We start from the raw sequence: 56,088 nt of genomic DNA on the forward strand, positions 1-56,088 counted from the left end.
CGCAGGCGGCCGGGCACGCAGTCGATGCGGAACTGGTGCGCCGTGGTCGGTTCGCCGTCCAGGTTCAGGGTGATCGGCAGATCGGCCTGGATCTCCACCCACGGCAGCCGGCGACGCACGGCCACCTGCTCCAGCGCGGCGCGCTTGCCGCCGGTGATCAGCGCGCCCAGGGTGGCGGCGACCGTGCCGGTGAGTTCGGGGATGATGGTCAGGTCCAGCAGGCCATCATCGATCTGCGCGTCCGGGCACAGCGCCTGGCCGCCGCCGGCCTGGCGGCCATTGCCCAGGCCCAGGGCGATGAAGGCGCCTTCCCAGCCGAAGTCAGGCCCGCTGAAGCGCGCGTGCTGCGGCTCCACCCGGCCCAGCCGGGCCAGGCCGGTGACCAGGTAGGCCAGGCCGCCGAGCACACGCTTCATGGCTTCGTCGGTCTCCACCGTGACCTGGGTGCCGAAGCCGCCGGTGGTCAGGTTGGCGCACCAGTGCCGGCCGTGCGCGGCGGTGACCTTGAGCAGGTCGATGCGGCGCGGCTGGCCGTCGCGGGCCACGGCCAACGCGGCATCGGGCGCCAGCGGCAGGCCCGCGGCGGTGGCGAAATCATTGGCCGTGCCCAGCGGCAGCAGTGCCAGCGTCGGCAGCGCATCGGCGTCCTCCTCGCGCCCGGCCAGCGCGCTGGCCACCTCGCTCAGGGTGCCATCGCCACCGCCGGCGATCACGGTGTCCACGCCATCGGCGATCGCCTCGGCCACATAGCGGCCGGCATCGCCGCCCTCCCAGGTCACCCGCACGTCCAGCTGCACGCCTTGCCTGCGCATGGCGGCCACCGCTTCGCGCACCGCTTCGTTGCCGGCGGACTTGCCGTTGAGGATCAGGCGCCAGTGAGGCTGGGACATGGACTTCGCGCAGGACCGGGCGCGGCAGGCTAGCAGCTGCCGATGACGGCCGCTGTCATGTTTTGGTCAGATTGGACAGGTAGCGTGGAAGGCCATAGCAGGGACGACGGAGGGAGGCAGGATCAGCCTCCAGCATTCATCCAGGGCCGCACCGGTATCGACACCGTTGCGGCCTTTTTCATGGCCGCAGGAACTTCAGGTCCGACGGCGCGGCCACCTCGACGGTCTGCAGGGTCTTGCCGAGCCGGCCGGTGGCCGGATCGCGCGCGATCACCACGATCCGGTCGTCGCCCTGCGCGGCCACCAGCACGAAGCGACCGGTCGGGTCGATGGCAAACTCGCGTGGCAGGCGGCCCTCGGTGGCGCGGCGCTGGAGCGGCTTCAAGCCGCCATCGGCGGTGACCGCGAAGGCGACCAGATGGTTGTCGGTGCCGCGGTTGATCGCATAGAGAAACCGGCCATCGGCCGACAGATGCAGCGCGCCGCCGCCGTTGTCACCGGCAAAGCCGGGCGCGAACAGATTCACCAGCGTGCGCAGCGCCAGGGTGCCGTCGGTGGCGACATCGAGCACGGCCACCTGCCCGGCCATTTCCAGGGTCAGATAGGCATGCCTTCCCTCCACATCGAACACCAGATGCCGCGGCCCGCTGCCCGGCGGCAGGGCCAGGAACGGCGTCTTGGCCGGCTGCAACGGCTGCTCGGCGTTAGCCTGCGGCGCATAGCGATAGGCATAGACGCGATCGCCGCCCAGGTCGGCGACGTAGGCGGTCTTGCCATCGGGCGCGAAATTGACCGAATGGATGTGCGCCGAACGCTGCCGTTCCCTGTCCACATGGCTGGCCTGGTAGCTGGACAGCTGGGTCACCGGTTGCAGCGCGCCATCGCTGGCGATGGGCAGCACCGCCAGGGTGCCACCGGGATCGGCGGCGACCGAGTAGTTGGCCACCAGCAGGTAGCGCCCGTCCGGGCTGAGGCTGGCATGGGTGGGATGCTGGCCCAGGGTGGAGACCTGGTTGCGCAGCGTCAGCCGGTGCTGTCCATCCAGGCTGAGCGCGCTGGCGCGGCCGACCGGATCGCGCGCACCGGGCCCGTTCTCGTTGACCGCATAGACGTGGCTCTGCTCGGGGCAGACCACCAGCCAGGACGGATTGTCCAGGCGCAGCTGCTGCCAGGGCCTGGCATCGAGCCTGCCGCTGGCCGTGTCGAACCTGTAGGCGTACAGGCCCGGGCGCTCGCCTTGCGTGTAGGAGCCCACCAGCAGGTCGACCGAGCCGGCGCTTGCGGCCAGCGGCAAGGCGGTCATCGCCAGCGCCGTGAACTTGAACAAATCCAGCATGCACACGCTCCGTGGATCGCAAACACGCGCCGCTGCTAGCCGCGCGCGAAATCGGCCAGCGCCTGGCCGTCCATGCGGTAGACCGTCCATTGGTCCATCGGCCTGGCACCGGCGGCGCGATAGAAGTCGATCGCCGGCTGATTCCAGTCCAGCACCGACCACTCGAAACGGCCGCAACCCTGCTCCACCGCCAGCCGGGCCAGGTAGCGCAGCAGCGCCAGGCCCGCGCCCTGGCCGCGCGCGTGCGGGCGCACGAACAGATCTTCCAGATAGAGGCCGTTGCGGCCCAGCCAGGTCGAGTAGTTGAAGAAATACACCGCAAAGCCCACCGCCACCCCGTCCTGCTCGCAGATCACGGCGTGCGCGGTGGCACCTTCGTCAAACAGGCTGCGGGCCAGGTCGGCTTCGCTGGCCTTGACCGCGTCGGGCTCGCGTTCGTACTCGGCCAGCGCCTGGATCAGCTCGCGCAGCAGCGGCACATCGGCGCGGGTGGCCGGGCGGATCTGCAGGCTCATCGGGCGCCGGCCACGGCTGCGCGCATGTCCGCAATCACCCGGCCATAGTCGGGCGCGTTGAAGATCGCTGATCCTGCGACGAAGGCGTCGGCCCCGGCCGCGGCGATCTGGCCGATGTTGTCGACCTTCACCCCGCCGTCGATTTCCAGGTGGATCTGGCGCCCGGACGCATCGATCTTGCGCCGCACCACGCGCAGCTTGTCCAGCGCCGAGGAGATGAACTCCTGGCCGCCGAAGCCCGGGTTGACCGACATCAGCAGCACCAGGTCGACCTGGTCCAGGACCCAATCCAAAATGTCCACCGGCGTGGCCGGGTTGAGCACCACCCCGGCCTTGCAGCCATGCGACTTGATCAGCTGCACGGTGCGGTGCACGTGGCGGCTGGCCTCGGGATGGAAGCTGATCACGCTGGCGCCGGCCTGGGCGAAGTCCGGAATGATCCGGTCCACCGGCTCGACCATCAGGTGCACGTCGATCGGCGCGCTCACCCCGTGCTTGCGCAGCGCCTGGCAGACCATCGGGCCGATGGTCAGGTTGGGCACGTAGTGGTTGTCCATCACGTCGAAGTGGATCCAGTCGGCGCCGGCGGCCAGCACGGCGTCCACTTCGGCACCCAGGCGGGCGAAGTCGGCCGACAGGATGGACGGGGAAATGATGCAGTTCGGCATGGGCGGGCTCGAGGGTCAGGGGAAAGGACGGTCAGGCCGCGCGCTTGCGGCGCAGGGCCTTGATCCGGTCGTAGGCGGCATTGAGCTCGCGGGCGCGGGTTTCGGCGCGGGCGCGCAACTCGGGCGCAGCGCCGTCCATGCGGTCCGGGTGGTACTGGGAAATGAGCCGGCGGTAGGCCTGGTCGACTTCGGCATCGGACGCGTCGCGGGTCAGGTCGAAGGCCCGGTACGGGTTGTCCCTGGCCAGCCGGAACCAGTCGCGGTCCAAGGCGTGGCCCAGCAGCAGGCCGGCCAGGGCGCCGAACACCGGATTGGGCCGGAACAGCAGCGCCCCGGCGATGCCGCCCAACAGCTTTCCATACCAGCGGTTCATCGGATTCGGCCTGCCTGCGGTGGGGGATGTGTGCGCATTTTACGGCACCTTCGCAGGCCGCCCCGGGCACGCTCCCAAACCCGCGCGGGCGCGTACACTACGCGGCCCGCCGCCGCCAGCCGGCGTGCCGGCGTGCCACGCGCGCGGGTCCATCGCGAGCCAGCGCGTCACCTCAGGAGTGCCAAGTGCCCACCACGCTGTTGCAAGCCGATCTTCCCGGTCTGAACCTGCGCCACCGCGGCAAGGTCCGCGACGTCTTCGAGATCCCACGCGGGCGCCTGCCCGCCGACGCACAGCCCGGCGCGGCCTCCAATGGGGACTACCTGCTGATCGTGGCCACCGACCGCCTGAGCGCATTCGATGTGGTCCTGCCCGATCCGATCCCGGGCAAGGGCGAGATGCTGTGCCAGATCTCCAACTTCTGGTTCGACAGGACCGCCCACCTGATGCCCAACCACCTGACCGGCATCGAGGTGGCCAGCGTCCTGCCCGAAGGCGTGGACCCGGCCCTGTATGCCAGGCGCGCGGTGGTGGCCAAGCGGCTCAAGCCGGTGCCGGTGGAGGCCATCGCCCGCGGCTACCTGATCGGCAGCGGCTGGAAGGATTACCAGCGCACCGGCAAGGTCAGCGGGATCGTCTTGCCCGATGGCCTGCAGCAGGCCCAGCAGCTGCCCGAACCGATCTTCACCCCCTCGACCAAGGCCGCGGTAGGCGAGCACGACCAGAACATCGACTTCGATGCGATGGTCCGCAGCGTCGGCGGCGAGCTGGCCGAGCGGGTCCGCGATGCGACCCTGCGCCTGTATGCCTTCGCCGCCGAATACGCGGCCGCGCGCGGGATCCTGCTGGCCGATACCAAGTTCGAGTTCGGCACCGATGCCGATGGCCGCCTGTACATCATGGACGAGATGCTCACACCCGATTCCTCGCGCTACTGGCCAGCCGACCAATACCGGGTCGGCAGCAGCCCGCCCAGCTACGACAAGCAGATCGTGCGCGACTACCTGGAGACGCTGGACTGGGACAAGACCGCGCCCGGCCCGGTGCTGCCGGCCGAAGTGATCGAGCGCACCCGCGCCCGCTACGCCGAAGTCCTGCACAAGCTGGCCGGCATCACGATCGACTGATGCATCGGGCAGGCACCGCCATGCCGGCACCCGCCAACGACCTGCTTGAATGCGAACGCATCCTCGGGAGGGATCGATGAACGCACCTGCCGCCCGCACGATCGAGGACTGGTTTGCCAGCTATTCGCGTGACCATCGCGACCCGGTCAACCAGGCCATCCATGCGGTGGCGGTGCCGGCGATCCTGTGGTCGGTGGTGGCCTTGCTGTGGTGCATCCCCACCCAGGCCAGCTGGTTGCGCAACGGGGTGTGGGCGGGGCTGGCGATGTTTGCCGCGTGGAGCTTCTACAACCGTCTCTCGCGCCGGCTCGGCTACGGCATGTTCGTGGTGTTCTTTTTCATGGGCTGCCTGTGCCGGCTGGTGGTCCAGCGCGCGGGGCTCGAGGCGTTGCTGTGGAGCGCGGTGGGCGTCTTGGTGCCGGCGTGGATCGCGCAGTTGATCGGCCATCGGATCGAAGGCCGCAAGCCGAGCTTCTTCACCGACACCGTCTACCTGCTGATCGGCCCGCTCTGGGTGCTGGCCAAGTTCTATCGCAGCATGGGTTGGCGGTATTAGCCACCTCCTGCGTCCTTGGGTGATGCCGGACCCTTTGTCGGGGGGGGCCGCATGGGCGCGAGAGGCTTTACCGGGAACGCCCCATCGCGGGCATGGCCGGCGCCTGCCCCAGCATCGCCGCGGTCGGCGCAAAGCCGCGCGGGGCGTAGCCGAAGTGGCGGTGAGCAGGCGACGCATCGAACACCAGATCCTGGCCCATCCGCGCCACGGCCGCGGCATTGAGTGCGCGAGCGATCCCCAGCCGCTGGGCCACGCCCACGGCGAGCTTGAACAGCGGTGCCGGCAGTTCCAGCAGGCGCGCCGGCGGGGACATTGCCGCCAGCGTGCGCGCGACCATCTCGCGATAGGCCAGCGTCTCGCCGCCGGGCAGCGCGTAGGCCTGGCCGAAGGTGGCTTCAACCTCGAGCACCGCGATGGCCGCATCGGCCAGATCCTCCACGTGCACCGGCTGCCGCAGCCCGTCGGCCCCGCGTGGCAGCGGGAATAGGCCGAAGCGGCGAGCCAGCGCCGCGATCCGGGTCAGCGAAGCATCGCGGCCGGCACCGTAGACCAGCGTCGGCCGCAACAAGGTGGCCTGCGCCCCGTGCGCCGCTGCATGCGCGAACACCGCTTGCTCGGCCGCGGCCAGGCGCGCGGCCAGGTCGCGCTCATGGGCATCGGCCGATGCCTGCTTGGTGCCCAGGCTGGTCGAGCCGAAGGCGACCACGCGCCGGCTGTGCACCGCGCCGCGCGCATACCAGTGCGCGAACGCATCCAGCGGCCCGGCGCTGAAGATCGCATCGGCGCTGCCCGGCAGCACCGGCATGTGCTGCAGGTCGCCGTGCAGCCACGCCACCCCGTCGCGCGCCGGCTGCGCCCGCCGCGAAATCGCCAACACCTGCCAGCCCTGCGCGCGCAGGCGCGTCAGCAGCGCCTGGCCGATCTGACCGGTGCCGCCCAGCAGCAGTGCGGTGCGCGGCGGGCGGTGACAGGCGGCAGTGGAATCGACGGTCTCTGGCATCGCACCAGCATAGGCCACCGGCACTGCGCCGCCGGGCATGACCGGCTGGTCAGCGGCCCCTGCACACCGCGGCTGTTATCCTCGTGCGTTGCTCGCGAATCGCTGTATTGCCTGCATGCCGCAAACCCTCGATCTGCTGCTGGCCCTGCCCTTTGTGATGGCAGCGGCCGTGGCTGCCGCCCATCGACTGCCGCGCACGGTCATCGCCTGGATCGCCGCGCTGGCCCCATTGCTGGGGCTGGTCCTGCTGGGCGCGATGACACCGGCGATCCTGGACGGCCAGGTGCTGCACAGCCGCCACCTGTGGCTGCCGCGGATCGGTCTGGAATTCACCCTGCGGCTGGATGGATTTGCATGGATGTTCGCCATGCTGGTGCTGGCCATCGGTGCGCTGGTGATCATGTATGCGCGCTACTACCTGAGCCGCAACGACTCGCTGCCGCGCCTGCTGGCCTTCCTGCTGCTGTTCATGGGTGCGATGCTGGGCGTGGTGATCTCCGGCAACCTGCTGCTGCTGAGCGTGTTCTGGGAGTTGACCAGCCTGACCTCGTTCCTGCTGATCGGCTTCTGGTCGCATCGCCAGGATGCCCGCGAAGGCGCGCGCATGGCCCTGGTGATTACCGGCGGCGGTGGACTGGCCCTGCTCGGCGGGGTGCTGCTGATCGGCCGCATCGTCGGCAGCTACGACCTGGATGCGGTCCTGGCCGCCGGCGACGCCCTGCGTGCCAGCCCGCTGTATCCCTGGGCCCTGTCCCTGGTGCTGGGCGGCATCTTCACCAAGAGCGCGCAGTTTCCGTTGCACTTCTGGCTGCCGCAGGCCATGGCCGCGCCGACGCCGGTGTCGGCCTACCTGCACTCGGCCACCATGGTCAAGGCCGGGGTCTTCCTGCTGGCGCGCCTGCACCCGGCACTGGCCGGGACCGACCTGTTCTTCTACACCGTGTGCACCATCGGTGCGCTGACCCTGCTGGTTGGCGCGTGGAACGCGATCTTCGAGCACGATCTCAAGGGTCTGCTGGCGTATTCGACCATCTCGCACCTGGGCCTGATCACCATGCTGTTCGGCCTGGGCACGCCGATGGCGGTGGTGGCCGGCGTGTTCCACATCCTCAACCACGCCATCTTCAAGTGTTCGCTGTTCATGGCCGCCGGCATCATCGACCACGAGACCGGCACCCGCGACATCCGCAAGCTGGGCGGCCTGCGCAGGTTGATGCCTTTCACCAGCGCCCTGGCGATCATCGCCTCGCTGTCGATGGCCGGCATCCCGCTGCTCAACGGTTTTCTGTCCAAGGAAATGTTCTTCGCCGCGGCCATCGAAACCGATGCGCCGCTGCCGATGCGCATCTTCACCGGCATCACCGCGCTGCTGGCCGGCGTGCTGGGCGTGGCCTACAGCCTGCGCTTTGTCTACGAAAGCTTCTTCGGCGATGGCCCGCGCGGGCTGGACACCCTCCCGCATGAGCCGCCGCGCTGGATGAAGATCCCGGTCGAGGTGCTGGTGGTGCTGTGCGTGGCGGTGGGCATCGTCCCGGCCCTGACCGTGGCCCCGTTTCTGCATGCCGGCGCCGGCGCGATCCTGGGCAGCGCCATGCCCGACTACAGCCTGGCAGTCTGGCATGGCCTGAACTGGCCGCTGGCGATGAGCATCGCCGGGATCCTGGGCGGGGTGCTGCTGTACTTCGGCCTGGCCAGGCTGCTGAACCTGCACGCGGTGGTGACCCGCGCCATCGGCCGCGACCTGTTTACCTACAACCTGGAACTGCTGTTCGTCGCCGGCAGCCGGATCACCCGGGCCCTGGCCAACGGCAGTCTGCAGCGGACCCTGCTGTGGCTGGTGCTCAGCGCGCTGCTGGTCATGGCGCTGCCGCTGCTGCTGGACCCGGGCACGGCGCTGGCCTGGAACGGCGGCTGGCGCACGCCCATGCAGTGGCCAGGCTGGGTGCTGTGGCTGCTGATGCTGGTCCCGGCATTGACCGCCCTGCGCCTGTACCGGCACCGGCTGCTGGCGGTGGCCTGCATCGGCGGCACCGGCCTGGCCGTCAGCCTGAGCTTCGTGTTCCTGTCCGCGCCGGACCTGGCCCTGACCCAGCTGATGGTGGAGATGGTCACCCTGGTCCTGCTGCTGCTGGCGATGAACTACCTGCCCGAGCGGTCGCCGCGTGAGACGGGCCTGCCACGGCGCCTGCGCGACGGCGCCATCGCGCTGGTGGCCGGCAGCGTGGTCGGCGCGCTGGCCTGGGCGATGATGCTGCGCCCGCACGACACCATCGCGGTGGAGATGCTGCAGCGCTCGCTGCCGCAGGCCTGGGGCCACAACGTGGTCAATGTGATCCTGGTGGATTTCCGCGGCTTTGATACCTTCGGCGAGATCACCGTGTTCGCCATCGCCGGACTGGTGGTGCATGCACTGTTGCGGCGCGCGCGGATGGCGCCGGAACGCCACTTCGACGGCCCGCCGGTGGACCTGTCGATGCCGGCCAACCTGATGCAGGTGCTGGCGCCAATGGTGGCAGCCACCTCGATCTACCTGTACCTGCGCGGCCACAACGCGCCCGGCGGCGGTTTCATTGCCGGGCTGGTGCTGGCGGTACCATTGCTGATCCAGTACGTGCTGCAAGGCGCGCGTTCGGTCGAGTCGCGGCTGGGTTTCGACTTCATCCGCACCATCGGCATTGGCGTGGTCCTGGCCCTGGCCAGCGGCGCGGCCTCGATGCTGTTCGGTGCGCCGTTTTTGACCAGCGGCCATCTGCAGCTGCAGCTGCCGCTGATCGGCGAACTGGAACTGCCCAGTGCGATGGCCTTCGATACCGGCGTGTACCTGGTGGTGTTCGGCGCGGCCATGCTGATGCTGTCGATGATGGGCACCATCAAGGGCTCGCGCACCCGCAAGACCCAGCGTGGGGTGGTCGACAGCTCGGGCCGCTCGGCCTTCACTGGCGAGGAGCCGGTCTGATGGAACTGGCCTTGGCCACCGCCATTGGTGTGCTGACCGCGGTGGCGGTCTACCTGATGCTGCGCGCGCGCAGCTTCGATGTGATCCTGGGGCTGACCTTTCTCAGCTACGCCACCAACCTGCTGATCTTCGCCGGCGGCCGCCCGGTGGTGGGCAAGGCGCCGATCATCGTCGAGGGCATGCCGGCCGATCTGGCCCACTACACCGATCCATTGCCGCAGGCGCTGGTGTTGACCGCGATCGTGATCTCCTTTGCGATGACCGCAGTGAGCATCGTGCTGGCCATGCGCAGCCGCGCCGACAACGGCGGCGACCACGTCGATGCCCATGACGCCGCGCCCGAGGAGGCGCGCAGCAACCCGGGTGGGGGCGGCCGGTGAACCATCTGCCGATCCTGCCGGTGCTGATCCCGATGGCCGGCGCTGCCGTCTCGCTGATGGTCGAACGCCGCCGCTTCGGCGCGGGTGTGCGCCGCCTGGTGGCGTGGCTGTCGATGGCCGCCCTGGCCGCGGTGGTGGCGATGCTGGTGGCCGACGCCGCCCGTGGCCAGGTGGGTACGTATCTGCTGGGCGACTGGCCGGCGCGGCTGGGCATCGCCCTGGTGGCCGACCGGCTGTCGGTGTGGATGGTGGCGGTGACCACGCTGCTGGCCGCGGCCAGCCTGCTGTACGCCTGCAGCGGCTGGGACCGGCGCGCCCCGCACTTCCACGCGCTGTTCCAGTTCCAGTTGATGGGCCTCAACGGCGCGTTCCTGACCGGCGATCTGTTCAATCTGTTCGTGTTCTTCGAAGTGATGCTGATCGCCAGCTACGGCCTGCTGCTGTCCGGCGGGCGCGGGCTGGGCATGCGCAACGGCTTTCATTACGTGGTGTTCAACGTCACCGCCTCCTCGCTGTTCCTGATCGCGCTGGGCCTGCTCTACGGCCTGCTGGGCACCCTCAACATGGCCGAGCTGGCAGTGCGCATCAGCCAGCTGCCGGCGGCCAACGTGGCACTGGTCAAGGCCGCAATCGGCCTGCTGCTGGTGGTGTTCTGTGCCAAGGCCGCGCTGTTGCCGCTGTATCTGTGGCTGCCGGACACCTACGCACGCGCACCGGCGGCGGTGGCGGCGCTGTTTGCGGTGATGACCAAGGTCGGCCTGTATGCGGTGCTGCGCGTGTCCACGCTGCTGCTGGGCGCTGGCGCAGGCGCGCTGGCCGGCTACGGGCAGTCCTGGCTGCTGGTGCTGGGCGCTGCGACGCTGATCGTGGCCGCACTGGGCGTGCTGGGTTCGGCGCGGCTGCCGGTGATGATCGGCTACCTGGTGGTGTGGTCGGCCGCGACCCTGTTTGTGGCCTTTGCCCTGGGTGAGCCGGGCACGGTGGGCGCGGGCCTGTACTACCTGGCCCATAGCTGCTTCACCACCGCGGCCTTGTTCCTGATCGCCGGCCTGATCCGGCGCCGGCACGGCAGCGCCGACCAGGACGATTCCCTGGCCGCGGCACTGCCCGGGCGCACCTGGCCGGGGGTGCTGTTCCTGATCGCGGGTGTGGCGGTGGCCGGCTTGCCGCCGCTGACCGGCTTCCTGGGCAAGGCCGCGCTGCTGGCGGCCACCCCGCCTTCGCAGGTGGGTCTGGTCTGGAGCACGGTGCTGGTCAGCAGCCTGATGGTGATCATCGGCGTCAGCCGCGCCGGCGTGCGCCTGTTCTGGCAGGCCCCGGCCAGGCTCGAAGAGGCCGGCCCGGTCAGGACCGCGCCGGCGCGCCCGGTGGCCACCATCGCGGCCACCGTCCTGCTGGGCTACGTGGTGGCCATGAGCGTGTTCGCCCAGCCCCTGCTGGTCTACACCGATGCCACCGCGCGCCAGCTGCAGGACACGGCCGGCTATGTCGACCATCTACGCGGGCTGGCGCCGGCCAGGAGGCAGCCTTGATGCGCCGCTGGCTGCCCTCGCCGTCGCTGAGCGTGGCCCTGCTGGTGTTCTGGCTGCTGCTCAACCACAGCGCCTCGCCCGGGCAGGTCCTGCTGGGCGCGGCGTTGGCCCTGGCCATCCCGCTGCTGGCCCGGCGCATGGACCACGAGCACTGCCCGACCGGATCATTGCGCGGCGTGCCCCGGCTGGCCGTGGTGTTTGCCTGGGACATCATCAGATCCAACCTGATCGTGGCCGCGCAGGTGCTGGGCCCCGAGTCCAGGATCCGGCCCGGGTTCGTCTGGGTGCCGCTGGACATCGGCAACCTGCGCGGCATCACCGTGCTGGCCAGCATGATCAGCCTGACCCCGGGCACGCTGTCGGTGGTGCTGACCGACGATCGCCGCCATCTGCTGGTGCATGCGCTGCACCTGGACGATGCCGACGCGCTGGTGCGCCAGATCAAGACCCGCTACGAAACCCCGCTGATGGAGGTCTTCCCGTGAATACCACCGCCCTGCTGGACATGACCGTCACCGGCGCGCTGGGCGTGGCCTGTCTGGCCCTGCTGCTGTGCCTGTGGCGGCTGGTGTTCGGGCCCACCGTCAGCGACCGGATCCTGGCCCTGGACACGCTCTCGGTCACGGCAATCGCCGTGCTGATGCTGTGGGGCATGCAGCTGGATTCGACCGTGTACTTCGAGGCCGCGCTGGTGATCGCCATGCTCGGCTTTGGCAGCACCGTGGTGCTGAGTAAATTCGTGCTGCGCCGGGACATCGTCGAATGAACGCAGCCATCGACCTGGTGCTGATCGCGCTGCTGGTGGCCGGCAGCATCTTCATCCTGGTCGGCGCACTGGGCCTGGTGAAACTGTCGGACGTGTTCGCCCGCCTGCACGCGCCCACCAAGTCCAGCACCCTGGGCGTGGGCTGCGTGCTGCTGGCCTCGGTGGGCTATCACCTGCTGCAGGGCGAAGGTCTGCAGCTGCGCGAGCTGCTGATCACCGTGTTCCTGTTCATCACCGCGCCGATCAGTGCGCACCTGATCGGCAAGGCGGCGCTGGCGTTGCTGCCCGGGCACCAGCCCGCGCCGCCGCCCGGGGACGATTGATCCAAGCCGGTCCAGCGTTACGGGGTTCAACCGGGCCCGGCGCCGGGCTGCATGACCGCCGCCGGCTTGCGTGCCCTCAGCCCGCGCCGGCCATCGCGCGCAGGCCGATGCCGACCAGGTAGGCCAGCACCGTGCCGGTGGCATAGCCCAGCGTGCCCAGCAGCGCGCCGATCGGCGCCAGTGCCGGGTGGAACACCGCGGCCACCACCGGTGCCGAGGCCGGTCCACCGATGTTGCTCTGCGAGCCCATCGCGAAATAGAACAGCGGCGCCTTGAGCAGCCGGCCCAGGCCCCACAGCAGCACGATGTGCACCGCGATCCAGACGATCCCCAGCACGAACAACCACGGCCGTGCCAGCACCGCGCCGATGTCCATCTGCATGCCGATGGAGGCGATCAGCACGTACAGCAGCAGCGTGCCGATCTTGGAGGCCCCGGCGCCGTCGAGCTGGCGCGCGCGGGTGAAGCTCAGGCCCAGTCCGGCCAGGGTGGCCAGCAGCACCACCCACACGTAGGGCGAATCCAGGCTGATCCGATGCGCCCATGGCAACGGCGCAAACCAGCCGGCCAGCGGCACCGAGACCGCATGCGCCAGCCCGACCACGCCGAAGGCCAGCCCGATGATCAGCATGAAGTCGGCCTGGGTCGGGATGCGCGCGTGCTGGGCGTTGTAGGCGGCCAGGCGCTGCTTGAGCGTCTCGATCGCCGCGGTGTCGGCCCCGGCGCGCGCGTCGATCGCCTTGGCCCGGCCGGCCAGGAAGATCAGCACCGCCATCCACACGTAGCCCACGCCCACGTCCAGCACCACGAACTGGCCGAAGGTGGTCTCATCGACCTCGAAGACCTCCTTCATCGCCACCATGTTGGCGCCGCCGCCGATCCAGCTGCCGGCCAGCGCGGCCATGCCGCCCCAGGTGTCGCCGGCGGTGGTTTGCGGATGCATCTGCTGCATCACCCAGAAGGCGACGAAGGCACCGAGCATGATGCTCAACGAGGCGCCGAAGTACATCGCCAGCAGCTTCCAGCCCAGGCCCATCACCGCCTTCAGGTCGATGGTCAGGGTCAGCAGTACCAGCGCCGCCGGCAGCAGCACGCGGCTGGCGATCGGGTTGTAGAGCTGGCTGCCGGTGCCATCGATCAGGCCGATGGAATTGAAGATGCCGGGGATGAAGTAGCACAGCAGCAGCGGCGGCACCACGCCGTAGAACTTCTGCCAGAAGCCCTTGAGCGAAGCGGTCCAGAACACCAGCGCCAGGGTGGCGGCGATCAGGCCGAACAGGACGATGTCGTTCTGGATCAGGGCGTGGGAGGAGTCAGGCATGGCGCTCGATGGTAGGGGCCGCACGCGCGCGTGCAAGCACGCCCGGGCGAGGATGGCAGGCAGTGACCTGGATCAATCGGCGCTCAACGCACCGGCACGTCGTAGGCCAGGCGCGGCGTGGGTTCGGGCTGGAAGGTGTAATGCCACCATTCCCTGGGATAGTTGACAAAACCGCGGCGCGCCATCGCTTGCAGCAGCAAGCTGCGGTTCTCGCGCTGCGCGGCGGTGATGTCCGCTGCATCGGTATGCGCGCGCGGGTCGAAGAAATCGAACGGCGTGCCCATGTCCAGCGCATCGCAGCCACCGTCCGTGCAGCGCACCAGGGTCAGATCGACGGTGGCGCCGCGGCTGTGGCCGGAGACGGGTGCCACGTAGCCATCGGGGATGATCCGCGCCTTGTCCAGGGCCGGGTAGAACTCGGCTTTCATCTTCTGGTCGGACAGGTCGTCGGCCCAGCGCACGAAGGCCTGCACCGCGCGCACCGGGCGATAGCAGTCGAACAGCTTCAGGCCCAGGCCCTGTGCGCGCAGGTCGGCCTGCACCTGCGCCAGCGCGCGCGCCACCGGCCGCAGCAGCAGGCACTTGGGGGCCTGGTAGCCGTCCACCGGCGCACCGATGAAGTTGTCCGATCCGGCGTAGCGGATGTCGCGCTGCACCTGTGGCATCAGCGTGGCCACGTCCACCAGGTCGACCTGCGCCGCGTCGGTCGCCGGCGAGATCGTCACCGGCGCCTGTGCCAACGCCGGCGCCAGGGCCAGCAGCGCTAACAGCACCCAGGCGATGCGGCGCGCGCGTGCGCTCACATGCCGTCCTCTTCACCCGCGGCCGGCGGCAGCGGCAAGGTCAGATCGTGCAGGATGCGCAGGTCCTCCGCGTCCAGCGTCTTGCCTTCCATGCCGCGGAAGTGGTGGTGGAACGACTGCACCGCAGCGCCGCGATCGGCCAGCGGATAACCCAGCGCGGCCAGTGCCAGCCATGGATCGAAATCGGCCGGGGCCGGCGGCGCATCGGCGCGCGGCCAGTGGCCAAAGCCTGCATCGGCCAGCTGCTTCCACGGGAACAGCGGGCCCGGATCGACCTTGCGGCCCGGCGCCAGATCCTCGTGGCCGATGATCGCCGTGCGCGGAATGTGGTGGCGCTGGCACAGATCGCCCAGCAGCAGGATCAGGCTGTCGATCTGGGCGCGGGCGAACGGGCTGTTCCCGTCGTTGTCCAGCTCGATCCCGATCGAGGCCGAGTTGACGTCGCCGATGGTGCCCCAGTAGCCGGCACCGGCGTGCCAGGCGCGGCGCTCGTCGCTGACCAACTGGTAGCGCTTGCCGTCGGCACCGATCAGGTAGTGCGCGCTGACCGGCCCCTTGCTGTTGGCGGTCTTGAGTGTCTTCAGGCTCTGCGCAACCGAATCCTGGTCGGTGTAGTGGATGACCACCAGCACCGGGCCGCGCTTGTTCTGGTTGGGCGATCTTTCCCACTGCGCCAGCGGGTTCCTGTCCGGCAGGCTGGCGCAGCCGCCCAGCACCAGGGCGCACAGCAGCGCGCCGAGCAGGGCCAGGTGGCGGCGTGGACGTTGATTGCACGGGGTCATGGTCATCAGGAATTGGCGTTGCAGGGAAGGGTCAAGGTGCGCGCGGTCATTGCGCCGGGCACGCGCCGCTGCGCTGGAAGTGCAGGTCGCGGTAGTCGTAGCTGAAGTCGGCATCCGGATCGATCGCCGCCAGGGTCAGGGTGACCGCATCACCGGTGCCGGCGAAGCTCAGCCACGGCTCGGCATCGACGCTGGCATCGTCCCAGTCCACCAGCAGGCGCTGGCCCACGCGCATCACCTTGCCATGCATGCGCGGCGACTTGGCCGCGCGGAATTCGGTCTGGTTGCCGGCCGGGCAGAGGCTGACCTGGCCGAACCACGCATCGGTGTACACGCCCTGCCAGCTGCGCGCCTGGTCGGCATGCACCGGCGTGCGCGCAGAAGTGTCCGGCACCGCATCGGGCGAGGTCGCGGTGGCCTTGGCCCGGTCGCCTTCAAGCAGCGCGGCGTAGTGGTCCACGTCCAGCGCAGTGTCGCCGCGGGTGTAGTGCTTGGTCAGCGCCTCGGTCAGGGTGGTGCGCGCGGCCTGCCCTTGGCCATTGATCAGCACCACGAAGCCGACATGGCGATCCGGCAGCAGCGTCACCGACGAATACATGCCCGCAAGCGTGCCGGTGTGCGCCACCCGCCACTGGCCGTCCACGTCCGACAGGCGCCAGCCATAGCCATAGCCGTACAGATGCGTGCCATCCCATTCGCGCAGCTGTCGGCCGATCGGCATCGGCGTATGCAGGGTCCACAGCGCGTTGCGCTGCTGCGCCGAGAGCCACGGCTGCCGGTTGCCATCGTCCAGCCACATGCGCACCCAGCGGGCCATGTCGCGCACGCTGCAGCGGATCCCGCCGGCGGACATCGACGGATTGTCCGGAACCTGCGCGGGGTCCTCGCGCACCACCACGTTGCGCCCGTCTTGGACCATGTGCGGCTGGGCGACGTTGCCCACCGCGTCGCGGTCGAAGGCACCGACCTGGCAACGGGTCATGCCCAGTGGGCCAAACACCTGCTCGCGCACCAGTTGGTCGTAGGGCTTGCCACCGGCGGCGGCCGCCACTTCGCCGGCCACCACGTACATCAGGTTGTCGTAGGCGTAGTGCGCGCGGAAGCTGTGGGTGGGCTGCAGGTGCGCCAGCCCGGCGATGATGTCGGCACGGGTGAAGTCGTTGGGCTCCGGCCACAGCATCAGGTCGCCTGCGCCAAGGCCCAGCCCGCTGTTGTGGATCAGCAGGTCGCGCACCTGCATGTTCTCGGTGACCCACGGATCGGCCATGCGGAACTGCGGCAGGTAGCGGGTCACCGGGTCGTCCCACTGCAGCTTGCCCTGGTCCACCAGCCGCGCCAGCACGCCGGTGGTCATGGCCTTGGTGTTGGAGGCGATCTTGAACAGCGTGTCGGCATCGATCCGCTGGCCGCTGCCGGCGCGTGTTTCGCCAGCAGTGCGCAAATACACGACACGGCCATCCTCCACCACCGCCACGGCCAGGCCCGGCAGCCTGTAGCGGGCCATGGCCTGGTCGAACAGCACATCGAAGACCTGCGGCGCCGGGCTGACTGCAGGGGTCTGTGCCACGGCCGGCAGCGCCAGCAGCGCCGCGCACAGCGCCGGCCACAGCCGGCGCGCGGTCCAAAAGAAAAGCTTGCGGCGAACTGGAAACATGCGGGCAACCGGGCAGCGAACCGGCCTGCATCGTGCCGCAACGCACGGCCCGATGCAGACCACCGCGTTCAATAGAATTTGTACTCCAGGGCCAGCGTATAGGCTCGACCGCGCGGGTCGGCCACGCGCGGTTCCCAGCCGGCACCGGCGGCGTAGTCGTTCATGTGCGCGGTGAACGGCGGGTCCTCGTCAAGCAGGTTCTTGATGCCCAAGGTGATGCCCAGCTTGTCCAGGCCCTTGTAGCTCACCGAGTAGTTGTAGGTGGTGTAGCTGGACACGTCCGGATCCCAGTTGGACGGGATGAAGGTGCCGTTGCGCACGCTGACCGGTTCCTCGTCCTTGTAGCCGCCGCGGTAGATCTGGGTCAGCGACTGGGTCCAGTTGCCGCGCAGATAGCTCACCCCCAGGGTGTGTTTCCAGCGGATCGGCAGGCTGTAGTAGCGCACGTACTCGCCGACCAGGTTGTCGGTATAGGGCAGGGTGCCCAGGTCCTTGGTGCGGTAGGTGTCCAGGTAGCTGCCGTTGAGGTGCACGCGCCAGTCGCCGCCGAGCACGTCGTCCAAGGTCAGGTTGATGTCGGTCTCGATGCCGCGCATCAGGCTGCCGCCGGAATTGATGTAGCGCTGGTCGATGGCGGTGATGTTGCCGTTGCCGTCGCGGATGAAGTTGGAGGCGAAGGTGTCGTAGTTGTCCACCAGGGTGTCGATGGAGATGCCCGAGCGGATGGTCTTCTCGCGCTTGATCTCCCACCAGTCCACGCTCATGTTGAACCAGTCCACCGGCGCGATCACCACGCCCAGACTCTTCTGCCTGGATTCTTCCGGGTCCAGGTCCTGCTTGCCGCCGGTGAGCAGGTCGGGCTGGATGGATTCGCAGCCCGGCACGGTCGGCGAGGCCACGCCACCGGGACAGGTCGCCGGATCGGCCAAGTCCAGGCCGGTGTAGGGGCTGAGCGCCTCGCCGTAGAACAGCTGGTTGAAAGTGGGCACCTTGAAGCCGGTGCTGTAGGCGCCGCGGAAGGCCAGCCCGTCGAGCGGCTGGTACTTGAAGGAGACCTTCGGGTTTTCGGTGCCACCGAAGCCCTCGTAGTGGTCGTAGCGCTCGGCCAGGGTCAGTTCCAGCGTATCCAGCAGCGGCAGGTACAGCTCGGCATAGACCGCCTTGGTGTCGCGGCTGACGTTGCGCAGGATGTTGCCGTTGTCGAATGGCGCCAGGTAGATGCCGTCGAACGGATCGTCGGGGTCGCCCTCGCCTGGCTGGTTGCCACCGAAGTCGTATTCCTCGCGGCGCAGGTCGATGCCGGTGGCCAGCTGCACTTCGCCGCCGGGCAGGCTGAAGCCCAGCCCGCCGGAGACGCTGGCATCGATGCTGGTCATGATCGACTCGCCGCCGTACAGGTCGGTGCCATCGGCCGAGGCATCGGCCAGCGCGGCCATCGCTTCCGGCGTCTGCGCCTGGCCCGGCAGCAGGAACGGATTGAGCAGGCCACTGCCCAGCACCTGGCGCAGCTTGGCGGTGTCGTAGTAACCGCCGCCCAGGGTGGAGGTGGATTTGCTCGACGCCCGCGAGATGCCGGCGTTGTAGTCCCAGCTGCCGATCTGCCCCTCGAAGCCCAGCAGGATGCGGTAGGACTTGGTGTTGGTGGCGATCTGGCGCTGGCCGCACGCGGTGCAGCGCCAGCGGTAGGCGATCGGCGCGCCGTAGTTCAGCTGGCCGGCGCCGAAGTACGCGGCCAGCGCGTCGTAGACCTCGTCGTAGGCCGCGCCGGTGCGGGGGTAGAACGTGCTGGCATTGAAGACGGTGCCGGGCGAGATCTGGTAGGGCTCGAAGGTCTTCTCCACGTCCACTTCCGAACCGGTGAATTCCACGAACATCCGGTGCCGGTCGGAAATCCTGAAGGTCGCCCGGCCGATGATGTCCTTGCTTTCCACCGGCTGCTGCATCACCGCCGCGGCCGGATAGTCGTAGGCGCATGCATAGCGCGCACTGGCCACGCCCCACAGCACGTGGTCGTAGGGCCCCATCAGGCCGTTGCCGCTGCCGCTTTCGCAGCCGGCTGCGCCGGGCAGGTCAAGCGGGTTGATGTACTGCTGGGTCGAGCGGTCGGCCGGATCGATCAGGCCGTTGCCGATCAGGGTGGGCGTGCTGGCGGGGCGGTTGGCGACGGTCGCGTACGGGGTGCCGCGGGTATCGGGCGACAGGCCGCGCTCGGGCTGGAAGGCGTTGGAGAAATCACGGTCATTGCCGCGCAGGATCTCGCTCTTCTTGTAGCTGAAACTGGCAAAGGCATTCCAGCCATCGGTGTCCAGGTCGCCGCCGCCGACCAGCAGGTTGCCGCGATGGATGTTGCCGCCGCCTTCCTCGGTGGTGTCGGTGAACGCCGACAGCGTCAGGCCCCGGTAATCGCTGCGGGTGATGAAGTTGATCACCCCACCGATGGCGTCGGTGCCGTAGATCGCCGAGGCACCATCGCGCAGCACTTCCACCCGCTCGATGGCGGCGAAGGGAATGGAGTTGAGGTCGACCACGCGGCCCTTGAGCCCGTGCGCGGCCACGCGGCGGCCGTTGAGCAGCACCAGCGTGGCATCGGCGCCCTGGCCGCGCAGGTTGGCGCCGGACACGCCGTTGTTGCCGCGCTGGTCCACGCCGGTGACGATGCCCACGTTGCTGGCCAGGTTGTCCGAGCCGTTGCCGGAGACGTTTAGGTAGCTCATCAGCTGTTCGGCCGAACTGATGCCCTGCGCGTCGATCTCGGCCTTCCCGATGACCGTGATCGGCAGCGCGGTCTCGATGTCGGTGCGCTTGATGCGCGAGCCGGTGACGCTGACCTTGTCCAGCTCCTGGGTCGTCGCCTGCGAGGCCTCGGTGACGGGCTCGGACGTGGCTTGCGCGAGGGCGACCAGCGGCGTGCACAGCCAGGCCAGCAGCGCCAGGGTGAGTGTGCTGCAGCGGGGCAGGCAGGAAACTTCAACGGACATGGTCACTCTCTCCTGGGCCGATGGGTGGATACCTGAAAACAGCTGCGCGTCCGCACCGGCGCTCGAAGCTCCCCTTCCGAATGCGGCCACTGGAGCCGACCATGGTCCGCACCGATTCCTTCGGGTCGACCCCCTGCGCACGGACCGGTCGATGGCCTGGTGCGGTACCGCCGCGACCCCACGCCATGCGTTCACCGCCGATCACAGCGACGCACGGGTCCGGAGAACACGCTGTCGCATGGCGCATCCCCCGCCACGCTGTGCGGACGCGGTGACGCGCCCGGCAACATCGATGTAACACGGGACGCAGAGCTCGGTCAATAATTTATTCTTGATTTTTTTGAGCTCCCGAATAACTATTCCTGCACTTCCTGGTTGGAGCCCTACGCCATGACCGGTCAGCCTTCCGCATGGCGACGTGCTACGCGCCCGCCGCACCCGCTCGCCTGGTCGATGCTGTGGCTGGCCTTGCTGGTCGCCACCCCGACCGTGGCCGGCGTGCTCGCCCCGCAGGTACCGGTCGACCCGGTCACTGGCGTGGTGGGCGTCGATCCGCCCAAGCTCACGGCCGAGTACTGGATCGCCCGGCAGCCACAGCCTGACCAACAGCTCCTGGACCGCGCCGGCATCGCCGCGCAGAACGCGCGGATGCGGGCCGAGGATCCGGCCATCCATGACCTGCGCGCGCTGCCAGCCAGCATGCCGGCCGGGATGGTGCGCAAGGAGATCCAGGCCCTGTCCGCCGCGCCCACGCGCACGCTCTACGACATGCATGGCCAGGCCCTGGACGCCGCCGCGCTGGATGCGCTGCAGGCCAGCCTGGCGCTGGAGGCGGTGCCGGCCAGGGTCGCGGTGCGCTACGGCCTGGTCACCCAGCGCGCCGACCTGCGCACCTTCCCCACCACCCGGCGCGTCTTCAGCACCACCGAGAACCACGACATCGACCGCTTCCAGGAAAGCGCGCTGTTCCCCGGCGATGCGGTGGCGGTGCTGCACGAGAGCCGCGACCGGCAATGGCTGTTCGTGACCAGCGAGCGCTACAGCGCCTGGATCGAGAAGCGCCACGTCGGGCTGGGCAGCGCGCAGCAGGTGTTCGGCTACGGCGCGCACGGGCCGTACCGGGTGATCACCGGCGCCACCGCCACCACCGTCTTCACCCCGGAACAGCCGCAGGTCTCGCGGCTGCAGCTGGACATGGGCGTGCGCGTGCCGGTGATCGCCGACTGGAAACCAACCGCGCCGGTCAACGGCCAGCTGCCCTACACTGGCTGGGTGATCCAGCTGCCGATTCGAAATGACGACGGCAGCCTGCGTCTTGTGCCGGCACTGCTGCCGCGCACCGCCGACACCTCGGCCGACTACCTGCCACTGACCCCGCGCAACCTCATCACCCAGGGGTTCAAGTTCCTGGGTGAACGCTATGGCTGGGGTCATGCCTACGATGCGCGCGACTGCAGCGGCTTCACCTCGGAGATCTACCGCAGCTTCGGCATGCTGCTGCCGCGCAACACCTCGCAGCAGGCCGTGAGTCCGGCGCTGGACCGCATCGCCTTCAACCAGGGCGACCCGGATGCCAAACGCACCCGTGCGGTGCGCCAGCTGGCCGTGGGCGACATGGTCTACATCCCCGGCCACGTGATGGTGGTGCTGGGCCATGTGGGCGCGCTGACCTATGTCATCCACGACACGGCCGGTGGCAGCTGGCTGGGGCCGGACGGGGCGCGCGTGGCCGCCCGGCTCAACGGCGTGTCGGTCACCCCGCTCGAGCCGATGCTGGCCAGCGACACCGCCAGCTACATCGACCGCATCACCAACATCCAGCGCGTGCGCCCCCGGCCGGCGACCGCCAAGCAGGCCGAATGAAGATCACCGATATCCAGCTGGGCATGCTGCGCGTGCCGCTCAAGACCCCGTTCAAGACCGCGCTGCGCATCGTCGATACCGTGGAGGACGTGGTGGTGCTGATCCGCACCGATACCGGCCACACCGGCCACGGCGAGGCAGCCGCCACCGCGGTCATCACCGGCGACACGCTCGGCTCGATCATCACCGCCATCGACAGCTTCATCAAACCGCGCCTGATCGGCCAGGACGTGGCCAACCTCAACCAGCTCACCGCCCTGGTGCAGTCCGCACTGGAGCGCAATACCAGCGCCAAGGCCGCGGTCGAAATCGCCCTGTACGACCTGTGGGCGCAGCTCTACGGTGCGCCGCTGTACCGGCTGCTGGGCGGCGGCGACCCGGTGATCACCACCGACATCACCATCAGCGTGGACTACATCGACAAGATGGTGGCCGACGCGCGCGCGGCGCTGGAGCGCGGCTTCGAATCGCTCAAGATCAAGGTCGGCAAGGACCTGGGCCTGGACATTGAACGGGTCAAGGCGATCCACGCCGCAGTCGAGGGCCGCGCCCTGCTGCGCCTGGACGCCAACCAGGGCTGGACCGCCAAGCAGGCCGTGTACGCCATGCACAAACTGGAAGAAGCCGGGGTGGTCCTGGAGCTGCTGGAGCAGCCGGTCAAGGCCGCCGACATCGAGGGCCTCAAGTACGTCACCGACCGGGTCAACACCCCGGTGATGGCCGACGAAAGCGTGTTCGCCCCGCAGCAGGTGTTCGACCTGATCCAGCGTCGCGCCGCCGACATCATCAACATCAAGCTGATGAAGACCGGCGGCATCTCCAACGCGATCCGCATCGCCGACATCGCCGCGCTGTACGGGGTGGACTGCATGATCGGCTGCATGATCGAGTCCTCGATCAGCGTGGCCGCCGCGGTGCACGTGGCGGTGGCCAAGGCCGATGTCATCACCAGGATCGACCTGGACGGCCCCTCGCTGGGCCAGTTCAATCCGGTGGTGGGCGGGGTGCTGTTCAACGAATCGGAAATCAGCATCCCCGATGCCCCTGGGCTTGGCATCCAGGAAATCCGCGGACTGCAGATGCTGTCGCCATGAGCGAGGTGGGCGCGGTTACCACGGCTCCTGCTCTTGAGCTTGAGCTTGAGCTTGAGCTTGAGCTTGAGCTTGAGCTTGAGCTTGATCCTAATCCTGCTCTTGGTCCTGCTCTTGGTCCTGCTCTTGGTCCTGCTCTTGGTCCTGCTCTTGGTCCTGCTCTTGGTCCTGCTCTTGGTCCTGCTCTTGGTCCTGCTCTTGGTCCTGCTCTTGGTCCTGCTCTTGGTCCTGCTCTTGGTCCTGCTCTTGGTCCTGCTCTTGATCCTGCTCTTGATCCCGCTCTTGACCCTGCTTTTGCTGCTGCCGTTGACGTTGACGTTGCGCTTGATCCTGCCTTTGCTGACCCGGGGCCCCTCCGCAGCGGCAGGTTCGGCGGGGAAATACCCGACGGGCGCCACGCACGGATGCGTGGCGTTCGCGGACGGGACAGGATGTCCCATCCGCGAATCCCGGCCGAACCTGCAAACCCGCAGCGCGCAGCGCGGAGGGCGCGCAGGCGGGGTGTGCTTTCTTTTGGTTACTTTTCTTTGCACAAGCAAAGAAAAGTGACGCGCGCCCGTCAGGGCGTGAAACGCTCCGGCCTTGGCTCCGGCCTTGGCTCCGGCCTTGGCTCCGGCCTTGGCTCCGGCCTTGGCTCCGGCCTTGGCTCCGGCCTTGGCTCCGGCCTTGGCTCCGGCCTTGGCCTTGGCCTTGGCCGGCCGGAGCTGGAAGCGTATTCAAAGGCTTTCACTCCCCTTCGGGGAGCGAGTTACCTTTCTTTGCTCGTGCAAAGAAAGGTAACCCAAAGAAAGCACGCCCCAGGCCTCGCGCCCTGCGCGCCGATGGCGCTCCGGGTCCGCGTCACCGACGGGAATTTTCGGAAGGGGCCTCCTGCCCCTGCCGAAAACGACGCGCATCCATGCGCGTCGCCCCTGCGGGGTTTGGCCCGTCGGCGCCGCCGCTGCGGATGGGGGCCCGGTGAAGCCAACAGCAAGAGCAAGGGCAAAAGCCACAGCCGCAGCCACAGCCGCCGCCGCTGCGGATGGGGACCCGGTGAAGCCAGCAGCAAAAGCAAGAGCAAAGGCAAAAGCCACAGCCACAGCCACAGTCACAGCCGCAGCCACCGCAGCATCAGGCGCCACGTCTGATGCCCCGCGCAGATCACGAGCCCATGCCGCCGCTGGTCAGGATCCGCTCCGAGCGCGACCACATGTCTGCGATCGAGCGCCGGATCGCCGACTACATCCTGGACAACGCCCACCTGCTGCGCGACTACTCTTCCCAGCAGCTGGCCAGCGCGCTGGGCATCAGCCAGTCCAGCGTGGTCAAGTTCAGCCAGAAGCTCGGGTTCAAGGGCTATCCGGACCTGAAGTATTCGGTCGGCCAGGCGGTGGCGCGCGGCGGCGGACCGCAGCCGGCGTCGAATGGCCCGGCGCCGGCCCCTGGCGATGGCTACCAGCAGCTGCAGGATGCGCTGCGCCGCAGCAAGGCCGCGGCCGAGGACGAAACGCGCCTGCTCAATCCGCGCGCGCACATCGAGCAAATCGTGGCGCGGCTGGATCGGGCGCAGAAGGTGTTCGTGTGCGGGCTGGGCGATGACGGCCTGTTCGCGCGCGAGTTCGCCATGCGCCTGTCGCTGCTGGGCATGCTGACCGTGCACCACGCCGATGCGATCCTGATGATGACCAACATCTCGGCTGCGCGGCCGGGCGACCTGATGATCGTGTTCTCCGAATTCGGCAAGCTGCCGCAGCTGTCCCAGCTCTCGCGCACCTTCCAGGACGCCGGTGGCGCAGTGGTGTCCATCACCCGCCACACCGCCAACCCGCTGCGCGCCCACGCCGATGCGGCGCTGGTGGTATCCGCGCACGACCCGGCGCCGCACATCGAGCAACTGCTGTACCGTTCCTCGCTGCAGTACCTGCTGGATTTTTTGTTCGTGCTGCTGTGCCAGACCAACCCCGACCGCGAGCGCCAGCTGGCGGTGAACCTGGAGCGGGTCCAGCGCCTGCTCGATTCCTGACCGCACGCCGGAGTGCCCATGTCGCAGACCGCACCTGTTCCCCGCTTCCGCCGCCTGCGCTGGCTGCTGCTGGCCGCCGCCCTGGCCGCCCTGCCGGGCCTGGCGAAAAAATCACCACCGGCACTGGCGCCGATGCAGCAGGCCCAGCAGCTGGTGGTGGTCACCACCTCGGACTGGGACGACAACCAGGGCCGGCTGCAGACCTACGTGCGCGAAGGCAAGGACTGGAAGCCAGCGGCGCCGGCTTTCGCCGTGGCAATCGGCAAGAACGGCAGCGCCTGGGGCGAGGGACTGTTCCCGGCGCAGCAGGCCGGACCGCACAAGCGCGAGGGCGATGGCCGCAGCCCGGCCGGCATCTACCGGATCGGTGAGGCCTTCGGCTATGCCGCTTCGGTCGATACCCGGTTGAAGTACCAGCAGATGCAGGCCGGCAGTTGGTGTGTCGACGTGCCCGATTCGCCGTTCTACAACCAGATCGTGGACGAGAAGCAGGTCGGCCCACGCGCCGTGGAAGGCGCCAGCGAGCACATGCGCCTGGACCTGCACAACAATGGCGATGTCCGCTACCGGCAGGGCCTGGTGATCGAGCACAACCCCAAGGCCATCCCTGGGCGCGGCAGCTGCATCTTCGCCCACCTGTGGCGCAGCCCGGGCGAAGCCACCGCCGGCTGCACGGCGATGGCGCCGGCCAGTATGGAAGCGCTGCTGGCCTGGCTGGATCCATCCAGGCAGCCCTTGTTCGTGCTCTTGCCCAGGGCCGAATACATCCGCCTGCAGCACGCCTGGTCGCTGCCGCTGCTGACCGCCGGATCGCAACGGTGAGCGCGCCGGCACCGGAACAGGGCGAGCTGGTCCGCGCGGTCAGCCGCTGGCAGATCGTCGGCCTGTCGATCAATGACGTGATCGGCAGCGGCATCTACCTGCTGCCGGCGGCCACGGTCGCGCTGCTGGGTCCGCTGAGCCTGTGGGCGGTGCTGCTGGCCGGGGTGGCAGTGACCCTGCTGGTGCTGTGCTACGCGCAGGCGGCCAGCTATTTCGACCAGCCCGGCGGCAGCTATCTGTATGCACGCGAGGCCTTCGGCCGCTATGCCGGGTTCCAGGTCGGCTGGATGATCTGGCTGACCCGCATCAGCTCGGCCGCGGCGCTGGGCAATGGCCTGGCCGATGCAGTCTCGCGCTTCTGGCCGGCCGCGGGGGCGGGCGGGTGGCGGCTGCTGGTGGTGGTCGGTTCGCTGGCGCTGCTGACCGGCATCAACGTGATCGGGGTGCGCTCGGCTGCGCGCACCGGCGTGGTGCTGGTGATCGCCAAGCTGGTGCCGCTGCTGTTGTTCGTGGTGGTCGGATTGTTCTTCATGGACTGGTCGCTGGCCTTCGCCGGGACCGCGCCCGACCTGGGCGACCTGCCCAACCTGGGCCAGGCGGCGTTGCTGCTGCTGTTCGCCTATGCCGGCTTCGAGAACATCCCGGCCGCCGCCGGCGAGTTCCGCAACCCGCGCCGCGACGTGCCGTTCGCGCTGATCACCATGATCGCCCTGGTGACGCTGATCTACGCGGCGGTCCAGGTGGTGGCGATGGGCACCCTGCCGGGCCTGGCGCAATCGGCCACGCCGCTGGCCGATGCGGCGGCCCGGTTCGGCGGCGAGGGGCTGGCGCTGGTGCTGACCATCGGCGCGGTGGTGTCGATCTTCGGCACCACCAGCAACACGGTGATGCTGGGCCCGCGCTTCCTGTTCGCGCTGGCCAGGGACGGGTTCGGGCCGAAGTTCCTGGCCCGGGTGCATCCGCGCTTCCGCACGCCGGCCGCCGCGATCCTGGTCCAGGGCGTGCTGTCGGTGGCGCTGGCGCTGTCCGGCTCGTTCGAGAAGCTGGCGCTGCTGTCGATGGTCACTCGCCTGCTGGCCTACATCGGCACCGCCGCGGCGGTGCTGGTGCTGGCCCATCGCCGGCGCGACAACCCCAATGCGCTGCGCCTGCCGGGCGGACCACTGATCCCGATCCTGGCCCTGCTGCTGTCGCTGGGCCTGCTGGGCAGCGCCAGCGCCTCCAACCTGCTGGCGGTGGCCGCCGCAGCCCTGGTGGGCACGGTGATCTACCTGTTTCCGCGCAAGGCAGAAACCTAGCAGCCTGTCGGACTTTGGCCGGCCTGGCTGTGCACAAAGCCACGCAACTGTCATGGCAGCTTCATCTGGAGCGGTGACGCTGGATGCACGCCTCTCTTCGCCGCCGCCATGCAACCGCGCAAGACCGCCCTGGCCCACGCCGCCCTGCAGACCCACCGTGCAGGCCTGGACATGCGCCAGCGCCGGGTCCTGATCATGGCAGACGGCCAGCGCTCGCTCGGCGAACTCAGCCAGCTGCTCGGGCCGGAAACCGCGCAGCAGGTGGCCGCGCTGATCCGCGATGGCTACTTGACCGCGGACGCCGAGCCCACGCTTCACGAGGCCCTGGCCACCCCGCAGGCCGCGCCTGCAGCGCCGCCACCGGCGCCGGCACCGGCAGCGCCTGCTTCCCATCGGCGCTCGCTGGTGGCCGCGCGACTCTATCTGCTGGGCATGCTGGAACTGCAGCGTGATCCGGCCGCGCAGCGCCTGCATCAGCAATTGCAACGCACGACCGACGAATACCCGGCGGTCGAGGTCATGCTCGAAGCGCTGACCCTGTTGCCACAACTCACCTCGCCCGGCTATGCCCAGCGTGTGCAGACCCGCCTGAGCGAAGTCCTGCCCGAGGAACATCTGCCGGCGCTGGCCCGCATTGGCCTGGCGCTGGAAGACTGATGCTCAGCGCGGCGGCTGGAAATTGCGCTTCAGCCCGGCCCAGCACTGCTGGTAATCGCGCTGCCGATGGGGCGCCTGCAGCGCCTGGCGCGTGGGGCGCAGCACCGCACGGGTTTCGAACATGAAGGCCATGGTGTCGGTGATGACATCGGGCCTGGACAGGTCGGCGTGCGAGGCCCTCTCGAAGGTGGCCGCATCCGGCCCGTGCCCACTCATGCCGTTGTGCAGCGACGCCCCGCCCGGCGCGAAGCCTTCGGCCCTGGCGTCGTAGGCGCCGTGCACCAGGCCCATGAACTCGCTGGCCACGTTGCGGTGGAACCACGGCGGCCGGAAGGTGTCCTGCGCCACCAGCCAGCGCGGCGGGAAGATCACCAGATCCAGGTTGGCCGTGCCCGGCGTGTCGCTGGGCGAGGTCAAGACGGTGAAGATCGAAGGATCGGGATGATCGAAGCTGATCGAGCCGATCGTGTTGAAGCGGCGCAGGTCGTAGCGATACGGCGCGCAGTTGCCGTGCCAGGCCACCACATCCAGCGGGCTGTGACCGATGTCGGCGCGCCACAGGTGGCCCTGGAACTTGGCGATCAGTTCGAAGTCGCCTTCCACGTCTTCGTAGGCCGCCACCGGTGTTTGGAAATCGCGCGGATTGGCCAGGCCGTTGGCACCGATCGGCCCCAGTTCCGGCAGGCGCAGCGGCGCGCCGAAGTTCTCGCACAGATAGCCGCGGGCCTGGCCATCGGGCAGCATCACCGCAAGGCGGATGCCGCGCGGGATCACCGCCACCTGCTGCGGCTCGACTTCGAGCACGCCCAGTTCGGTGGCGATGCGCAGCCGGCCCAGCTGCGGCACGATCAGCAGCTCGGCATCGGCGTTGTAGAACCAGCGCCCGGCCATGTCGCGGTTGGCCGCGTACAGATGGATGCCCACGCCGTGCTGGCTTTCCGCCGAGCCATTGCCGGCCATGGCGACCAGGCCTTCGATGAAATCGGCCGGCGCCTGCGGCAACGGCAGCGGCGACCAGCGCAGCTGGTCCGGACTCACCGGCCCATCGCCGAACACGTTGTGGAACCGCGCCGCGCCATCGAAAGCCGCGAACGGGCCATGTATCGCCGCCGGCCGGATCCGGTACAGCCAGCTGCGCCGGTTGTCGGCCCGCGGCGCAGTGAACGCGGTGCCCGACAGTTGCTCGGCATACAGCCCCAAGGCCACCTGCTGCGGCGAATTGCGCCCAACCGGCAATGCCCCGGCAATCGCCTCGCTGGCGAAGTGATTGCCGAAGCCGGTCATGTACTGATTCGAATCCATGGACTTTCCCGCCATGCGTGTTCCCGCGATGCGCTAAAGCCCCTCTCCCACCGGGAGAGGGGTGGGGGTGAGGGTGCGACCGCAGGCGCAATGCCAGATCGCCCCGACGACCGCTTCAACCTGAAGCAATACCTCGTTGTCCCAGAAGCGCACCACCGTCCAACCCTGAGATTCCAGAAACTTGGTCCGCGTTTCATCGGCCTGTTGAGAATGCTGGCTTCCATCAAGCTCGATGATGAGCTTGAGTTCGATACAACAGAAATCAGCGATGTATGGCGGAACAGGATGCTGGCGACGGAACTTCAAACCTTCCAGCCGACTGCCGCGCAGGTGATTCCAAAGCAAGCGCTCGGCATCGGTCATTTCGCGTCGCAGGGTTCTTGCGTGATCCAAGGTGCGCGCAGGAAGCGGCGGTTTGATGTGATCCGGCATCGGCAGACGTCCTGTCTGGTGGATCGGGTGGAGCATAGCGCTGGTTACCATCCGGACTTCGTCGGACCCTCACCCCAACCCCTCTCCCACCGGGAGAGGGGCTCAAGCCTTACAGCACGCCACGCTTGATCTGGTCGCGCTCGATGCTTTCGAACAGCGCGGTGAAGTTGCCTTCGCCGAAACCCTGGTTGCCCTTGCGCTGGATGATCTCGAAGAAGATCGGCCCGATCGCGTTCTGGGTGAAGATCTGCAGCAGCTTGCGCTGGCCGGTTTCGGCGTCGGCATCGATCAGGATCCGGTTGCGCGCCAGGCGCGCCAGGTCCTCGCCGTGGTCGGGGATGCGCTGCTCGATCACCTCGAAGTAGGTGTCCGGGGTCTCCAGGAATTCCACCCCCGCCGCGCGCATCGCTTCGACGGTGGTGTAGATGTCCTCGGTGAAGCAGGCGATGTGCTGGATGCCCTCACCCCTGTACGTATCCAGGTACTCGTTGATCTGCGACTTGGGATCGTGCGATTCGTTGAGCGGGATGCGGACCATGCCATCGGGAGCGGTCATCGCCTTGGACAGCAGCCCGGTCTTGGCGCCCTTGATGTCGAAGTAGCGGATCTCGCGGAAGTTGAACAGTCGCGCGTAGTAATCGGCCCACTGGGCCATGTTGCCGGGATAGAGGTTGTGGGTGAGATGGTCGATGAAGGTCAGGCCGAAGCCCTTCGGCATGCGCTCCACGCCGTCCAGGAATTGGTAGTCCGGATCGTGGATGGTGCCGGCGCTGTCGTAGCGGTCGACGATGTACAGCATGCAGCCACCGATGCCCTTGATCACCGGTGCGGCCACCGCCTTGGTCAGCTCGCGCTCGCCGATCTGTTCGGCGCCGTTCTTCAGCGCCTGCACGCGTACCCACTCGGCCAGCTTGTTGACCCGGATGGCGAAGCCGCAGGCGCCGGGCCCGTGCTGGGCGGCGAAGTCGGCGGCGAACGAATCCGGGTCCTCGTTGATCAGCAAGGTGCAGTCGTTCTGCCGGTAGGTGCTGATCGCCCGGGTCCGGTGCCGGGCCACCTGGGTGAAGCCAAGCCTGCGCAAGTAGTCGTGCAGCTGGTCACCCTGGCCGGCCGGCGCGGAAAACTCGACGAATTCGAAGCCGTCGATCCCCATCGGGTTGTCGAACGTGGCATCTTTCACATCCGTTCCGGGGGCCTGCATGGACCGTTGGGCACTCATGGAAACTTCTCCCACCTTGCAGAGGAACTTGCGGCAGCATAGTTTCACATGAAACAAGCACACAAGCCGCAGCGCACCATGAAGCAGCCCGACGCCCTCCCCCCAGCCCAGCCGCTGACCCTGCAGCTGGAAACCTTCATCCCCTATCAGCTGAGCGTGCTGTCCAACCGCGTCAGCCAGGCGATCTCGGCCGAGTATTACCGGCGCTTCGGCCTGGTGATGACCGAGTGGCGCACGATGTGCGTGCTGGGCCGCTTTCCGGGCCTGTCGGCCAGCGAGGTCGCCGAACGGACCGCCATGGACAAGGTCGCCGTCAGCCGCGCGGTCGCCCGCCTGCTGGAGCGCGAACTGGTCAGCCGCGACATCCACGGCGACGACCGCCGCCGCTCGGTGCTGGCGCTGTCGGCCAAGGGCCAGGCCATGCACGACCAGGTGGCCCCCCTGGTGCTGGCCTGCGAACAGCGGCTGCTTTCGGTCCTGGATGAAGACGAACTGGCCCAGCTGCACGCACTGATCGGGCGCCTGGGCGGCGAAGGCATGAACCGGCTGCTGTCCGGGCTGCAGGGCATGCCGATGAGCCCGGTGTCCTCGGCCCAGGTCAATCCGCCGCAGGCCTGAACCGGGCCAGGACCGGCCGGTCAGCCGCGCGTTTCGCTGCGCAGCCCGGTGCCAGCGGCATCGGGCCCTGCCAGTTCACCCTGTCCGGCCAGGCCAACCTGATCGTCGCGCAATGTCTCCAGGTGCATCAGACGCCCGATCAATGGGGCGATCACCAGCATGACCACACCGACCACGATCGCAGTCCAGCCCACGGTCGAGTACACGCCCATCACCACCTCGCGCGGATCGGCGCCGTCGGCCCCTTCCGCGCCGGTCGCTGCGGCAATCAGGCCGGCGGCGAAATTGCCGGTGGCCGAGGCAAAAAACCACATGCCCATGATCAGGCTGGCCATGTTCGCCGGCGACAGCCGGTTCATGGCCGACAGGCCAACCGGCGACAGGCACAGCTCGCCGGTGGTATGCAGCAGGTAGATCAGGAAAATGAAGACCACCGGGGTCAGCTGTCCGGCCCCTGCGGCCGCCGCACCGGCCACCAGCACCAGGAAGCCGGCGCCCAGCTGGATCACCCCCAGGCCGAATTTGGCCGGCGCCGACGGTTCCAGGCCGCGCTTGCCCAGCAGTGTCCACAGCCAGGCAAACACCGGGCCGAAGGCGACGATGTAGATCGAGTTGATCGACTGGAACATCGAGGCGGGCACTTCCCAGCCGAAGATGTGGCGGTCCACGGAGCGGTCGGTGAACAGGTTCAGGGACGATCCGGCCTGCTCGAACAGCGCCCAGAACAGGATCGAACCTAAGATCAGGTAGATCGCCGCCAAGATGCGATCGCGGTCGTGTGGCGGCAGCTTGAAGACCGCGGTGAACAGCACATACAGCACCAGCGCCGCGCCTGCCGCGCCCAGGATTCCGCCGACCAGCGACTGATGCTGGATCAGGAACCAGACCACCACGATCCCGACCAGGCTACCAGCGTAGAGCAGCCATTCGAACGGCACCCCGGCCACGGGCCGGGCCAGGCGTGCCGGATCGGGCGCCTCCCCGCGCCCCAGCAGCAACGGCTTGCCAAGCACGAACACCACCAGGCCCAGCGCCATGCCCACCCCGGCGGCGCCGAACCCATAGGACCAGCCGTAGGTCTGTCCCAGCCAGCCGGCGATCAACGCCCCCAGGGCCGCGCCCAGGTTGATGCCCATGTAGAAGATCGTGTAGGCCGGGTCGCGGCGCCGGTCCGTGCGCGCATACAGCTGGCCCACGATCACCGAGATGTTGGCCTTGAGGAAGCCGGTCCCCACGATGATGAACGACAGTGCCAGCCAGAACACATTGATGGCTGCGCTGCCCTGTCCGCCCTCGCCCTCCACGGCCATCAGCCCATGTCCGATGGTCAACAGGATCGCCCCGAACACCACGGCCTTGCGCTGGCCCAGGTAACGGTCTGCCAGGTAGCCCCCGATCACCGGCGTGATGTAGACCAGCGCCGTGTAGGCCCCATAGATCAGCGAGGCATCGCCGTCCGAATACAGCCAGTGCTTGACCAGGTAGAAGATCAGCAGCGCGCGCATGCCGTAGTAGGAAAACCGTTCCCACATCTCGGCAAAGAACAGGACGAACAGGCCGCGCGGATGGCCGAGGAAGGTTTTCTCCCCGGCACTGGAAGGCTGGATGGCTGACACGTCTGGTGGGCTCCGTGAAGTGGCCTGGCCGCCCGTCATCGGGCCGCCATTCGAATCCGGTACGTTAACCGCAAGCTCACGTTCAGGGAAACCAGCCCGCGCGGGGCCCGCGCCGACCTACCAAGCCGGTCGGAGGGAAAGCCTCACTCAGCGGTCCTGCGGGAGCCACGGACAGGCCCGCCGGCGGTGTTGCGCTGGCTTGACAGGGGTGGCCCTGCCGGCGCCAGCGCGCCTGGCCGGCGGGCCTGTCCGTGGCTCTGAATGAGGCTTTCCCCCGACCGGCTTGGTAAGCGCCTCACCCGGCAGGCGGCTCGAGCCCCACCACCGTGCGGACCTGGAACAGTTCCGGGAAGAACTCCAGCTCCAGCGCCTGCTTGAGGAAGCCCACGCCCGAGGAGCCGCCGGTGCCGCGCTTGAAGCCGATCACCCGCATCACCGTGCGCATGTGGCGAAAGCGCCACAGCTGGAACTGGGTCTCCAGATCGACCAGGTCCTCGCACAGCGCGTACTCGCGCCAGTAGCGGTCGGTGTCGCCGTAGATGCGTTCGAACATCGGCAGCAGCGCCTCGTCGCGCACATGCGCCAGGCTGAAGTCACGCTGCAGGTGCTGGGCCGGCACGGCGTGGCCGAAGCGGGCCAGGTAGCGCAGGAACTCCTCGTACAGGCTCGGTGCCTCCAGCGCCCCGCGCAGCACCTGCTGGCCGGCAGGATCGTGCGAGAACACCTTGAGCATCGCCGCGTTCTTGTTGCCCAGCATGAATTCCAGCTGCCGGTACTGCAGCGACTGGAACCCCGACGAAGGCCCCAGCACGTCGCGAAAGCCCATGTACTCCGAAGGCGTCAGGGTCTCCAGCACCGACCACTGCTCGGTCAGCTGGCGCAGCACCTGCTTGGCCCGCGCCAGCACCTTGCGGGTCTGCCAGACCTGGTCGCGCTGCAGGTGGCCCAGCGCGGCGCACAGCTCGTGGATCATCAGCTTCATCCACAGCTCGGACACCTGGTGCTGGATGATGAACAGCATCTCGTCGTGATGGGCCGGCACCGTCAGCGGCTGCTGCGCCGACAGCAGCCGGTCCAGCTGCAGGTAACCGCCGTAGGTGGTGCGGCCGGCCAGGTCGGTGTGGATGCCTGCTTCCAGCGGCCGCTGGTTGTCCTGGATCTGCATGAAAATCGCCAAGCGCTCGGAGGGAGGGCATGGTAGCCGGTCGCACCGGCGCGGGCCGGGCACGCACGCTCCGGACCTGAGGTGGCGTGTCATGAAATTTACTCAGGATCGATTCATAGTCGGCGATCCGCGCGCGAGGACTCGGCGCGCATCCCCCGAGACACACGATGGAGAAGCGGTCGATGACGACACGGTGGTCGCGCCTGGTGGCGCTTGCATTCCTGGGACTGGGCAGCGCGGCCAATGCGCAGGCGCAGGTGGTCATCAGCCAGGTCTACGGCGGGGGCGGCAACAGCGGCGCCACCTGGAAGAGCGACTTCGTCGAGCTGCACAACACCGGCACCAGCGCGGTGGACCTGTCCAGCTACAGCGTGCAGTACGCCAGCGCCACCGGCACCAGCTGGCAGGTGACCCGGCTGGCCGGCAGCATCGCACCGGGCAGCTACTACCTGGTCAAGCAGGCCGACGGCAGCGGCGGCACCACCGCCCTGCCCACGCCGGACCTGTCCGGCACGATCTCCATGTCCGCCAGCGCCGGCAAGGTCGCCCTGTCGGCCGCGCAGACCGCGCTGTCCGGTGCCTGCCCGACCGGCCTGGTCGACCTGGTCGGTTTCGGCGCCACCGCCAGTTGCTTCGAAGGCAGCGCAGCCACCGCCGCGCCCAGCAACACCCTGGCCGTGCTGCGCGCCGCCGATGGCTGCACCGACACCAACGACAACGCCGCCGATTTCGCCACCGGCGCGCCCAATCCGCGCAACAGCGCCACGGCCGGTTCGGTCTGCGGTGCGGCCGGCACCCCGCTGCTGTCCATCGCCGATGCCTCCGGTGACGAAGGCGCCGGCGCGCTCGACTTCATCATCCGCCTGACCCAGCCGGCCCCGGCCGGCGGCATCACGGTGACCTGGAGCACCGCCGACGGCAGCGCCAGCGCCGGCAGCGACTACGCCTCGGCCAGCGGCACGGCCACGCTGGTCGAAGGCCAGACCAGCACCGTGGTCGCCGTGGCCCTGATCGACGACAGCCTGACCGAGTCGGACGAGACCTTCACGGTCACCTTGTCCGACCTGGTCGGCCAGGCACTGCTGGGCGCGGCCAACGCCACCGGCACGATCGTCAACGACGACATCTCGCTGACCGCCCTGCACGACATCCAGGGCGCAGGCATCGCCTCGCCGCTCGCCGGCACACTGGTGTACACCACGGGCATCGTCACCGCGGTCAAGAAGGCCGGTTTCTGGATCCAGGCACCGGATGCGGAAGTGGACGACAACCCGGCCACCTCCGAAGGCCTGTACGTCTACACCGGCAGCGCCCTGCCGAGCGCAGCCGTGGCCGGCAACCGCGTGCGCGTGTCGGGCACCGTGCAGGAATACGTGCCCAGCGCCGATCCGCACCAGCGTCCGCTGACCGAACTCAGCGGCGGGGTCGGCGTGACCCTGCTGGCCAGCGGCCAGCCGCTGCCGGCACCGATCCCGCTGGATGCGGCGATGCTCACCGCCGCGGGCGGGCTGGACCAGCTGGAGCGTCTCGAAGGCATGCGCGTGACCGTGCCGAGCCTGCGCGTGGTCGCGCCCACCGGCGGCTTCACCAACGAGGCCAACGCCAGCGGCACCAGCGACGGCCTGTTCCATGCGGTGATCGGCGACACCGCCCGTCCGTTCCGCGAACCCGGCATCGAGGCCCCGACCCCGGTCAGCGGCGAGATTCCGCAGTGGGATGGCAACCCGGAACTGCTGACCATCGACAGTGACTCGCTGGGTGGGCCCAGCACCGCGCTGGATGTGTCCACCGGCGCGGTCATCACCGGCCTGACCGGGCCGCTGGACTACAGCTACCGCCACTACGTGATCGTGCGCGATCCCGGCGTGCCGGTCGCCACCACCGCCGGCACGACCCCGACCGCCGCGCGCGCGCCCAGCGGCGACGAGTTCACCGTCGCCGGCTACAACATGGAACGCTTCTTCGACACCACCGCCGACGGCAACGGCGCCCCGACCCTGACCACGGCGGCCTTCACCACGCGCCTGTCCAAGGCCTCGGCGGCGATCCGCGACTTCCTCCACCTGCCCGACATCCTGGCCGTGGTGGAGATGGAGAACCTGTCCACCCTGCAGCAGGTCGCCGACAAGGTGAACGCCGATGCGGTCGCCGCAGGCCTGGCCGATCCGCAGTACGTGCCCTACCTGCAGGAGGGCAACGACGTCGGCGGCATCGACGTGGGCTTCCTGGTCAAGACCGCCACGGTCGGCGCCGGCCTGGCGCGCGTGGACGTGACCGCCGTCACCCAGTACGGCAAGGACACCGTATGGACCGAGCCCTCGGGCAATACCAGCCTGCTCAACGACCGCCCGCCGCTGGCGCTGGATGCGGTGGTGCACTGGGCCGATGGCCGCAGCTTCCCGATCACCGTGATCGCCGTGCACCAGCGTTCGCTCAACGGCGCCGAGACCCAGGACGCGTCCGGCGAGCGCGTCCGTGCCAAGCGCAAGGCCCAGGCCGAGTTCCTGGCCAACCTGATCCAGGACATGCAGGCCGAGAACCCGGACCGCCGCATCGCGGTGCTGGGCGACTTCAACGCCTTCCAGTTCAACGATGGCTACGCCGATGCGATCAACACCATCCTGGGCACGCCCACGGCCGACGCGCAGACCCTGGTGCCCGGTGACGGTGCGGACCTGGTCGATCCGGACCTGACCAACCTGGGCGAGCTGCTCCCGGCCGGACAGAACTACTCCTACAGCTTCGGCGGCAGCGCCCAGACCCTGGACCACGTGCTGGTCAACGATGCCCTGGTGCTGGCCACGACCAGGTTCGGCATGGACCATGCGCGCATCAACGCCGACTTCCCGGAAGTGGCGCGCAACGATGCGGGCTCGCCGGCGCGCCTGTCCGACCATGATCCGGTGGTGGCCTACTTCGAACTGGCGCCCAGGGCCGACCTGGCCGTCACCGCCTCGGCCGACACCGGCAGCGTCACCGCCGGCCAGCCGCTGGCCTACACCGCCACGGTCACCAACACCGGGCCCGACGCGGCCAGCGCGCCGGGGGTGGGCTTTTCGCTGGCCGGCGAACTGCCTGACATGGCCGTCACCGGCGCGGCTGGCTGGAGCTGCGACACCGCCAAGGTGGCCGACGGGATGACCTCGGTGGCGTGCAACAGCGCCACGCTCGACAACGCCGGCAGCGCCAGCTTCGCCATCCACGCCAGCTCCATCGCCGCCCAGTCCGGCGCCACCGCAACCCTGGCGATGGCCGCCACCTCGCAGACCTTCGACCCGGATCCGGCCAACAACCAGGCCGTGGCCGCCATCGAGGTCACAGCCCCGCCGACCGCCGACCTGGCCGCATCCGTCGACGGCCCGGCCAGCATCCACGCCTTCCAGCTGCTGACCCGCTACGTGGTGGCCGTCAGCAACGCCGGCCAGCCGGCCGCCGGGCCGGTGGTGGTGATCGGCGGCAACACGATGAACATCCTGTCGCTGATCAACCCGCCCCCGGGCTGGAACTGCAGCCGCCAGGGCAACCTGCGCAGCATGCAGTTCCGCTGCACCGGCAACATGCCGATGGCCAACGGCGCCCAGGCCAGCTTCCCGGTCTGGGTCAGCACCGGCAGCGCACGTCGCGGCAGCACCGTGGTGGTGGAAGCCACGGTGTCCACGAGCTCAGACGAGGTTAATGCCGGCAACAATCACGCGGTCTTTTCCACTGTGGTGCAGTAACACCAGCCTGCGCTTGACGAAAATCCGGCCTTTCCGGCGCGGCCCTTGAGGGGCCGCGTTTTTTTCATCGGCTACCGCTGCGCAGGCGCTGGCTGCTGCGCTGCAGGAAGGCAAACCCGGCCCAGGTCATTACCATGGAGCGGCTATGATGAACTCCACATTCGGCAACACCGAAGATGCCATGCCCCTGGCAGCCAGTTTCCAGATCGACTACCTGCAATACCTGAGCCCGGACGGCACCTCCAACGGGCGCCCCCTGCCCGCCCTGGCCCGCGACACCGGCCGGCTGGTCGAGCTGTTCAAGCAGATGCTGTTCGTGCGCGTGTTCGACACCAAGGCCATCGCCCTGCAGCGCACCGGCAAGCTGGGTACCTACGCCTCGTGCCTGGGCCATGAGGCCACGCACGTGGGCATCGGCGCGGCGATGCGGCCCGAAGACGTGTTCGCGCCGAGTTATCGCGAATACGGCGCGCAGTTCATGCGCGGCGTCAAACCGCGCGAGGTCCTGCTGTACTGGGGCGGCGACGAGCGCGGCAACGATTTCCAGGTGCCGCGCCATGACTTTTCCTGGTCGGTGCCGATCTCCACCCAGTGCCTGCATGCGGCCGGTGCGGCGCTGGCGTTCAAGCTGCGCGGCGAGGATCGGGTGGCAGTGAGCACCTGTGGCGATGGCGGTTCGTCCAAGACCGATTTCTATGCCGCGCTCAATTCGGCCGGCGCCTACCGGCTGCCGCTGATCCTGGGCGTAGTCAACAACGGCTGGGCGATCTCGGTGCCGCGCTCGGCGCAGACCGGCGCGCAGACCCTGGCGCAGAAGGGTCTGGCCGGTGGCCTGTTCTGCCTGCAGGTGGACGGCAACGACCTGATCGCGGTGCTCGATGCGATGGACCAGGCCATGCAGCGCGCGCGCAGCGGCAACGGCGGCACCGTGCTGGAGTTGGTCACCTATCGCCTGTCCGACCACACCACCGCCGACGACGCACGCCGCTACCGCGACCAGGCCGAAGTCGAGCAGGCCTGGGCACGCGATCCGATCCCGCGCATGCGTACCTGGCTGACCGCGCAGGGTCTGTGGAGCGAGGCACAAGAAACCGCGTGGAAGGAACAATGCGGCCACCGTGTCGACCAAGAGGTCGACGCCTACCTGTCCACGCCGGTGCAGCCGGTGGAGGCGATGTTCGATTATCTCTATGCCGATCCGCCGCCGGAGCTGCTCAGACAGCGCGCGCAGTGGATCGCCCGCGACCAGGAGCAGCATCATGGATGAGCACACGCCCGGCGCCGGCCATGAGGCCGCTGCAGCGCCCGCGCCGATGACCGCCCCCGACACCCCGACCGCCACCCCGATCACCCTGATCGAAGCCATCACCCAGGCGCTGGCCTGGGAGATCTCGCACGATCCGGCGGTGCTGGTGCTGGGCGAGGACGTGGGCGTCAACGGCGGCGTGTTCCGTGCCACCGCCGGCCTGCAGAAGCGCTTTGGCTCCGAACGCGTCCTGGATACGCCGCTGGACGAGACCACCATCGCCGGGCTGAGCGTGGGCCTGGCCGCGCAGGGCATGAAACCTGTGGCCGAGGCGCAGTTCGACGGCTTCGTCTATCCGATGATCGACCACCTGGTCAGCCATGCCGCGCGCCTGCGCTACCGCACCCGCGGACGCCTGCACTGCCCGATGGTCCTGCGCGTGCCGTGGGGCGGCGGCATCCGCGCGCCGGAGCACCACTCCGAAGCCAACGAATCGATGTTCACCAATGTGCCCGGCCTGCGCGTGGTCATGCCGTCCTCGCCGCAGCGCGCCTACGGCCTGCTGCTGGCGGCGATCCGCGACCCGGACCCGGTGATCTATTACGAGCCCAAGCGCATCTATCGCCAGTACAAGGAGCTGGTGCCCGACGATGGGCAGGCGCTGCCGCTGGATGTGTGCTTCGTGCTGCGCGACGGCGCAGACGTGACCCTGGTCAGCTGGGGCGCGCAGGTCAAGGAGGCGCTGGAAGCGGCCGACACGCTGGCCGCCGAAGGCATCAGCGCCGAGGTCATCGACGTGGCCACCCTGACCCCGCTGGACTTTGACACCATCGCCGAATCGGTGGCCAAGACCGGTCGCTGCGTGATCGTGCACGAGGCACCGCGCACCGCCGGCTTCGGCGCGGAAATCGCCGCGCGCCTGGCCGAGCAGTGCATGTACGACCTGCTGGCGCCGGTCGAACGGGTCACCGGCCCGGATACGCACATGCCGCTGTTCCGGCTGGAGATGAAGTACCTGCCCAGCGCCGAGCGGGTGGTCGCCGCCGCCAGGCGCACCCTCGCCGGCAGCTGAAAGCGCGTGCAACGCGCCCGCGTGATTGCCGCCCACCATGCACCGGAGCGCGAGGCGGTGCGCATCGCACGCGGCCAGAGCGCGGTGCTGGGCGCGGCAGACGATCAATGGCCCGAGTTCGTCTGGGCCACCCTGGCCCAGGGCCTGGGTGGCTGGATGCCCCGACATCTTCCACATGGACGAGGTCGGCACCGCCATCGCCCAGCAGGATTACGACACGCGCGAACTGGACGCCGAACCCGGCGACCTGCTCACCGTCGAACGCGAACATGCCGGCTGGTGGTGGGCGCACGATGCACACGGACGCAGCGGCTGGATTCCCGCGCGTTCGATTGAACTCATTCAAGAGACCTGACCCATGAGCCAAACCAAGACCTTCCTCCTTCCCGACCTGGGCGAGGGCCTGCCCGATGCAACCATCGTCGAGTGGTTCGTCAGGGAAGGCGACACCGTTGCCCTGGACGCGCCGCTGGTGTCGATGGAGACGGCCAAGGCCGTGGTCGAAGTGCCCTCGCCGGTGTCGGGCAAGGTGCTCAGGCTGGCCGGTGCGGCCGGCGAGGTGGTGCCGACCGGGGCGATGCTGGCCGAGTTCGAACTGGACCCGAATCGCCCGCAGCGCGCCGATGGCCAGGACACCGGCCATTCGCACGCCGCGCCCAAGCCTGCGTCTGCTGCCGCCAGCCCGGCACCGGCGCCGGCACCGATGCCGGCGGTGGAGTCGTTCGACCACGAACGCGACGATGCCGGCACCGTGGTCGGGGCGATGCAGGCTTCCGACGCGGTGCAGGTCCAGGCAGCGGTGGCCGTGGGCGGGGTCAAGGCGATGCCGGCCGTGCGCGCGATGGCGCGCAAGCTGGGCGTGGACCTGGCCCGGGTGCGCGCCACCGGCGCCGATGGCGTGGTGACCATGGCCGATGTGAAGCAGGCCGCCGCCGACGGTTCGCTGTTGCTCCCCTCTCCCGCCGGGGCGACGGTGCACGGCATGCGCGCCACTGGCGCGCATGCATCGGAGCGCCCGCGCGACGAGCGCGGGCCGGGGCGCGGAGCGGGGGCCGGGGGTGAGGGTGCGGCCGCCGGACACGTCGCCGCCCGCACCGCGCTGTCGGCCAGCGGCAAACCGATGCGCACGCAGCCTCCCGGCGTGGTGGCAAGCGGCCAGCCCGAGCCGCTCAAGGGCGTGCGCCGCAACATGGCCCGGGTCATGGCCGATGCCCACGCCAAGGTCGTGGCCACCACCCTCAACGACGACGCCGACGTGCAGGCCTGGACGCCTGCCAGCGATGTCACCGCGCGCCTGGTGCGCGGGATCGTCGCCGCCTGCACGGCGGTGCCGGCGATGAACGCCTGGTTCGACGGCGATGCGCTGACCCGCACCCTGCATCCGCACGTGGACATCGGCATCGCCGTGGACACCGACGAGGGCCTGTTCGTGCCGGCGCTGCGCAATGCCGACCTGCTTGACGCGCGCGGGGTGCGCGAAGGCGTCAACCGCCTGCGCACGCAGGTGCTCGAACGCAGCCTGCCGGCCAGCGAACTGACCGGCTACACGATCTCGCTGTCCAACTTCGGCATGTTCGCCGGCCGCTATGCCACCCCGATCGTGGTCCCGCCGTGCGTGGCCATCGTCGCCGCCGGCCGGGCGCGCTTCCAGATGACCCCGGTGATGGGCGGTTTCGAATCGCGCAAGGTGATCCCGCTGTCGGTCACCTTCGACCACCGCGCCTGCACCGGCGGCGAAGCCGCGCGCTTCCTGCGCGCCCTGATCGACGACCTGGCCCTGGCCGACTGACGCGCGCGCCCTGCCCGGTTCGCCCTGGTCCGGATCCTTTGCAGCGCCGGGCGCACGGCCAAGCCGGACGCGTTTACTCCCCTTGCTCGAAATCCGGCGCGTCCGAGCGGAGCGGCGCGGCCTTGTCGGCCGGCGGCGCGTTGCGCTTGCCGGGCCTGGCGATGAGCTCGACGTAGAACTGCTCGGCACCGCCGGCCACCAGCGCATCGATCGCGCGGATCAGTTCACCGGAGGAGAGCTCGCTGGCGCTGGCTGCGTCCAGACCCAAGCGCGCGTGGAAGCGCCACACCTCCGCGCCCGCTGGCAGCGCCTTGCGCTGTTCGCGCGCGATGTACTTGCGGATGTCGTGCTTGCTGGCCTCCAGCAGACGGTCGCGGTGCTTGCCTTCAATCTTGAGCGGGTAGGTCTTTCTCATGGCACATCGTCCGGAATGGCCGTCCATTGTGGGGGCCAGTGGCAGCCGGCGCGAATCGCGTTGCCATCCGTGGCGCCCTCGCTCAACGCTGCGGGCGATCCAGCCAGCAGGCCAGGCCCTGTGCGTTGAGTTCGATGTCCATCGCCAGCACCCGTTCGACCTCGGCGTCGCTGAGCGGCACCTGCGCATCGCGGGCGCGCTGCAGGTACAGCGCGGTCAGCGCCTGGAGCAATCTGCCGTGGCGGTCGGGCGTGCCATCGGCCTGGCGGCCGAGGTTTTCCATCGCGTTGATCTGCTCGTACAGGTCCTGGGCCAGCTTCTCGACCTGCGCGTAAGTGGTGCCGACGCGGTCGTAGTGGGTCAGGTACATGCCCTGCGGCCGATAGGCCAGCATGCGCGCGATCGACTGCTTGAGCGGCTCTGGCTCGAACTGCACCGGCGAGCTGGTCGGCAGGATGAAAGGCCCTTGCGGCCCGTCCAACTCGCGGTAGGACAATCCAAAGGTATCGCCGGTGAACCAGCACGCGCTGCGTGCATCCCACACGCAGTAGTGATGCCTGGCGTGTCCCGGCGTGTCCAGGCACAGCAGCGGGCGGCCGTTGTGGTCGACCACGTGTCCGTCGTCGGCAACGACCACGCGCGGCGCCGGCACCGGCTGCACCTGGCCATAGCTGCGCGCGATTTCTTCCTCGCCATACACGGCGGTGGCTCCGGCGATGATGCGCGCCGGATCGATCAGGTGCGGCGCCGCGCGTGGATGGGCGACGACCTTGGCATTGGGCAGGTGCTGCAGCAGCAGGCCGGTGCCGCCGGCGTGGTCCAGGTGGATGTGGGTGACCAGGACCCAGTCGATCTGCGCCGGGGTCAGCCCGGCGTGGGCGATCGCCTCCAGCAGCCGCGGCAGAGAATGGTTGGTGCCGCAATCGACAAAGGCCCCGCGGCCTTGTTCGACGATCAGATAGCAGGCGTCGAAGTGCTCGCGCTGGAACCCGGTATCAACCGTATGGATGCCGTGCTGGCTCATGGTGCGTGTCGCATCGAAGATGATCGTTTCGATTCTAGGAAGCCCGCCGTGAGCGCACGATGCATCCTTGGTCGCATTCAGACCTGCGTGGCAGCCTGGCGCAGCGCGGCCAGCGCAGCCAGCACCTGATCGGTGGGAACCTGCAGCGCCCATGCACTGGACTGCAGCTGCTCGGGACTGTCGGCATTCTTCAGCACGGCCACCTGCTGGCCGGCATCGCGCGGCGAATCGAACCCCTGGCTCTGCACCAGCACCTTGCCATGCGCATCGGAGAGCTTGAAGTAGAAGCGCCCGTCGGTGTGGCGATACTGCTTGAACACCGGCAGCGCGGCCTTGGCCGTGGCCTGCACGGCGACCGTGGTCACCGAGGACAGGTCGCGCAGGCCTACCGCATCGCGCAACTGGCGCAGGAACGGCGTGGCGTACCTGGCCCGCAGGCGCTGGGCGCCATCGCGCAGGATCGCCTCGATCTCGGCTGGCCTGGCCACCAGCGCCTGGTAGCGCTCGCGCAGCGGCGCGATCTCGCGCTCGATGCGCTCGAACACCTGCTGCTTGGCATCGCCCCAGCCGATGCCCTCGGCATAGGCCCGGGCGAAGGCCTGGGTTTGCTCCGCGGTGGCAAAGGCCTGGTAAAGCTGGAACAGCGCCGAGCCTTCGGTGTCCTTGGCCTGCCCCGGCGCGCGCGAGTCGGTGAGGATGGAGAAGATCAGCTTCTTCAGCTCGGCCGGCGATGCGAACAGCGGGATCGTATTGCCGTAGCTCTTGCTCATCTTGCGCCCGTCCAGGCCGGGCAGCGTGGCCACGTGGTCGTCGATCAGCGCCTCGGGCAGGGTGAAGTACTCGCCCCCGTAGACATGGTTGAAGCGCTGGCCGAAATCGCGGGCCATCTCGATGTGCTGGATCTGGTCGCGGCCCACCGGGACCTGATGCGCGTTGAAGAGCAGGATGTCGGCGGCCATCAGCACCGGATACATGAACAGCCCGGCGGTGATGCCGGCATCGGCGTCCTGGCCCTCGGCGAGGTTCCTGTCCACCGCCGCCTTGTAGGCGTGCGCGCGGTTGAGGATGCCCTTGCCGGCCACGCAGGTGAGCAACCAGGTCAGCTCGGGAATCTCGGGAATGTCGCTCTGCCGGTAGAACCACACCTTGTCAGGTTCAAGCCCGGCGGCCAGCCAGGTGGCGGCGATTTCCAGGGTCGAGCGCTGGGTGCGGGCCGGGTCCTGCGCCTTGATCAGGCTGTGCAGGTCGGCCAGGAAATAGAAACTCTCGGTGTCGGCCGCCCGGCTGGCGTCAATGGCCGGACGCACCGCACCCACGTAGTTGCCCAGATGGGGTGTGCCGGAAGTGGTGATGCCGGTCAGGACACGGGTGGTCATGCGCAGTGGAGGCAGGGAAGCAGGCCGTCCAGTTTAACCGCCCGCGTCTTGCCACCGGAGGCGGCCGGCTGGCATAAGCCACCGCCGGAGCTGGCGCAGCGCGTGCTCACCGATCCGCGCGCCGCCGCGCCGCGCGTACCAGGCGAGGGAACGTCGCGTAATCGGCACGGCGGCATTCGCCGAACGTGCGCCGGTGAAGGAGCAATGCCGCGCTCTGTGCATACCGGGCCAGCGCAATGGGTCGGTGCGCGCGGCTGCGGGTGGGCCGAAACCAGATACCGCTGCTTCACAAGGGTAGAGGCTTGCAGCGATCGTCCTCAGACATTTGCACAGCCCCCGGCTCCTGAAAGCCGCAGGCGCAAAGACCACAACGGGCCGAAGCCCGTTGTGGTCTTTGCCCAACCCAGCCGCGATGGATCAGTGCTTCTTCTCCAGATCGCGCTGGAAGGCAGTGACTTCCTTATGTGCACGGTCGCGGTCCCAGCCGTAGCGTTCCTGCAGCTTGCCGGCCAGATATTCGGCATTACCCTCGGCCACGTCGAAGACGTCGTCGGTCAAGTCGCCCCATTTGGCCTGCGCCTTGCCTTTGAGCTGTTTCCAGTTGCCTGCAATGATGTCCTTGTTCATGCGTCACCTCATCGATTGTTGGGGAGTGTCCTGCAGTCGCATCTTCACTGTGGGCAAGGACCCGTTGCGCAGGGATGAGGCGCGCGTGCAGGCGGTGTTATACGTTCAGCCGATCGCCGTTTCCTGCTGCGACCTGGTGATGCGGCCCGCACGAAAAAGCCGGCTTGCGCCGGCTTTTTCGCTGCGATGGGCCGGGCCCGGCGCAAGGGATCACTTGGTGCCGGTGCCGCCGGTCTTTTCGGCGGATTCTTCCATCTTGCCGCCCACCTTCTGGACGTCCTGGCCGGCACCCTTGACGGTGTTGCAGGCCGCCAGGGAACCGGCAAAGAATGCCGACAGCATCAGCAGAAAAATCGTGCGCTTCATTGGAATTCTCCAGTTGGGTTTCCCGGTTTTCCCCTTCGGAAAACCTTGGCACGCAGGCTGACGAGCACGCCGTGGAAACAGCGTGAACTCCCTGAACAGCGGTCAGCATCCGTTCTGGAAATGGTGGCATCGGCGCCTGCGGGCAGGCAAAGCGATGGTGCCGCTTGTCCGAATCGAACGGACGACCTACTGATTACAAATCAGTTGCTCTACCGACTGAGCTAAAGCGGCACGGGCCGGCCGCGGCCGGATCCGCATTCTAGCCGCAGTCGCGCGGCACGGCACGCGCGGCCTGGGTCTGCCGGCGCGCCAGTGCCGCCTCGCCCGCACCCAGGCTCACGTCCAGCCACCACCGCACGGTTTGGCCCACTGGCTGGATCTGGGCCGCAAAGCCGCCGGCCTGCAGTTCGGCCTGGCGGCGCTGCGCGGCCTCGCGGCTGCCGTAGCGGCCCAGCGCCACGCCGTTGCCAAACGGCCCACTGTTGATCACCAGCAGGTCGTGGAAACCGGCGGCGGTGATGCGTTCGACCATCGCCTGCGCGGCGGCGCGGTCGGCCAGCGGCGGCAGCAGCACGGCGTAGGCCTTGGCCGGCTGGGTTTCGCTGCGCACGCTGGCACGGCGCGGCGCCGGAACCAGGCGCGCCTGGGCACTGCGCGCGGCCGCCGCGTCGTCGAACGGTCCCAGCGCCAGGCATTGCAGGGTGGTGTCGGCGGCCGGCGCCGACGCAGGCGCCGGTGTGGAGACCGCGATGGGCCCGGCAGGCGGCGTGGAGGCCGCCGGTGTCGGCGCGGCTTGCGCGGCCGGCGGCGCCGGCACCGTCGGTGCCGGCGCCAGTGCAGGTTCGGGTTGCGCTGGCCGGGGCGCGACATCGGCCAGTTCCAGCACGGCCACGCCCTGCATCTGCGCCGGTGGCGGCAGGTCCGGCGCCGGGCGCGTCAGCCACCACGCGGCCACGCCCAGGTTGAGGAAGACCAGCAGGACGATCAGCGCACGGATCAACATGGGCCGATTCTAATGGCCGTCCGCAGCGGCCTGGACCGGCGCGGCCGACCAGACCGCCAGCCCTTCCAGGACCAGCCCATCGACCCGCCGGGCCTGCGGCAGCAGCGGCAGCAGCGGGTCGATGCCCCCGCCGTGCAGCAGCAGCGCCGGTGCCTGACCCAGCCGCGCAGCGGCCTGGTCCAGGCTGCGTTCGATCAGGGCCAGCGCGGCGCCTTCGCAGCCCGAGGCCAGGGCATCAGGCGTGTCGCGGGCGAACTCGTCGAACGCTCCACCCTCGGCCGGCAACTGCGCCGCGGCGCGATGCAGGGCCTGGCGCATCAGCTGCGGCGACGGGGCGATGCGCCCACCCATATGGCGGCCGTCGGCCGCGAGCAGGTCGATGGTCAGGGCCGTGCCGATCCCGGCGATCAGCCACGGCCCCGGCCCGTGCGTGCGGGCACCCAGCATGGCCAGGAACCGATCCACCCCCAGCCGCGCCGGTTCGCGGTAGGCCACCTGCAGCCCGGCCAGCGAGGCCTGCGTCCGCGCCAGCGAGACCACCCGAAATCGCGCCTGCAGCACCTCCAGCACCGCCGCGGTCAGCACCGGCGCCGCGACGCTGGCCAGGCAGGCCGACAACCCGGCTTGCGGCAGCTGCGCGGCCAGGCCCTGCAGCAGGTCGTCCTGGCCATGACCCAGCGCCAGGATCGGGCCGGGTCGGCCGTCGGCCTGCAGCCGCGCGCATTTCAGGCGCGTGTTGCCCAGGTCGAACAGCCAGCGCTCGGGCGATGTGCCGGTCATCTTCAACCCGCCCGCACGCTGACTTGGCCGGCGTGGAAATCGCGCAGGCCCTGCGGCGTGCGCAGGCGCAGGGCGCCGTCCTCGGCGATTCCTTCGGCGGTTCCGGACACCTCGCCGCTGTCCAGGTGCACCACCACCTTGCGCCCGTGCAGCGCATCCAGCGCGGCGTAGCGCGGCCGGAACGGCGCCAGCCCTTCGGCATCGAACGCCTCCAGCGCCGGCAGCAGCCGGGTCAAGACTGCGGCCGCCACCGCGGTGCGCGTCACCGGCTGCGGCAACGCCTGGGCCAGGTCCAGCCAGGGCTGGTCGATGCTGGCCGCCTGCTGTGCGGGCATGCGCACGTTCAGCCCAACCCCGATCACCGCGCGCGCCGGGCCGCCGGCTTCGCCGCCGCCTTCGACCAGCAGGCCGCCCAGCTTGCGGCCGTCCACGACCAGGTCGTTGGGCCATTTCAGGCCGATCTGCGCCAGCCCCAGCTCGCGCAGGCCCTCGGCCACCGCCACGCCCGCCACCAGGCTCAAGCCTCCCAGCCGCGCAAGCCCGCCGCCGAAGCGCCGCGCCACTGACAAATAGACGTGCGCGGCCAGCGGCGAGACCCAGCTGCGCCCGCGCCGGCCACGACCGCCAGTCTGGCGTTCGGCCAGCAGCACCGCGCAGCCGCTGACCGGGGTGTCCTGGCGCAGCAGTTCGGAATTGGTCGAATCCAGGCTCCAGGCCACGTCCAATGCCTGGATCTGTCGCCGCACCGCGGCCGGCAACGCGGCGCACAGGGCCTGGGCATCGAGCAGGTCCAGTGGCTGGTCCAGTGCATAGCCCTGGCCGGCACTGCCGACGATGGCCACGCCAGCCCCGCGCAGGGCCTGGACCCGCTTCCAGATCGCAGCCCGGGTCAGGCCGGTTTCCCGGGCCAGCAGGTCGCCCGACACCGGCCCCTGCGCCAGGCGCAGCAGCAGCTGGCGTTCGCGCGCGGCTGGCGCGGCAGGCTGAACAGGAACGGGATTCATCGCGGCCATTATGGGGCACCTGTCCGGAGGCCAGAACCACGCTATGATGCCGGTTCGCTGCTGTGTGCCCGCCCCCCGGAGTGTTCCGATGCTTCGCGCCTGCCTTGCCCTCGTGCTGCTGACCTGTGCCGTCTCGCCCGTGCTCGCGCAGAATGGGCGCGGTGAGGTGCCCGCGTCCGGCACCCTCGACCACGGCGCCGGCGCCCCTGCCGGCGCGCCGCAGGGCAAGCCGGCGACGGCCAGTGGCTATGCCCGACCGACCACACCGGCCACCAGCCAAGGCGGCGGTGGCAGCGACGAGGACGCGGTCCTGCGCATGCGCGTGCCCAAGTGGAACAGCTTCCTGCCCGGGATGTTCCGCTGATCCAGCCGCTGTTGCGCTGGCTGCGCGGCCAGCCGCCCCCGCTCGACGACCAATGCTGGTACCGCGCCGTCGAGGCGCTGCCCTGGGTCCGTGGCCTCGACCAAGCCCAGCGACGGACGCTGCAGCCGCTGGCCGCCCGCTTCCTCCACCAGAAGACCATCACCGCGCTGGGCGGACTGGTGCTGGACGACATCGCCCGCGTGCAGCTGGCCGCGCTGTGCTGCCTGCCGCTGCTGGAATTCGGTGCCGGCGGGCTGCGCGGCTGGTCGCAGCTGCTGGTGTATCCGGACGCCTTCCGCGTGCGCCGCAGCCACCTCGATGCGGCCGGCGTGCTGCACGAGTGGGACGACACCCTGGCCGGCGAAGCCTGGGACAGCGGGCCGCTGATCCTGTCCTGGGCCGACGTGCAGGCCGACATCGCCGATCCGGCTTCAGGCTTTTGCGTGGCCGTGCACGAGATGGCGCACAAGCTCGATGCGCTCAATGGCCAGGTCGATGGCAGCCCGCCGCTGCCCGGTGCCTGGCAGCGGGCGTGGACCCGCGACTTCCAGCATCACTATGACGCGCTGTGCCGGCGCGTGGAGGCCGGCAAGCGCACCCGCATCGATGGCTATGCGGCCCAGTCGCCGGAGGAATTCTTCGCGGTGGTCAGCGAATATCACTTCTCTGCACCGGACGTGCTGGCCGAGGCAATGCCGGAGGTGGCCATGCATCTGGACAAGCTCTACGGCCGGCCACCACGCCTGTTCTGAGCGCCAGGCCTGCGCCTGGCGCGCCGCTCACAATCCCGGCGGCAGCCGGACTTCGAAGCGGGCGCCGCCCAGTTCCTGCGAACGGCTGACGGTGAGCTCGCCGCGATAGCCACGCACCAGGTCCTGCACGATCGCAAGGCCAATGCCATGGCCCTGCACGCGCTCGTCGCCGCGCACGCCACGCTGCAGCACCTTGGCCACGTCTTCTTCGGCGATGCCCGGGCCGTCGTCGTCCACCGCCAGCAGCAGCCCGGCGCGGCGATTGCCTTCGCTGGTGATCGGCGCGACGGTCAGCAACACGCGCGCGCGCGCCCACTTGAAGGCGTTCTCCAGCAGGTTGCCCATCAGCTCCTGCAGGTCGCCTGGCTCACCATGGAAACGCGCCTCGGGATCAATCTCGAATTCGCAGATCACGCCCTTGTGCGCGTAGACCTTCTCCAGCCCGCGTACGATCACCTCGGCGTAGGGTTCGATCGCCACCGGCGCGGCGAACAGCGCATGGCCGGTGGAAGCCGCGCGCGCCAGCTGATAGGACACCAGGTCGTTCATGCGCTTGAGCTGCACGTCCAGCTCTTCGCGCAGGGCCGCCGTGGGCACGCCGTCGTCCAGCTGCGCGCGCAGCACCGCCAGCGGCGTCTTCAGGCTATGGGCCAGGTCGGCCAGGGTGTTGCGCTGGCGCTCCAGGTTCTCGCGCTCGGACTCGATGAAGGCATTGATGCTTTCGGTCAGCGGTTCGAGTTCGCGCGGATGGTTCTCGGTCATGCCCTGGGCCTGGCCGCGCTGCACGCGCTTGAGCTCGGCGATCACCCGCTGCAGCGGGCGCAGGCTCCAGTTGAGGATCAGGCCCTGCAGCAACAGCAGCACCACCCCGGCACTGCCCAGGTACACCCACAGCGCATGTCGGAAGGTCTGCAGCTGCGAGTTCAGCACCTCGGTGTCTTCCATCACATAGATGGAATAGGAAAACTCGCTCTGCGGCCCGCGCGCGCCCCAGATCGTGCCCAGGCCGAAGCGATAGACACTGCCTTGGCTGCCATCGAGCTGGGTCATCTGCAGTGGGCCTTCGAAGATCTTCTGCCCCGGCATGAGCAGTTTGCTTTCAGGCAGGTAGGGGCCGAGGGTCGAATCCGAGCCCCAGCCGCGCTGCCCGTTGGGCAGCACGATTTCGGCGTACAGGCCGCTGCCCGGCTGGGCGAAGCGGGGGTCGATCTGGCTATCCGATGGCGCCAGCAGCGAGCCATCGCGCGCGAAGTCGATCTTGTTGGCGTACGAGTACGCGTAGCCTTCCAGGCGCCGCTCCAGATTGTCCTCGGCCGTGGTGACAAAGGCCCGATCCAGCGCGTAACCGGCCAGCGCCAGGAACGCCACCAGGCCGATACTGGCGGCCAGCAGCTGGCGCGCGCGCAGGGAGCGCGGACGCCACTTGACGATCGGCTCGCGGCCGCCTGCCGTCCGCGGCGGTGACGGGGCTTCGGGCATCAGCCCTCGTTGCGTGGAATCGCGAAGCGGTAGCCGCGGCCACGCACGGTTTCGATCGGCTTGAGCGCGCCCTCCGGATCGAGCTTCTTGCGCAGGCGGCCGATGAAGACTTCCAGCACGTTGGAGTCGCGATCGAAATCCTGCTGGTAGATGTGCTCGGTCAGGTCGGCCTTCGAGACCAGCTCACCGGCGTGCATCATCAGGTACTCGAGCACCTTGTATTCGTAGCTGGTCAGATCGACGTTGCTGCCGTTGACGCTGACCGTCTGCGCAGCCAGGTCCAGGGCGACCGGGCCGCATTCCAGGGTCGGCTTGGACCAGCCGGCAGCACGGCGCAGCAGCGCGTTGACGCGCGCCAGCAGCTCTTCGACGTGGAATGGCTTGACCAGATAATCGTCGGCGCCCTGCTTGAGCCCTTCGACCTTGTCCTGCCAACTCGAACGCGCGGTCAGGATCAGCACCGGGAATTTCTTGCCTTCGTCGCGCAGGGCCTTGATCAGCTCCATGCCCGACATCTTGGGCAGGCCCAGATCGATGATGCCCACGTCGAAGGGCACTTCCCTGCCCATGTACAGGCCTTCTTCGCCATCCTGGGCGGCGTCGACGGCAAAACCTTCGCGCTTCAGGCGCGCGGCGAGGGTTTCGCGCAGGGGTGCTTCGTCTTCGACCAGCAGAATGCGCATGGGCTCTCCCTTGGAATATGTCGATGTCTTGTGGGACGGTGGGCACCTGAACAAGGTGCCATCTCGTTCAGATTACGGCCTGCGGGGGTTAGGCCCGCGTGGACGTTCTCTGGACATGTGCTCCCGTTCAGCTCCATCGCCATGGCCCTGGCCGCGGGTGAACGGATCATCGTCCATGTAGCGGACCCGACCACTTTCATCCATCACCTTGACCCGCATGATGTCGCGGCCGTCGAACTGGACCCGCTCGGCGCCCAGCACGCGGCCCCCGCTGCGGGCCTGCGCACGACGTACCGCATCGGCCGCCTCGTTGCGCGCACCGCGGCTATTGCGATCAAAGCCGTCCCGGCGCGGCACCTGGAGGCTGTCATCATCCTGTTGCTGAGGCCCTGACTGCGCCCACGCGGAACCGGCGAGGCAGCCAGCGATCGCAGCAGTTAGAAACAGGTGATAGGCGCAGAGCTTGGGCATAACCGAATCGTAACGGCAACGCCCAACCGATGGGTGAACCGCTACCGACACCTCGGCAGTAAGTGAAGGGCCAGTCTTGGAACCGCGCGGTGAATTGGCTCTGAACTTTCTGAACAGCCTGATGAGGCGATTCAGCGCGATGAAGCCTCAGAAAATCTCGCCCACGCAGCACCGCAGCGAACCGCCGGCCGCTTCGATTGCCGGCAGCGCCACGCTGCGCACGGCCAGGCCGGCCTGGCGCAGGGCCGCCTGGCTGCCCGGCTCCAGCCGATCGGCCGCGCCCTGGCTCATCCACACCGCTTCGGGCGTGATGCTGATTGCATTGCCGGCGAAGGCCTGCTTTTCGGCAGGCGAAAGCAAGACCACGTGCCGGCCGTACAAGGCCTGCAGCAACGCGATCAACGGCGCCGGCTCGGCCAGACCATCCGGACAGACCAGCGCCGCGCGGCCGGCCAATACCGCCAGCACGACGTTGCTGTGGTATTCACCCGGCGCCAGATCGAACACGAAGGTCGCGCGCAGTCCGAAGGCCGCATGCATCAGCGCCGCACCTTGGGCATCGCAGCGTTCGGACAGCCCGCAGAAGCCGATCCCACGTGCGCGGTCGATCACCAGCGCGCCGGTCAGCTCGCACGGATGCGGTTGGCTGGACAGGTCAGTTTCGGCATAACCCAGCAGGCCGGTGAAGAACCCGCGGATGTCCGCACGCGCCGCTTCGCGCTGGCGTACCGCATGGCGCATGCGCCCGACGATCACGCGCCCCGGCACGGTCGCGAACACGTTGTTGGGGAACAGCGCATCGGGCGTGGCGGCGTCGCCGGCGAAGGCCACCACCGGCAGCTGGGTCGACAGCGTCTGGTGCAGTGCACGATGTTCTGCCAGCGCCTCGCCCGCATCGAAGCCGGTCGATGCCATGTAGACATTATCGCGGGCCGATTCCTCGGCGCGGGCGAAACCGTCCGGCGAGACCAGGAACACGCCGCGTGCGGTCGCCGGCCCGGCATCGGGCGCCAGCCTGCGCGTGAGCGCCAGGAAGGCCTGCGGATCGCGGGTGATCAGCAACGGCGCACCGTGGCGCTCAGGCCGCCGCGCTGGCCGCGCCGGCGGTGGCCGCCAACGCGCGTTCGATCAGCGACCAGTCCGCGCCCGGGCGATGCGCGCCTTCGCTGAGCACCTGGCGGAACTGGCGCCCGCCCGGCTGCCCAGCGAACAACCCCAGCACGTGCCGGGTCATGTGCTTGAGCGCCACGCCACGATCCAGCGCGGCCTGCACGTACGGACCAAACGCGCGCAGCAGTTCCACGCGCGAGCGCACCGGCGTGCCGGCCAGATGCGCATGGGCCCGGTGCAGGAAATACGGATCGTGATACGCGCTGCGGCCCAGCATCACTGCGTCGACCTGACCCAGGTGCGCATCGATCGCCTCCAGCGTGGTGATGCCGCCATTGAGCCAGATCGTCAGCTGCGGGCGCTCGCGTTTGAGCCGGTACGCCCACTCGTAGCGCAATGGGGGAATCTCGCGGTTTTCCTTGGGCGAGAGCCCCTCCAGCCACGCCTTGCGCGCATGCACGATGAAGGTGTCGCAACCGGCGGCGGCGACGGTGTCGATGAAGCCGGCGAAGTGCGCGTAGTCCTCCAGTTCGTCCACCCCTAGGCGGCACTTCACCGTGACCGGGATCGCCGCGGCTTCACACATGGCCGCGATGCACTCGGCCACCAGCAACGGCTCCTTCATCAGACAGGCACCGAAGCGCCCGGCCTGCACGCGATCGGACGGGCAGCCAACGTTGAGGTTGACCTCATCGTAGCCATACGCGGCACCCACGCGCGTGGCCGCGGCCAGCCGCTCAGGTTCGCTGCCGCCCAGCTGCAGCGCGACTGGATGCTCGAGCGCATCAAAGCCCAGCAGGCGTTCGCGATCGCCCTCCAGCACCGCGTTGGCATGGACCATCTCGGTGTACAGCAGCGCGGTCGGCGCCAACAGGCGATGGAACACCCGGCAATGCCGGTCGGTCCAGTCCATCATCGGGGCAACAGAAAGCCTCGGGGAAGCCTCATCGCGCGATCCATCGCGCAAATCCAATAAGTTACTCTTTTCTCCCTGTTGCTCAGTTGCGCGCATGATCGGTGGATTTCGGCGGACTTCGGGCATGGATTGCGACCTTGGTTGCACGTCGAGGCCGATCTAGGATCGCCTGCATGGCTACGATCGCCAGCCGCCGGCGCAAGGACGGATCACTAGGTTACACCGCCAAATCGGCATCGAACGACAGGTTGGGACGCCCGGCGATCTGTGGAGACTGCAACCCTCGAGAGGAGGGAGCCCACGAACAAGTCGAACAGATTTCCCCGTGGAGATCCGTCAGCGCGTCGTTCACATGGCGCTGGAGCATCACGGCCGGCCCCCATCGCTGTGGACGCCAGGGCGAGTCGATCGCGCCCAAGATCGCTGCATGCCACAAAGTTCGGCTGGGGTGGTGACTACACCTGTCCTGCTTTCCTAGGAGGTCCTTCGTACCACCACCTCGACCGCCCGGCCCAAACCGCTGAACCGTCACCGCCGAAGCGAGCCGCCCATTATGCAGGCCTTCGAACATCGGTCAAGCACTTCGTTCAAAGCCGCTGACCAATCCACCTCCAGCCTCACCAGCAGAGCCGGTGCCGCAGAAGCGGGGGGCGAATTATGGATGCGCCCGGTGCGTTTGTGAAGCGGTGGTGACAACTTTTTTGAAGGCCGGCCCCAACGGATGCGCAATGCCCATCGTGGCGGGCCTTGGGCGGATTGCAATCAGCCGGCCAGCAGCCGAACCCGGGCAAAGTTGCGCTTGCCAACCTGCAGCAAGCCCTCGAAACCGGGCTGAAACTGCAGCTGCGGATCTTCCACCACCGCACCATCGACCTTGACCGCACGCTCCTTGAGCTTGCGCCCGGCTTCGGAATTGCTGGGCGTGACCCCGGCGGCGGTGAGCAGCGCGCCGATACGCAGGCCTTCGGCCGGGACGATGACGTCCTGCAGCGGCAACAAGGAAGTATCGCCCTGCCCGCGTACCACGGCGTGCCAACCGGCGATCGCCGCGTCGGCCTGGGCGGCATCGTGGAATCGTGTGGCCAATTCGCGCGCCAGACGCAGCTTCACATCGCGCGGATTCAAGGCGCCGGATTCGACCTCGGCACGCAGCGACCGGGCCTGGTCCACGCCGATGTCGAAGCTGAGCAGGTCGATCCAGCGCCACATCAGCGCATCACCGATCTTCATGGTCTTGGTGACCATGTCGATGGCCGGCTCGTTGATGCCGATGTAGTTGCCCAGCGACTTGGACATCTTGTTGACGCCATCCAGCCCTTCCAGCAGCGGCATGGTCAGCACGACCTGCGGCGCCTGGCCGTAATGTTCCTGCAGGCTGCGCCCCATCAGCAGGTTGAACTTCTGGTCGGTGCCGCCCAGCTCGAGGTCGGCCTTGAGCGCGACCGAGTCGTAGCCCTGCACCAGCGGATACAGGAACTCGTGGATGGCGATGGGCTGCTGGGCAGCGTAGCGCCTGGCGAAGTCGTCGCGCTCGAGCATGCGCGCCACGGTGTGCTGACCGGCCAGGCGGATCATGTCGGCCGCGGCCATCTTGCCGAACCACTCGCTGTTGAAGCGCACTTCGGTCCTGTCACGGTCCAGCACCTTGAAAACCTGCTCCTCGTAGGTGCGGGCGTTGGCCTGCACGTCCTCGCGGGTCAGCGGCTTGCGGGTGACGTTCTTGCCGGTCGGGTCGCCGATCATGCCGGTGAAGTCGCCGATCAGGAAGATCACCTGGTGGCCCAGGTCCTGGAACTGGCGCATCTTGTTGAGCAGCACGGTGTGGCCGATGTGCAGGTCCGGCGCGG

At 68.7% G+C, this 56,088-nt stretch carries 53 protein-coding genes and 1 tRNA gene (2 of these 54 cut by a window edge); 24 read left to right on the forward strand and 30 right to left on the reverse strand.

Annotated elements, in window-relative coordinates; translation table 11 throughout:
- The 5 genes from yegS to DSC_RS14370 all read right to left on the reverse strand — a co-directional run.
- Positions 1-890: the 5' portion of a lipid kinase YegS gene (gene yegS / locus DSC_RS14350; RefSeq protein ID WP_014161923.1), read on the reverse strand. The gene continues 37 nt to the left of window position 1, outside the view; 890 of the gene's 927 nt are visible here — the first part of the coding sequence; its start codon is at positions 888-890; the stop codon falls past the left edge of the window.
- Positions 891-1,068: 178 nt separating this feature from the next.
- The gene (locus tag DSC_RS14355; RefSeq protein WP_014161924.1) at positions 1,069-2,226 is read right to left on the reverse strand and encodes a lactonase family protein; all 1,158 of its coding nucleotides are present in this window, start codon (positions 2,224-2,226) and stop codon (positions 1,069-1,071) included.
- 35 nt (positions 2,227-2,261) lie between these two features.
- Entirely contained in the window at positions 2,262-2,741 is a 480-nt protein-coding gene (locus DSC_RS14360; protein WP_014161925.1) for a GNAT family N-acetyltransferase, read from the reverse strand.
- Positions 2,738-3,409, reverse strand: coding sequence for a ribulose-phosphate 3-epimerase (gene rpe, locus DSC_RS14365; RefSeq protein ID WP_014161926.1), 672 nt, complete (start codon positions 3,407-3,409; stop codon positions 2,738-2,740). The genes DSC_RS14360 and rpe overlap by 4 nt, the downstream gene beginning before the upstream one ends.
- Before the next feature lie 31 nt (positions 3,410-3,440).
- Positions 3,441-3,782: a J domain-containing protein gene (locus DSC_RS14370; protein ID WP_014161927.1), complete on the reverse strand. Its 342-nt coding sequence runs from the start codon at positions 3,780-3,782 to the stop codon at positions 3,441-3,443.
- A gap of 185 nt (positions 3,783-3,967) precedes the next feature.
- Between DSC_RS14370 and DSC_RS14375 the strand changes: the two genes are divergently transcribed.
- Together DSC_RS14375 and DSC_RS14380 are read left to right on the forward strand one after the other, a co-directional pair.
- Positions 3,968-4,909 carry a phosphoribosylaminoimidazolesuccinocarboxamide synthase gene (locus DSC_RS14375; protein WP_014161928.1) on the forward strand — a complete coding sequence of 314 codons (942 nt, stop codon included), beginning with the start codon at positions 3,968-3,970 and terminating at the stop codon, positions 4,907-4,909.
- A 76-nt stretch (positions 4,910-4,985) separates the two neighbouring features.
- On the forward strand, positions 4,986-5,465 hold the full coding sequence (locus DSC_RS14380; RefSeq protein WP_014161929.1) for an Mpo1 family 2-hydroxy fatty acid dioxygenase: 480 nt from the start codon (positions 4,986-4,988) through the stop codon (positions 5,463-5,465).
- Between the two features lie 67 nt (positions 5,466-5,532).
- Here DSC_RS14380 and DSC_RS14385 read toward each other — a convergent pair whose 3' ends face one another.
- Positions 5,533-6,465, reverse strand: coding sequence for an SDR family oxidoreductase (locus tag DSC_RS14385; RefSeq protein ID WP_043291455.1), 933 nt, complete (start codon positions 6,463-6,465; stop codon positions 5,533-5,535).
- 115 nt (positions 6,466-6,580) lie between these two features.
- Here DSC_RS14385 and DSC_RS14390 point away from each other — a divergent pair, with 115 nt between their 5' ends.
- The 6 genes from DSC_RS14390 to DSC_RS14415 are packed head-to-tail and all read left to right on the forward strand — an operon-like array spanning position 6,581 to position 12,422.
- A complete protein-coding gene (locus tag DSC_RS14390; RefSeq protein ID WP_014161931.1) occupies positions 6,581-9,421 on the forward strand; it encodes a monovalent cation/H+ antiporter subunit A in 2,841 nt (946 codons plus the stop codon).
- Positions 9,421-9,801, forward strand: coding sequence for a Na+/H+ antiporter subunit C (locus DSC_RS14395; RefSeq protein ID WP_014161932.1), 381 nt, complete (start codon positions 9,421-9,423; stop codon positions 9,799-9,801). Before DSC_RS14390 ends, DSC_RS14395 begins: the two co-directional genes overlap by 1 nt.
- On the forward strand, positions 9,798-11,333 hold the full coding sequence (locus tag DSC_RS14400) for a monovalent cation/H+ antiporter subunit D (RefSeq protein ID WP_014161933.1): 1,536 nt from the start codon (positions 9,798-9,800) through the stop codon (positions 11,331-11,333). The genes DSC_RS14395 and DSC_RS14400 overlap by 4 nt, the downstream gene beginning before the upstream one ends.
- A complete protein-coding gene (locus DSC_RS14405; RefSeq protein ID WP_014161934.1) occupies positions 11,333-11,818 on the forward strand; it encodes a Na+/H+ antiporter subunit E in 486 nt (161 codons plus the stop codon). Before DSC_RS14400 ends, DSC_RS14405 begins: the two co-directional genes overlap by 1 nt.
- A 20-nt stretch (positions 11,819-11,838) precedes the next feature.
- On the forward strand, positions 11,839-12,099 hold the full coding sequence (locus tag DSC_RS14410) for a K+/H+ antiporter subunit F (protein ID WP_043291457.1): 261 nt from the start codon (positions 11,839-11,841) through the stop codon (positions 12,097-12,099).
- A complete protein-coding gene (locus DSC_RS14415; protein ID WP_014161936.1) occupies positions 12,096-12,422 on the forward strand; it encodes a Na+/H+ antiporter subunit G in 327 nt (108 codons plus the stop codon). The genes DSC_RS14410 and DSC_RS14415 overlap by 4 nt, the downstream gene beginning before the upstream one ends.
- 76 nt (positions 12,423-12,498) lie before the next feature.
- On the opposite strand, the gene DSC_RS14420 is transcribed toward DSC_RS14415, so the two are convergent.
- From DSC_RS14420 to DSC_RS14440, 5 genes are all read right to left on the reverse strand, one after another.
- On the reverse strand, positions 12,499-13,743 hold the full coding sequence (locus tag DSC_RS14420) for a DUF819 family protein (RefSeq protein ID WP_014161937.1): 1,245 nt from the start codon (positions 13,741-13,743) through the stop codon (positions 12,499-12,501).
- Positions 13,744-13,826: 83 nt separating this feature from the next.
- The gene (locus DSC_RS14425; RefSeq protein ID WP_014161938.1) at positions 13,827-14,546 is read right to left on the reverse strand and encodes a M15 family metallopeptidase; all 720 of its coding nucleotides are present in this window, start codon (positions 14,544-14,546) and stop codon (positions 13,827-13,829) included.
- Positions 14,543-15,334 (reverse strand): N-acetylmuramoyl-L-alanine amidase, encoded by a 792-nt coding sequence (locus DSC_RS14430; protein WP_014161939.1) that lies wholly within the window; start codon positions 15,332-15,334, stop codon positions 14,543-14,545. The genes DSC_RS14425 and DSC_RS14430 overlap by 4 nt, the downstream gene beginning before the upstream one ends.
- A 40-nt stretch (positions 15,335-15,374) precedes the next feature.
- Positions 15,375-16,982 carry a serine hydrolase domain-containing protein gene (locus tag DSC_RS14435; protein WP_014161940.1) on the reverse strand — a complete coding sequence of 536 codons (1,608 nt, stop codon included), beginning with the start codon at positions 16,980-16,982 and terminating at the stop codon, positions 15,375-15,377.
- 68 nt (positions 16,983-17,050) lie between these two features.
- Positions 17,051-19,960 carry a TonB-dependent receptor plug domain-containing protein gene (locus DSC_RS14440; RefSeq protein WP_014161941.1) on the reverse strand — a complete coding sequence of 970 codons (2,910 nt, stop codon included), beginning with the start codon at positions 19,958-19,960 and terminating at the stop codon, positions 17,051-17,053.
- A gap of 453 nt (positions 19,961-20,413) precedes the next feature.
- Here DSC_RS14440 and DSC_RS14445 point away from each other — a divergent pair, with 453 nt between their 5' ends.
- From DSC_RS14445 to DSC_RS14475, 7 genes are all read left to right on the forward strand, one after another.
- The gene (locus tag DSC_RS14445) at positions 20,414-21,823 is read left to right on the forward strand and encodes a C40 family peptidase (protein ID WP_014161942.1); all 1,410 of its coding nucleotides are present in this window, start codon (positions 20,414-20,416) and stop codon (positions 21,821-21,823) included.
- The gene (locus DSC_RS14450; RefSeq protein ID WP_014161943.1) at positions 21,820-22,917 is read left to right on the forward strand and encodes a dipeptide epimerase; all 1,098 of its coding nucleotides are present in this window, start codon (positions 21,820-21,822) and stop codon (positions 22,915-22,917) included. Before DSC_RS14445 ends, DSC_RS14450 begins: the two co-directional genes overlap by 4 nt.
- Positions 22,918-22,998: 81 nt before the next feature.
- Positions 22,999-23,463, forward strand: a complete 465-nt coding sequence (locus DSC_RS17025) for a hypothetical protein (protein WP_193384088.1) — start codon at positions 22,999-23,001, stop codon at positions 23,461-23,463.
- A gap of 601 nt (positions 23,464-24,064) precedes the next feature.
- A complete protein-coding gene (locus tag DSC_RS14460) occupies positions 24,065-24,916 on the forward strand; it encodes a MurR/RpiR family transcriptional regulator (RefSeq protein WP_014161945.1) in 852 nt (283 codons plus the stop codon).
- Positions 24,917-24,934: 18 nt separating this feature from the next.
- A complete protein-coding gene (locus DSC_RS14465; protein WP_014161946.1) occupies positions 24,935-25,738 on the forward strand; it encodes a L,D-transpeptidase family protein in 804 nt (267 codons plus the stop codon).
- On the forward strand, positions 25,735-27,036 hold the full coding sequence (locus DSC_RS14470) for an APC family permease (protein ID WP_014161947.1): 1,302 nt from the start codon (positions 25,735-25,737) through the stop codon (positions 27,034-27,036). Before DSC_RS14465 ends, DSC_RS14470 begins: the two co-directional genes overlap by 4 nt.
- A 108-nt stretch (positions 27,037-27,144) precedes the next feature.
- Positions 27,145-27,693 carry a hypothetical protein gene (locus tag DSC_RS14475; protein WP_014161948.1) on the forward strand — a complete coding sequence of 183 codons (549 nt, stop codon included), beginning with the start codon at positions 27,145-27,147 and terminating at the stop codon, positions 27,691-27,693.
- 3 nt (positions 27,694-27,696) lie between these two features.
- On the opposite strand, the gene hmgA is transcribed toward DSC_RS14475, so the two are convergent.
- From hmgA to hppD, 3 genes are all read right to left on the reverse strand, one after another.
- Positions 27,697-28,995 carry a homogentisate 1,2-dioxygenase gene (gene hmgA, locus DSC_RS14480; RefSeq protein WP_014161949.1) on the reverse strand — a complete coding sequence of 433 codons (1,299 nt, stop codon included), beginning with the start codon at positions 28,993-28,995 and terminating at the stop codon, positions 27,697-27,699.
- Between the two features lie 33 nt (positions 28,996-29,028).
- Positions 29,029-29,427 carry an endonuclease domain-containing protein gene (locus DSC_RS14485; protein ID WP_043290748.1) on the reverse strand — a complete coding sequence of 133 codons (399 nt, stop codon included), beginning with the start codon at positions 29,425-29,427 and terminating at the stop codon, positions 29,029-29,031.
- A 109-nt stretch (positions 29,428-29,536) separates the two neighbouring features.
- On the reverse strand, positions 29,537-30,628 hold the full coding sequence (gene hppD, locus DSC_RS14490; RefSeq protein WP_014161951.1) for a 4-hydroxyphenylpyruvate dioxygenase: 1,092 nt from the start codon (positions 30,626-30,628) through the stop codon (positions 29,537-29,539).
- A gap of 66 nt (positions 30,629-30,694) precedes the next feature.
- Between hppD and DSC_RS14495 the strand changes: the two genes are divergently transcribed.
- A complete protein-coding gene (locus DSC_RS14495; protein ID WP_014161952.1) occupies positions 30,695-31,264 on the forward strand; it encodes a MarR family winged helix-turn-helix transcriptional regulator in 570 nt (189 codons plus the stop codon).
- Between the two features lie 20 nt (positions 31,265-31,284).
- Here DSC_RS14495 and DSC_RS14500 read toward each other — a convergent pair whose 3' ends face one another.
- Both DSC_RS14500 and DSC_RS14505 read right to left on the reverse strand, forming a co-directional pair.
- On the reverse strand, positions 31,285-32,880 hold the full coding sequence (locus DSC_RS14500; RefSeq protein ID WP_014161953.1) for a peptide MFS transporter: 1,596 nt from the start codon (positions 32,878-32,880) through the stop codon (positions 31,285-31,287).
- A gap of 295 nt (positions 32,881-33,175) precedes the next feature.
- Positions 33,176-34,045, reverse strand: a complete 870-nt coding sequence (locus tag DSC_RS14505) for a tryptophan 2,3-dioxygenase (RefSeq protein ID WP_043291465.1) — start codon at positions 34,043-34,045, stop codon at positions 33,176-33,178.
- Positions 34,046-34,227: 182 nt separating this feature from the next.
- Between DSC_RS14505 and DSC_RS14510 the strand changes: the two genes are divergently transcribed.
- The 5 genes from DSC_RS14510 to DSC_RS14530 all read left to right on the forward strand — a co-directional run bounded on the left by DSC_RS14510 (position 34,228) and on the right by DSC_RS14530 (position 41,871).
- Positions 34,228-37,764, forward strand: a complete 3,537-nt coding sequence (locus tag DSC_RS14510; protein ID WP_014161955.1) for a Calx-beta domain-containing protein — start codon at positions 34,228-34,230, stop codon at positions 37,762-37,764.
- A 181-nt stretch (positions 37,765-37,945) separates the two neighbouring features.
- Positions 37,946-39,031, forward strand: coding sequence for a pyruvate dehydrogenase (acetyl-transferring) E1 component subunit alpha (gene pdhA / locus DSC_RS14515; RefSeq protein WP_014161956.1), 1,086 nt, complete (start codon positions 37,946-37,948; stop codon positions 39,029-39,031).
- Positions 39,024-40,082: an alpha-ketoacid dehydrogenase subunit beta gene (locus DSC_RS14520; protein WP_014161957.1), complete on the forward strand. Its 1,059-nt coding sequence runs from the start codon at positions 39,024-39,026 to the stop codon at positions 40,080-40,082. Before pdhA ends, DSC_RS14520 begins: the two co-directional genes overlap by 8 nt.
- A gap of 175 nt (positions 40,083-40,257) precedes the next feature.
- Positions 40,258-40,437, forward strand: a complete 180-nt coding sequence (locus DSC_RS16950) for an SH3 domain-containing protein (RefSeq protein WP_014161958.1) — start codon at positions 40,258-40,260, stop codon at positions 40,435-40,437.
- Between the two features lie 3 nt (positions 40,438-40,440).
- Positions 40,441-41,871, forward strand: coding sequence for a dihydrolipoamide acetyltransferase family protein (locus DSC_RS14530; RefSeq protein ID WP_014161959.1), 1,431 nt, complete (start codon positions 40,441-40,443; stop codon positions 41,869-41,871).
- Between the two features lie 73 nt (positions 41,872-41,944).
- Here DSC_RS14530 and DSC_RS14535 read toward each other — a convergent pair whose 3' ends face one another.
- From DSC_RS14535 to birA, 9 genes are all read right to left on the reverse strand, one after another.
- On the reverse strand, positions 41,945-42,286 hold the full coding sequence (locus DSC_RS14535) for a DUF6172 family protein (RefSeq protein ID WP_014161960.1): 342 nt from the start codon (positions 42,284-42,286) through the stop codon (positions 41,945-41,947).
- Between the two features lie 82 nt (positions 42,287-42,368).
- The gene (locus tag DSC_RS14540; RefSeq protein ID WP_014161961.1) at positions 42,369-43,310 is read right to left on the reverse strand and encodes an MBL fold metallo-hydrolase; all 942 of its coding nucleotides are present in this window, start codon (positions 43,308-43,310) and stop codon (positions 42,369-42,371) included.
- A 77-nt stretch (positions 43,311-43,387) separates the two neighbouring features.
- The gene (locus DSC_RS14545; RefSeq protein WP_014161962.1) at positions 43,388-44,686 is read right to left on the reverse strand and encodes a tryptophan--tRNA ligase; all 1,299 of its coding nucleotides are present in this window, start codon (positions 44,684-44,686) and stop codon (positions 43,388-43,390) included.
- A 417-nt stretch (positions 44,687-45,103) separates the two neighbouring features.
- The gene (locus DSC_RS14550; RefSeq protein WP_014161963.1) at positions 45,104-45,313 is read right to left on the reverse strand and encodes a CsbD family protein; all 210 of its coding nucleotides are present in this window, start codon (positions 45,311-45,313) and stop codon (positions 45,104-45,106) included.
- A 210-nt stretch (positions 45,314-45,523) separates the two neighbouring features.
- A complete protein-coding gene (locus DSC_RS14555; RefSeq protein ID WP_014161964.1) occupies positions 45,524-45,679 on the reverse strand; it encodes an entericidin A/B family lipoprotein in 156 nt (51 codons plus the stop codon).
- A 155-nt stretch (positions 45,680-45,834) separates the two neighbouring features.
- Positions 45,835-45,910, reverse strand: a tRNA-Thr gene (locus DSC_RS14560).
- A 28-nt stretch (positions 45,911-45,938) separates the two neighbouring features.
- Positions 45,939-46,682, reverse strand: coding sequence for an SPOR domain-containing protein (locus tag DSC_RS14565; RefSeq protein WP_014161965.1), 744 nt, complete (start codon positions 46,680-46,682; stop codon positions 45,939-45,941).
- 9 nt (positions 46,683-46,691) lie between these two features.
- Positions 46,692-47,462: a type III pantothenate kinase gene (locus DSC_RS14570; protein WP_014161966.1), complete on the reverse strand. Its 771-nt coding sequence runs from the start codon at positions 47,460-47,462 to the stop codon at positions 46,692-46,694.
- Between the two features lie 2 nt (positions 47,463-47,464).
- Positions 47,465-48,475, reverse strand: coding sequence for a bifunctional biotin--[acetyl-CoA-carboxylase] ligase/biotin operon repressor BirA (gene birA, locus DSC_RS14575; RefSeq protein ID WP_014161967.1), 1,011 nt, complete (start codon positions 48,473-48,475; stop codon positions 47,465-47,467).
- A 79-nt stretch (positions 48,476-48,554) separates the two neighbouring features.
- On the opposite strand from birA, the gene DSC_RS14580 reads away from it, so the two are divergent.
- Both DSC_RS14580 and DSC_RS14585 read left to right on the forward strand, forming a co-directional pair.
- On the forward strand, positions 48,555-48,830 hold the full coding sequence (locus DSC_RS14580) for a hypothetical protein (RefSeq protein ID WP_014161968.1): 276 nt from the start codon (positions 48,555-48,557) through the stop codon (positions 48,828-48,830).
- The gene (locus tag DSC_RS14585; protein ID WP_014161969.1) at positions 48,797-49,582 is read left to right on the forward strand and encodes a M90 family metallopeptidase; all 786 of its coding nucleotides are present in this window, start codon (positions 48,797-48,799) and stop codon (positions 49,580-49,582) included. The genes DSC_RS14580 and DSC_RS14585 overlap by 34 nt, the downstream gene beginning before the upstream one ends.
- Before the next feature lie 27 nt (positions 49,583-49,609).
- Here DSC_RS14585 and DSC_RS14590 read toward each other — a convergent pair whose 3' ends face one another.
- Together DSC_RS14590 and DSC_RS14595 are read right to left on the reverse strand one after the other, a co-directional pair.
- Complete coding sequence (locus tag DSC_RS14590; protein WP_014161970.1) at positions 49,610-51,061, reverse strand: ATP-binding protein; 1,452 nt, start codon at positions 51,059-51,061, stop codon at positions 49,610-49,612.
- Positions 51,061-51,744 carry a response regulator transcription factor gene (locus DSC_RS14595; protein ID WP_014161971.1) on the reverse strand — a complete coding sequence of 228 codons (684 nt, stop codon included), beginning with the start codon at positions 51,742-51,744 and terminating at the stop codon, positions 51,061-51,063. Before DSC_RS14595 ends, DSC_RS14590 begins: the two co-directional genes overlap by 1 nt.
- 141 nt (positions 51,745-51,885) lie before the next feature.
- Between DSC_RS14595 and DSC_RS17605 the strand changes: the two genes are divergently transcribed.
- Complete coding sequence (locus DSC_RS17605) at positions 51,886-52,137, forward strand: hypothetical protein (protein WP_043290751.1); 252 nt, start codon at positions 51,886-51,888, stop codon at positions 52,135-52,137.
- Between the two features lie 225 nt (positions 52,138-52,362).
- On the opposite strand, the gene DSC_RS14605 is transcribed toward DSC_RS17605, so the two are convergent.
- The 3 genes from DSC_RS14605 to tyrS all read right to left on the reverse strand — a co-directional run.
- The gene (locus DSC_RS14605) at positions 52,363-53,277 is read right to left on the reverse strand and encodes an arginine deiminase-related protein (RefSeq protein WP_014161973.1); all 915 of its coding nucleotides are present in this window, start codon (positions 53,275-53,277) and stop codon (positions 52,363-52,365) included.
- 16 nt (positions 53,278-53,293) lie between these two features.
- Positions 53,294-54,337 (reverse strand): tRNA dihydrouridine(20/20a) synthase DusA, encoded by a 1,044-nt coding sequence (gene dusA / locus DSC_RS14610; RefSeq protein ID WP_043290753.1) that lies wholly within the window; start codon positions 54,335-54,337, stop codon positions 53,294-53,296.
- A 666-nt stretch (positions 54,338-55,003) separates the two neighbouring features.
- Positions 55,004-56,088: the 3' portion of a tyrosine--tRNA ligase gene (tyrS, locus tag DSC_RS14615; protein ID WP_014161975.1), read on the reverse strand. Its footprint extends 124 nt past the window's final position; the window shows 1,085 of its 1,209 coding nt (coding positions 125-1,209); its start codon lies beyond the right edge, outside the window; its stop codon occupies positions 55,004-55,006.

This window comes from Pseudoxanthomonas spadix BD-a59 (assembly GCF_000233915.3).
GTDB classification, from domain to species: domain Bacteria; phylum Pseudomonadota; class Gammaproteobacteria; order Xanthomonadales; family Xanthomonadaceae; genus Pseudoxanthomonas_A; species Pseudoxanthomonas_A spadix.

Bases quoted from the DNA above. Each gene is read 5' to 3' on its own strand.
- DSC_RS14535 (WP_014161960.1), bottom strand. From the start codon at position 42,286: ATGAGAAAGACCTACCCGCTCAAGATTGAAGGCAAGCACCGCGACCGT.
- DSC_RS14430 (WP_014161939.1), bottom strand. From the start codon at position 15,334: ATGACCATGACCCCGTGCAATCAACGTCCACGCCGCCACCTGGCCCTG.
- DSC_RS14475 (WP_014161948.1), top strand. From the start codon at position 27,145: ATGCAACCGCGCAAGACCGCCCTGGCCCACGCCGCCCTGCAGACCCAC.
- DSC_RS14595 (WP_014161971.1), bottom strand. From the start codon at position 51,744: ATGCGCATTCTGCTGGTCGAAGACGAAGCACCCCTGCGCGAAACCCTC.
- dusA (WP_043290753.1), bottom strand. From the start codon at position 54,337: ATGCGCGCAACTGAGCAACAGGGAGAAAAGAGTAACTTATTGGATTTG.
- DSC_RS14520 (WP_014161957.1), top strand. From the start codon at position 39,024: ATGGATGAGCACACGCCCGGCGCCGGCCATGAGGCCGCTGCAGCGCCC.
- DSC_RS14380 (WP_014161929.1), top strand. From the start codon at position 4,986: ATGAACGCACCTGCCGCCCGCACGATCGAGGACTGGTTTGCCAGCTAT.
- DSC_RS14390 (WP_014161931.1), top strand. From the start codon at position 6,581: ATGCCGCAAACCCTCGATCTGCTGCTGGCCCTGCCCTTTGTGATGGCA.
- DSC_RS14450 (WP_014161943.1), top strand. From the start codon at position 21,820: ATGAAGATCACCGATATCCAGCTGGGCATGCTGCGCGTGCCGCTCAAG.
- DSC_RS14385 (WP_043291455.1), bottom strand. From the start codon at position 6,465: ATGCCAGAGACCGTCGATTCCACTGCCGCCTGTCACCGCCCGCCGCGC.
- DSC_RS14395 (WP_014161932.1), top strand. From the start codon at position 9,421: ATGGAACTGGCCTTGGCCACCGCCATTGGTGTGCTGACCGCGGTGGCG.
- birA (WP_014161967.1), bottom strand. From the start codon at position 48,475: ATGGCCGCGATGAATCCCGTTCCTGTTCAGCCTGCCGCGCCAGCCGCG.
- hmgA (WP_014161949.1), bottom strand. From the start codon at position 28,995: ATGGATTCGAATCAGTACATGACCGGCTTCGGCAATCACTTCGCCAGC.
- DSC_RS14405 (WP_014161934.1), top strand. From the start codon at position 11,333: ATGCGCCGCTGGCTGCCCTCGCCGTCGCTGAGCGTGGCCCTGCTGGTG.
- DSC_RS14570 (WP_014161966.1), bottom strand. From the start codon at position 47,462: ATGACCGGCACATCGCCCGAGCGCTGGCTGTTCGACCTGGGCAACACG.
- DSC_RS14360 (WP_014161925.1), bottom strand. From the start codon at position 2,741: ATGAGCCTGCAGATCCGCCCGGCCACCCGCGCCGATGTGCCGCTGCTG.
- DSC_RS14550 (WP_014161963.1), bottom strand. From the start codon at position 45,313: ATGAACAAGGACATCATTGCAGGCAACTGGAAACAGCTCAAAGGCAAG.
- hppD (WP_014161951.1), bottom strand. From the start codon at position 30,628: ATGCAGGCCCCCGGAACGGATGTGAAAGATGCCACGTTCGACAACCCG.
- DSC_RS14495 (WP_014161952.1), top strand. From the start codon at position 30,695: ATGAAACAAGCACACAAGCCGCAGCGCACCATGAAGCAGCCCGACGCC.
- DSC_RS14485 (WP_043290748.1), bottom strand. From the start codon at position 29,427: ATGCCGGATCACATCAAACCGCCGCTTCCTGCGCGCACCTTGGATCAC.
- DSC_RS16950 (WP_014161958.1), top strand. From the start codon at position 40,258: ATGGACGAGGTCGGCACCGCCATCGCCCAGCAGGATTACGACACGCGC.
- DSC_RS14445 (WP_014161942.1), top strand. From the start codon at position 20,414: ATGCTGTGGCTGGCCTTGCTGGTCGCCACCCCGACCGTGGCCGGCGTG.
- DSC_RS14465 (WP_014161946.1), top strand. From the start codon at position 24,935: ATGTCGCAGACCGCACCTGTTCCCCGCTTCCGCCGCCTGCGCTGGCTG.
- DSC_RS14530 (WP_014161959.1), top strand. From the start codon at position 40,441: ATGAGCCAAACCAAGACCTTCCTCCTTCCCGACCTGGGCGAGGGCCTG.
- DSC_RS14505 (WP_043291465.1), bottom strand. From the start codon at position 34,045: ATGCAGATCCAGGACAACCAGCGGCCGCTGGAAGCAGGCATCCACACC.
- DSC_RS14545 (WP_014161962.1), bottom strand. From the start codon at position 44,686: ATGACCACCCGTGTCCTGACCGGCATCACCACTTCCGGCACACCCCAT.
- DSC_RS14410 (WP_043291457.1), top strand. From the start codon at position 11,839: ATGACCGTCACCGGCGCGCTGGGCGTGGCCTGTCTGGCCCTGCTGCTG.
- DSC_RS14590 (WP_014161970.1), bottom strand. From the start codon at position 51,061: ATGCCCGAAGCCCCGTCACCGCCGCGGACGGCAGGCGGCCGCGAGCCG.
- DSC_RS14580 (WP_014161968.1), top strand. From the start codon at position 48,555: ATGCTTCGCGCCTGCCTTGCCCTCGTGCTGCTGACCTGTGCCGTCTCG.
- pdhA (WP_014161956.1), top strand. From the start codon at position 37,946: ATGCCCCTGGCAGCCAGTTTCCAGATCGACTACCTGCAATACCTGAGC.
- DSC_RS14540 (WP_014161961.1), bottom strand. From the start codon at position 43,310: ATGAGCCAGCACGGCATCCATACGGTTGATACCGGGTTCCAGCGCGAG.
- DSC_RS14415 (WP_014161936.1), top strand. From the start codon at position 12,096: ATGAACGCAGCCATCGACCTGGTGCTGATCGCGCTGCTGGTGGCCGGC.
- DSC_RS14440 (WP_014161941.1), bottom strand. From the start codon at position 19,960: ATGTCCGTTGAAGTTTCCTGCCTGCCCCGCTGCAGCACACTCACCCTG.
- DSC_RS14460 (WP_014161945.1), top strand. From the start codon at position 24,065: ATGCCGCCGCTGGTCAGGATCCGCTCCGAGCGCGACCACATGTCTGCG.
- rpe (WP_014161926.1), bottom strand. From the start codon at position 3,409: ATGCCGAACTGCATCATTTCCCCGTCCATCCTGTCGGCCGACTTCGCC.
- DSC_RS14370 (WP_014161927.1), bottom strand. From the start codon at position 3,782: ATGAACCGCTGGTATGGAAAGCTGTTGGGCGGCATCGCCGGGGCGCTG.
- DSC_RS14565 (WP_014161965.1), bottom strand. From the start codon at position 46,682: ATGTTGATCCGTGCGCTGATCGTCCTGCTGGTCTTCCTCAACCTGGGC.
- DSC_RS14555 (WP_014161964.1), bottom strand. From the start codon at position 45,679: ATGAAGCGCACGATTTTTCTGCTGATGCTGTCGGCATTCTTTGCCGGT.
- DSC_RS14355 (WP_014161924.1), bottom strand. From the start codon at position 2,226: ATGCTGGATTTGTTCAAGTTCACGGCGCTGGCGATGACCGCCTTGCCG.
- DSC_RS17605 (WP_043290751.1), top strand. From the start codon at position 51,886: ATGGCCCTGGCCGCGGGTGAACGGATCATCGTCCATGTAGCGGACCCG.
- DSC_RS14420 (WP_014161937.1), bottom strand. From the start codon at position 13,743: ATGCCTGACTCCTCCCACGCCCTGATCCAGAACGACATCGTCCTGTTC.
- DSC_RS14435 (WP_014161940.1), bottom strand. From the start codon at position 16,982: ATGTTTCCAGTTCGCCGCAAGCTTTTCTTTTGGACCGCGCGCCGGCTG.
- DSC_RS14510 (WP_014161955.1), top strand. From the start codon at position 34,228: ATGACGACACGGTGGTCGCGCCTGGTGGCGCTTGCATTCCTGGGACTG.